Here is a 57671-nt window from a genome sequence, read left to right as displayed (position 1 = left end):
CCGACTTATTATTTTACACCAGAAACTAATAAGTTTTTACAAAAAGCTTATGGTGGAATTGCTCAAACTCGCTTTGATACGAGTGTTCGCAATCATTTTATTACTAAGGATTTGCAAGCTCATTTGGCTAAGAAAGATTATCAAAGTGTGGATAGTTTTTTGATTGATGAAAACTTAGAAGACGATAAAGACCGCACATTTAAGCTTTCCTATCCTGAAGACCAACCTTTAACATTTTACTTCATGGCGCTACCACCAGGACGAGATAGCACTGATACAGAATCTTGGGTAATGCCTAGCTGGTTAGCGTTTGCTTTCCCGATGATTTTGGATGTGAAAACAGTGGTTTCTGAGTCGCCAATTCCACCATTTAATGATGGTGCTGAGTTTGAAGAAAGCGTTTTTCTTGACAGTGCGCCTCATGCGTTTCGTGCTTTGGTAAGAAGAGACAGGTTTCGGTTGGATTACATTCTTGAAGGTTGGAATGAAAATGGTATTGAATATCCAGCACCTTTAAATGTACTTACCGCTGCTTACGCGATTCATTTAGATGTGAATGCGCGACAAGGAAAGTCTGGTTATGATGCCAATTGGGGAAGATTTACGGAACTAGCAAAAGATTTTGAAACTAGTCCGTTGTATGTCTTTTCTTATCTTAACCGTTGGGTACGTAACCAGGGAGTGGAAACAGCCAGAATTGAAAAAATTCGGCTTTATACCTATCATTTTTATCCATGCTTTGACCCCTATGCAAAATTTGACCGTATCAATGAGGAATTAATTGTGGGAGAAGAATCAAGTCTGAATCATCCAAAGAAATTAACTGAACTTTATCGCCGTTTTTATCGAGCGAATAAGCGTTATAATCCCAAGTCTAATGCTGTGTTGAAACCGATTGATATTGCTGCTGAAACTATACTCAAAGCTGAGTTAAGTGTGTTTCATGGTGAAACACTAGTTGCAGCAGTAGCAGCAGAGGTTTTTAAACTGATGGATCGGGTGCATTCTTCGACAGCAGAGGGACGCTGGATAATGAGTAAACGCGAAGAAGAACGGCTGGCTGTTTTAGAATTTGCACGGTATTTTGTAGAGGAGGTATTTGATAAATCTTTTGCAGGCGATCGCGCTCGTTTAGCCGGTCGTCAACTCAACTTAATTCGAGATACTTGTGAATTTCTTTACCGTCTAGAAGACGACAAGGAAAACTTAGCAAGAAATGAAAAATCTCCGGAATCAGATAATGAAAATGAATAAATACATTTTTTTGTGATATACCTGATTAATTTCATTTTTTGGAAAAATAAACTCAATTTTTGGAGGCTTATTATGGCATTGCTTAAAGCAGTTGATAGCAAATTATTCCAAGCTGAAATTCCCTATAAACCTATGGGTAAATACGCTCATTTTTTAACGATTCGCATTACAGAATCTTATCCGCTATTTCAAACAGATGGCGAACTCAATAAAGCAAGGGTTAGGGCTGGAGTCAAAGATAAAACCACAATTAGCCGTCTATCAATGTTCAAACGAAAGCAGTCAACACCAGAACGTTTGGTTGGTCGTGAATTACTGCGTAATTATGGTTTTATGACAGATAAAGAATGCGAGTATAACGTAGCGTTTGCAATGGATAATCCTGATTGCATTATTTACGGTTTTGCTATTGGGGATTCTGGCTCTGAAAAATCGAAAGTTGTTGTCGATACAGCATTTTCAATTACACCTTTTGATGAATCACATGAAACTTTTACTCTAAATGCTCCTTATGAAAATGGGACAATGGCAGCAAAAGGAGAAAAAAAATCAGATGGTAAATTAGATGGTGAAATAGGTGCAGTCACAGCTAGAATTAACCAACAAGACCACGTTAAGCCGCAAGTTTTTTTCCCCAGTATTGTCACACTAAAAGACCCCACTGAAGCTAGTTTTCTTTACGTCTTTAATAACATCTTACGCACTCGTCACTATGGAGCGCAAACAACCCGTACAGGTCGCGTTAGAAACGAATTAATTGGTGTTGTATTTGCAGATGGCGAAATTACTAGTAATTTGCGTTGGACTCAAGGAATCTATGACAAAATGCAATCAAATAAAACTATTAATTCTCCTGAGCCTTTAGATGAAGATGATGTAATTAGTGCTGCGAAAAGTGCAATTGAAAGTTTAATGGCTGATGAATTTATCGTTCATACCGACTTTATTGGTGATGCTTTTAAACCTCTTTTGAATGAAGTTAAAGTTCTCACAGGTAGCGAAACAGGAATCAAGTCAATTTTACAAAAAGCTGATGCGGAAGCTAAAGAATACGCCAAAAAACACATCACTAAAAAGAAAACTGCTGCTAAGGCTGGATAATAGCTATGCCAATCATCTATTGCTGTCAATTAGAACTTCATGACAGCCTTTATTATGCAACTCGTGAAATCGGGCGACTTTACGAAACAGAACCAGTAATTCACAACTACGCACTCTGCTATGCGTTAGGCTTAGTAGACAGCGAAATTTACTCTACTACTGTCACTGAAGAACATTCCTATCGTTACTTTTGTTCCGAACAAGTTCCTAAATATGAGGCACATTTAACACCGCTAAATCAACAAGGAATTTATGTAACTCCTGGGCGTGCAATTAAACATACTGCTATTCTCAACACATGGAAGTATGCTAATAATAACTATCATGTGGAAATGGAGAAAACGCAAAAAAATATTCCTAGTTTTGGTAGGGCGAAAGAAATTGCACCGGAAAGTCAATTTGAGTTGTTTATCATTTCTCAAAAGCAACTGAAGCTACCAAAATGGATTCGTTTAGGTAAATGGATGAGTAAAGCTGAAGTCACAATTCAAGAAGTTACGAAAATTGAATTAAAAACAGGTGACTTTACTTTTTCTTACCCTTTAAATCCTTTGGATGTGATGTTTACTCATCAAGTTGTTAGCTACGATGTGGTAAATATGCCCCCGGTGAGTTTGATTCAAAATGTCAGTATTCGCCAAGGACAATATTACGAATTCGATAGTCCCAATAAAACTGAAAAGTTGCGCTTACCTGCAAAAATGCAGTATCGATTTAAAGCTTAATTTTAACGTTTCAAGGTGACTGGAAAAATTACTCTCTGCGCCCTCTGCGTCTCTGCGGTTTAATAGTAATTTATCTAACCACAGAGGCGCAGAGAACACAGAGATAAGAGGTGAAAAAGGGATTTTTGACCCTTGAAAATAGTAGCAATGCCTACCTTACATCTACCATTTTAAATTATTCATGCCCCACAGCCTCGTCCTTAACTTGATTCCCCAATCTCCCATTTACCCGGAATTTTTGACTGGGAGACATTACCACGCATTATTTCTCACTCTCATCAATTCTGTTGATTCTAGCTTGGCAGACTATCTGCACTCGTCTAACGCAGATAAAGCCTTTACTCTCTCGCCGTTGCAAATACAACGACAACACAAACAACATCACCAGATGTTGCAATTTAGTCATCAAAAACCGATTCCGGCTGGTACTCCCTGTTGGTGGCGTATTTCTCTACTTGATGACAGTTTGTTTAGTAAATTAACTGGACTTTGGCTCAATCTTAACCCGGAACATCCTTGGCATTTGGGTTCTGCAAATTTACATATTACCAGTATTCAAGGTACTCCGCAATCTACGCAACCTTGGGCTAATGCTTGCAGTTATACACAATTGTATGAGCAAGCTAGCGATCGCGATCGCACTCTCAATTTCACTTTTGCTACACCGGTATCTTTCCGCCAAGGTGGATATGATAATGTCCTTCCTATCAAGGAATCTGTGTTTAATAGTCTTTTGAGTCGTTGGAATAAATACAGTAGAATTGAAATTTCTAGTATTTCTATTGAATCAATTTATCCCAGTGCTTTTGACATTAATACTGAAGTTATCAGTAACTATGAAAGTAAGTTTATCGGTTGTGTTGGTGGCATTAGCTATCGAATTTTAGGTGATGTTGAGCCGTTATTAATTAAGCAAATCAATGCTTTAGCTAATTTTGCATTATACGCAGGATTGGGACGGAAAACAACAATGGGAATGGGAATGGTGCGACGAGTATAAAGGGCGTTGCTGAATATAGATATGAATTTAGCTCACGCAGAGACGCAGAGGCGCAGAGAGTAAGAGTTTGAGATTTGCAATTTTGAAATAGTTAATCAAAGATATGAATGAAAGTGACTACATTGCTATTGCGGCTTTAAATCAATATAGCTACTGTTCCCATCGCTGTTGGCGAATGTTTTGTGCTGGAGAATTTATTGATAATCAATACACAATTGAAGGCACAAGTTTACATGAGCGAGTGCATACTGTTGGTGAGGGACAACGGGAAGATATTTGGCAAATAAGAGCTATTTGGCTGAAGTCTGAAAAATACAAATTAATCGGTAAATCTGATTTAATTGAATCGGAAAATGGTGAGTGGTATCCAGTAGAATACAAACGAGGACGTAAGGGCGAATGGGATAATGATGAATTACAAGTTTGCGCCCAAGCTTTATGTTTAGAAGAAATGACTGGCCAAGTTATTAATACTGGCTATATCTACTATGCACAAACTCATCAACGCCAATTAGTGGAGATTTCTCAAGAATTACGCCAAAGTGCCATCGCCACTATTGAAGCCGTGCAAACACTGTTATTTACGGGTGCAATGCCCAAAGCTATCAAATCCAAACGCTGTGATGGATGTAGTTTATTTTCACACTGTTTACCTCAAGCTGTAGAAAAATTACAACGCTATCAAGAAGCGAGTTAATCAGAATTCAGAATTCAGAATTCAGAATTCAGAAGTCAGAATTCAGAAGTCAGAAGTCAGAATTCAGAAGTCAGAAGTCAGAAGTCAGAAGTCAGAAGTCAGAAGTTAGAAGTCAGAAGTTAGAAGTCAGAAGTTAGAAGTCAGAAGTTAGAAGTCAGAAGTTAGAAGTCAGAAGTCAGAATTTCAACAGAGTTTTTAGAGCAATCAAATTCATTTCAGTGCAAAGTTACTCTTGTAGAGACGCGATGAATCGCGTTTTAAAAACCAGTTTTTTTGTTAATTTAGGATGTAATTATGGGTACAGTATACGTTACTCAAGAAGATGCTTTTATTGGGAAAGTTGATGAAAGGCTACATGTCAAGTTTGAAAAAAAGACAATTTTAGATGTGCCATTAATTAAGATTGATGGTGTTGTAGTTTTAGGACGCGCTACTGTTTCGCCAGCAGTTATATCTGAACTGCTAGAACGACATATACCTCTGACTTTTCTCACAGAAAATGGTCGTTATTTAGGAAGGATAGAACCAGAAGTGACTAAAAATATCTTTGTGCGTAAAGCTCAATGGCAAGCAGCCGGTGAATCAGCCCAAGCAATTCATATAGTACAAGGTTTTGTGCGCGGAAAGTTGAAAAATTATCGAAATCTTCTCAACCGCCGTCAACGTGAAAATCCAGATTTAGATTTATCTGTAAATGTAACACGTTTAGAGCAAGCGATCGCTCCCATTGAAACTACTCAAAATATTAACTCACTGCGCGGTTTAGAAGGTGCTGGAAGTGCTGCTTATTTTGGTTGTTTTGACCAATTAATTAGGAGTACAGAATTTAGTTTTGATAAACGCGTCCGCCGTCCTCCAACCGATCCGGTAAATTCTTTACTCAGCTTTGGCTATTCGTTATTGCGCCATGATATTCAAGGTGCTGTCAATATTGCCGGATTCGATCCATATTTAGGATATTTGCATTGCGATCGCTACGGTAGACCATCATTAGCATTAGACTTAATGGAAGAATTTCGTCCCTTAGTTGTAGACGCAATTGTATTGTCTGTATTAAATAGACAATTATTAACAAAACCAGATTTTATCACAGAACCATTGAGTGGAGCAGTTTCTCTAACCCCAGAAGGACGAAAAAGATTTTTGCAGCAATATGCACAAAAAAAACAATCGGAATTTAAACATCCCGTATTCGGACGCAAATGTACTTATCAAGAAGCATTTGAATTACAGGCTCGATTATTAGCAAAATACTTGATGGGTGAAACCGAAAAATATCCACCATTAGTGTTGAAATAGAAACTTAGCTATTTTTCATAATAATTCGTAATTAATAAATCTTTAATTACGAATTACCTTACCAAAAAGCGGCCTAGCTCATTACGAATTACTAATTATTGAGTCATTGGTGTAGAAAATGCAGAAAAAACTAGCAATGAATGTTGTTGTGTCTTATGATATTTCTGAAGATAAACGCCGTACCAAAATTCACAAAATTCTCAAGTCCTATGGACAATGGGTACAGTACAGTGTATTTGAATGTCATCTGACAGATACTCAGTACGCAAAATTGCGATCGCGTTTGAACAAGTTAATTAAACCTGAAACCGATAGTATACTTTTTTACTTTTTGTGTGCCTGCTGTCTCGGTAAAGTTGAACGTATTGGTGGCGAAAAAATTCGTGATGACTCTATTTTCTTTGCTGAGTGCGCGGATGGGTAGATGTTGAAAACCAAATTGCAGCAAGCAACCTTCAAATTCCTCTGCTGCAAGAGTTTTGGGGAAAATAGCTCAGAAAGTACCCGCGCACCTTATACAGACTAGGTTCTAGCCATTTTCCTCAAACCCAATGTCCATTTCACATGCTATGATTTCCTCATCCGCGCTACCGAACCTTGAAAACCCAATACAAACAATGTTTCAGGCTACCGCCATTGAAATTTCATCTACTCCCTATTAGGGATTGAAACTACTTGTTTGCCAAATGCTTGAATGCTCCCGAAGATTGAAATTTCATCTACTCCCTATTAGGGATTGAAACCTGGCTGTAACTTAGCTTCAAAACTTTCAGCTTCAAATTGAAATTTCATCTACTCCCTATTAGGGATTGAAACACTTTATATAAACCTGAGTTTAAGTTTACCAAAAATTGAAATTTCATCTACTCCCTATTAGGGATTGAAACGGGATAAAGCAGACCCTTACAAGCTAGAACCCGATTGAAATTTCATCTACTCCCTATTAGGGATTGAAACTACTATATCTGGCAATCCACAGACGGGAAGCATTAATTGAAATTTCATCTACTCCCTATTAGGGATTGAAACTGCTTGGACTGAGATTTCAAATCCTGAATGCGCCAATTCTGCATTGAAATTTCATCTACTCCCTATTAGGGATTGAAACACAGATGAAACCTAATGTGCAGAGATAGTTAATACATCGCTAATAAAACTGAGCAAACCTCTGCGTACCTTTGCGCTGTCCTCCGCGCCCCTCTGCGTTTAAAAAATTATTTCCACACCTCACTTAACTAAAAATCCCTATAAAAAAGAGAGAAATTAAAACTGATTCCTCAATCAAATAGAAATCATCACATTCAATAGTGAAACACCAATATCCAGCATCCAAAATCCGAAGCTGACTATAGTGTTAGGAACTTTTTTTTTAAGAATTTACCTCCTGAAATATCCGAAATTTGTGGTAATTCAGTTCTATTTAATGATTCAACAAAACTCAAACCCAGAGACTTACTAGAAATGCTTTGAGTGTAGCTAGCATTAAGATAACGAATATATTGTGACTTTCCTGCAATATAACTTTGGAAAAAAGGCAAACTTAAAACAGTCATATAACGACGCGCTTGGGAAGCATCGCCAATCATATCAGCAGGTAATGATACTTGTTGGTTTGTAGGATTTGCATTACCAATAATGGAAAAGTGAGTACCACCTACAAGCATAACAAGATACTTTTGGGGATTTGCTAACCAAGAGAAAGGTAGAATTTGTTCGTATAAAGCTGGTGCAACAGTATCATCACTACTGCTAACAATCATCACTGGAGTTTTTATTTGATTTAAGCCAGCTTCACCGAAAATAGAACTAGTAACTGGATTAACTGCGATCGCTGCTTTAATTCTCTCATCCCGCAGGCTATAATTTTTTCCAAAATTATTAATATTCAATTCCAAAGCACGACACTGAAGCAGTAAAGACATGTTCCAAGTTTTTTTCAATCCTGTTAACTGACAGTCTTGTTTTAACTGCTCAAAATTAATTTTAGCGCCCGCCAAGGCTAAAGCTGTGTAGCCTCCCAAAGATTGACCAAATACACCAACGTGTTGCACATTTAACCGATTTTTAAACCGTGAATCAAATTGGTTAGCTTTTTCCAATTGATTCAATATATACGTAATATCTAAAGGTCGGTCTTGAAATTCACTTGGTTGTGCTAGTTCGTTGGTGTGTTTATTCAACAGTGAAGGCGATTTTGTTGTATCGCTACCAGGATGATTGGGGACAACTACAGCAAATCCGTATGATGCTAAATGAGAAGCTAAATATTGAAAATTGCTGCTGTCTAAACCCAAGCCGTGAGAAATCACAATTACAGATGCGGGAGTTGAAATTTTGGGAAGATAAACATCAGTTATTAATAGACGATGGCGTTGAGAATCCAAAAACTTTAATGTATATTTTTGTGATTTATATTTTCCCGGAATTTCTAACTTAGGTAATTGTGATAAATTTGATTCTTGGATGCTATTAGCTTCGATATTTGACTTTTGGGAAACTGCCGCGATCGCTCGATGGGTTTGATTAACAAGTTTATCCAATTCCGTAGCTATTTGAAAAGTCTGCGCTACATCCAGATGAATGCTTTTGCTTGGATATTTACGTAACACATTTAAAAGTGTTAAGCCTCCTGATTCTCCAGATGCTAAAATCAGCGCCGAACGCAAAGCAGCAACTTCTGATTCTGGCTGAGGAGATTTGCTTTTAATCACTTGCGCCAACCGATGCAGTAGAAATTCTCCTTGGGATGTGTACAAAAGTTGCGAAACTATTGGCGGACTAACTTTCACACGATTTAGTAAAATCCGTCGCAATTCTTCAAACTTTTCAACAGGTAAATATTGTTGATATGCAGCTAAATCACCTTCGATTACACCTGTTTTAGCGTAATTTTCTAAAGCCGTCACAGAAATTGACAGCTCTAAAGCTGAATAAGACGCATAAATGCGTTCTGCTGCCAAAACAGAATTACTCATTCCAAACATTGGCAGCATCATTGACAGAACCAGCAATAGAGAATTTTTTCTCAGGGTGCTGGCCCAATTACCAAACAAACTATTCATCGCTCAACTGTTTCGGTAGTCTGGTTTTGACGTGTTGGCTTTGGTAGTTTTTCGGCCACCCTGCTACGTTGATAAAAGAATTCAGAAGTCAGAATTCAGGAGTCAGAATTCAGAATTCAGGAGTCAGAATTCAGAAGTCAGAAGTCAGAAGTCAGAAGTCAGAAGTCAGGAGTCAGAATTCAGAATTCAGAAGTCAGAATTCAGGAGTCAGAATTCAGAATTCAGAATTCAGAAGTCAGAAGTCAGAAGTCAGAAGTCAGAATTCAGAAGTCAGAATTCAGAAGTCAGAATTCAGAATTCAGAATTTATTATGATTTCTGTATCAATTGCAGATAACACAGCATTACCAAGTGCGCGAGCATCTGAATAAATGGGTTTTAAACCCCCTACAAAATCATAAATTTGACAGTCAACAGTCAACAGTCAACACTCAACAATCAACAATCAACAATCAACTGTCAACATTAATCCCGCCTTCCAAATTCTTCTTCAAACATTTTTTTTGGCTATCAATTGAACAAATTAAATCGCTACAAAGTCAAACTTGTGGGAAAAGTATCGATTTTACAGAAGCATGACTTCAGTAGTTCGCCTTCACTAGAAAATCATAACAAACGAAAAAATATCTTGCCTCAGTATCTATGTTGTAACTTTGAACATGGCACAACTTTGATTGAGAAAAAAATAGCAAAATTGTTGAAAAAATTATTATTACAATGAAGAATAATTCCGAATTCAGAATTAATCACGGTTTGTAGTAAGCACTTTAGTTCTTGATTTTTTAAGCACTAAAGTACTTACTACGAACATTTTTTACTACAATATTAATGGGACAGACCACCAGAATGAATTCTGACTTCCGACTTCTGACTTCCGACTTCTGACTTCCGACTTCTGACTTCTGACTTCTGACTTCCGACTTCTGACTTCCGACTTCTGACTTCCGACTTCTGACTTCTGAATTCTGACTTCTGAATTCTGAATTCTGAATTCTGACTTCCCACTTCTTCAATCACTTTTACCCAAAGCAATAGCCACTGAACCCGCGACTACTAAACCTGCTCCTAATATTCCAACAAAAGTGAAGCGTTCTGGTGGAATTAAATCAGGTGCGATCGCTGATACAATGGCAACTGATATTAATGTGACAATGGGAGCTAACGCTAATACTGCACTTACTCTTGATGCTTCCCAATGTTCTAATGATTCAGCAAAAGCACCATAAGCAATTAGAGTATTCAAAGCACAAAAAATCAACATTCCTGAGTGCAAAGTATCAAGTGTAAAAATTGATTTCACTTTAGCTAGGGGAGTGAATAATAAAGCACACCCTCCGTAGATAATTAGCATGATGCTAGGGGAAGATAAAAATTGTAATAATTGCTTTTGCGCCAAAGCATAAATCGCCCATGCTGCTGCTCCTAGCACAATCAAAATGCTACCTATTATGTAGGTATTAGGTGCTGTAATTAAATTCGTTAGCTGTTCCCGAAAAAATAACAAGTAACCGCAACTCAGTACACTTACACCAAGCCATTGATACAACTGATAACGTTCGTGAAAAATTACTAAACCGCCCAAACCTAATAAAACAGTAGCTAATTGAATCAGAACTTCAGCATTCGCCGGTGATGTTAAGGCCAGCCCTTGCATAAATAAAAAGTAATTCATCGCTAAAAAGAATGTAGCGATCGCTAATAATTTCCTAGAACCAGAACGCAATTGTTCCAATCTTGGTAATTTTCCACTTGTTCCTAAATACACAAAAAGCAAAACAAATGATACTAGAAAACGAAACCAAATCACTGTATATACATCCAATGCTTGCAGAGTTACCGCCAGAGCAATTGGTAAAATTCCCCACAATAATACTGTCAGCAATGATAACGCCAGCCCTAAGCGCCAGCGACCAGAAATTTGATGTAGTGACATTTAAATATGCTCTGCAAACTATGGCTAATAATCAACTTAAACATATATATTCTACATATCTAAATTTTATCAACCTCTTACTAGTTAAGGATATCAACGATTTTTTCTCTAAAAAATGTAAATAAAGATTGCTGATTTTCATCAATTGAGTTATGCCTTCATGGGTTTTTTGTTCACATAAAATTAGTAATTCTTTTACCTAAACAATAAATTTCATGGTTTTTACTGAACGTATAATTTTTTTCAGTCTTAATTTATAACCAACAACTATGGGGACTATACCCGTAATAGTCTTGGTGCTAGTTTTGACTAGCCTACCAATTTATTTACTACTCAATTCAACAGGTAGATTTTCGCTCAAATTTTTGGTCGCCAGAATCAAGCAAGCAATTCCAGGCTTAGCTAATCAGCCAAAATTGCAGCGTTATGAATTACCTATTGACATCAAGCCCCAAAGGCAAAGATCTAAATCTGGCAAGTTTAATCCTTGGAGATGGAGATTTTCCAAAACCATAGTAATTGCTGTGATGATTATGGCAGCAGTAATAGCTGGAAATACCGTCTCAGCGCAGATTACCACATCGCCACCTTCCCTCAAAAGTGTGCCTGTTCCAGAACCAGACAATCTCAGAGACTTTATCAAAGACAAAGCAGCCGCCATCAAATTAGGAAAGGCTTTTTTTTGGGATATGCAGGTGGGTAGCGACGGCGTGACCTCCTGTGCCACTTGTCACTTTCATGCTGGAGCCGACAATAGATCCAAAAATCAAATAGCTCCCGGACTATTGCGGGTTAACGCAGATGGGACAGAGAATCCCGATACAGTTTTTGACATCGGAGGACTACCAAACTACCAACTCAAGCCACAAGATTTTCCCTTCCACAAACTAGCAGACCCCAACGATCCTAACAGCGTCATATCCGATCGCAACGATGTCAGTTCTTCCCAAGGAGTTACCAATACGAAGTTTGTTGATGTCGTACCTGGTAGTGCGGAAGACCAAGTACAAACTCAGCCAGATCCCGTGTTTAACGTGGGAGGCGTAAATGTGCGTCGCGTCCAGGCCCGTAACACCCCAAGCGTAATTAATGCAGTATTTAACTTCCGCAACTTCTGGGACGGAAGGGCACAGAACATCTTTAATGGGGTGAATCCTTTCGGCTTGAGAGATCCCAACGCTTCTGTTGTCAAAGCCAAAAATCTAAATCAGCTGGAATTTGTCAAAATTAGCCTGAATAATTCCTCTTTAGCATCCCAAGCAGTTGGGCCGCCACTCAGTTCCTTTGAGGTGTCTGCTGATGGTCGGACTTTTCAAGAAATTGGTGATAAATTTGGCCGAACCAACCCTAGTAAAGGTAAAAAACTACCCCGAAAACTTGCGAAAAAGTTATTTCCTCTGAGACCGCTAGGTAAACAGCTTGTGCATCCACAAGATAGCGTTTTAGGTGCAGATAGCAGATGGCCTAGACCGGGACTCAAAGATAGAACCTACGATCGCATGATTCAAGATGCCTTTAAACCAGAGTGGTGGAAGTCTAACAAACTCATCCAGGTTGATTCCCAAGGTAGACGTACTTTCGTCAAAAGACCCGATCGCTCCTTGGAGACTAATGAATATACATTGATGGAGTACAACTTCTCCCTATTCTTCGGTCTGGCAGTTCAGTTGTACGAGTCTACACTCATTTCCAATGACACACCCTACGATCGCTTCCTAGAAGGTAAAACCACCGCCCTCACCCAGCAGCAGCAACTAGGTAAACAACTATTTGAAGGTAAAGCTTTGTGCATTGGTTGTCACACTGCACCAGAATTTACCGCCGCTTCAGTGAGCAATGTCACCAAGAACGGACGAATCAAACGTGCGCCGTTCCCACCAAACAGCCCCGAAGATAATGGCTTCTTCAGAATTGGTGTTAGACCAAACACAGATGACCTTGGCTTGGGTGGTAACGATGGTTTATTTGGTAACGGCCAAGGTAATCCCTTGTCAGAGGCTCGATTGGCGCAGCTAGGGAAATTTCAGCTTCTCCTTGGTGAAAATCCCCCTACCCTAAATCCACCGTTGCAGCCCACTGAAACCGTAGTTGCCGATGGAGCTTTCAAAGCACCCGGACTTCGCAACGCGGAACTCACTGCTCCCTACTTCCACAATGGAGGTCAAGCAACTTTAGAACAAGTCATTGATTTTTACAATCGCGGTGGTGACTTTGGAGCGCTTCCCCGCCTGAATCTTTCACCAGAAGAAAAACAGCAATTAGTAGCCTTCTTAAAAGCGCTAACCGATGACCGAGTCCGTTATGAAAAAGCACCCTTTGACCACCCGCAACTGTTTGTCCCCAACGGACATCCCGGTGACACCACAAAAGTCACCAACGACGGTACTGGCAAAGCCACAGATAGCTTAATAGAAATTCCCGCCGTTGGTAAGAATGGTGGTAATGGTACGCCGAATTTCCTGAGCTAAGTAGAGAGATGAGGGGGATGAGGAGACAAGGAAGAGGGGGTAGACAAGGAGAGAAGTCTGAGCGGAGGTTTCCTCCGTTCGCCCTTGGCGTTGCCGCAGGCATCAGAACTTCGGAGAGAAAGATTGCTACCTTGTCCCCCTTGTCTCCCTTGCCCCCCTTGTCTCCCTTGCCCCCCTTATCCCCTTCCCATTCCCCACTCCCTACTCCCCACTCCCTTTTACTAACGAGTGCGTAGGCGTAGCCCGCCGGAGGCATCGCCAAAAGTCGGTTCTATGTTGCTGACTTTGGTTTGGTCTAGGTAATTGTAGACTCTGCGAGAAACTTCACGGACAAAATCTCCGGCTTTGGGGTCGTAGTTTGGTCTTTGTACTAAAACACCGGCTAAATAGCTTTTGCCGTTGGGCATTTGAATAATACCCGCGTCACCAATGATGAATCTCAACGTACCGGTTTTGTGGGCGATGGTAGCTCCTTGACCAATGCCAGCTGGTAGTAAACTATTGGTTTTGACACGACGCATAATACCTAAAACTTGATTGCGGCTATTGGGAGAGAGCAAACGATTATTAGCAACTAACGCTGCCAATCTCACCAAATCTTTAGAACTAGTTGTATTTGTGCCGCCAACGTCTGGAAGTAAATTCTGCATTGCTGTATTTTGCAATCCCCAGCTACGAAAACGTTGGCTAACTTTTGCTGCACCGCCCAAGCGATCGAGAACCATATTGGTTGCAGTATTATCGCTGATTGTCATCATCAAAGTAGCAGTTTCCAGGACACTAAATTTAGTGCCAACGGGCTTGTATTGCATAGTTCCAGCTTCACCAACCCTTAAATCACGCCGCATCACTAATTTATCTGTGAGTTTGATTTTGCCAGCGTCTATGTCTTGAAAAAGAGCTACTAATAAGGGAAATTTGATTGTGCTGGCAGCAGCAAATCTTTTTTCACCATTAATATCTATATAGTTCCCTGTTGCTAAATCTAAGAAAAAGATTCCCGGATTTAATGATTTATAATTCGCTAACAAAGTGCGAATTTGAGAACTAAGACCAACCATCTCTTGCCCAAGATGGACAACTCCCGCAAATGTTGAAGCATCTGTGGATTTAATCGCAATATCTTCTCGATTTTCTCCAACAACAGGAGTATTTTCCCGGTTAAAAGAATTGAATTGGACTATCCAATGAGAAGGAGAATCTCCTTTAATTGATATATTTTGCGAAGTAATATCATAACCAGGAGCTAATTCGATAACAAAACGAGTTGTTTGAGCATCTGGTTTACCAATGCGAATTTCTTTAATTGCCTTCCCAAAATTTTGCTTGACGCTCTCAGAATTAAAACTAGTTCCAGGTAAATCAATTACTAATCGGTTGGGATTATCTAATAAAAAAGCTTGTGGTTCTACTCCAGAAGTGGTAGTTAAATTTAATTGATTTTGGCTAGAATCAAAATACCAAGACTGTAATTGTGATGCTTTCGCTTGTCCTGCAACCAAAACTAAACTGCTTAAACCAACGGCCAGTAGATGTGATTTCATGTTGTGATTGTGTGTGCAAGTAAGTAGCAAGTAATCAACTTTACTTAGATTGTTTTCTGATGACTGTGTTGAACTTCCGGATAAAAATTTTAAATCCCATTGAGTTATTTTTTGAGATGTCTTTGGGATTAGATAAGCACAACAAATCATCATTACTCATTAAAAGTAAATCGCTGAGAATTTTGTTTGTGATGTGAGTTGACAACAACAGAAATTGTTAATCTAGCGCAAGGACGAGCCAAGGGTCAATTATGTTTCCAACTTAATGGGCATTGGGCATTGGGCATTGGGCAAAAGAAAGATCCCTCCTTTTCCCTTTAACCTTTCCCCTTTTCCCAAGGCGTTGCCATCTCCCCATACCCAATGCCCATTAAAAGAAATCAGCCACCCAAGGAGAACTGGCTGCAAATATTTGCGTAGCTGCTGAAATGGCTGTTTCTGTGCCATGCAGTTTTCCGGCTATTTGCAGATGGTAGGGAGAAAATAAACTTGTGTATAGTGGTGCTAGTTCTCGGACATCTAGCTGCAATTCTCCTTTGCCACCTTTTGTAACTTCACCGCGTCCGTTGGCAACAGAAAGGATGAATTTACCATTGTTTGCATCTAGCAAATTATCTCGAATCTCTAGGTGCAGTTCTGTTTCGATTTCTGATGGATAACCGCGCATGGATAATGCTTTGACTACATCTACTATTCTTAGCATCCACCGAAACTGAGTGGAAATCTTGGCAGTTTGCTCTGGTAGTGCCAATGTTAAGGTATCAATTGCAGAACTCTTCCAACGCACCTGCTGAATTTGGGAACGATGGCTGGCTAGAAGAGACCAAAAAGTTTGTGTGGCGGCAGCTGTTTTGAGTACCCAATCTTTAACAACAATGATTTCACCATTCTGTGTTCGTTCTTGAGTGAAGATAATATAACCTTGGGGTTGGTCTTTTGTACCAATTAAATAGGCATAGGTCATTTCGTTTTGATCTGGTTCAATTAATCGCCGCCAAATTGCGGGATGTCGGTCTAAGTATCCATGCGTGAGTTTTGCTTGCTGCTGATATAGTTCGCGAAAGACTTCCAGATTTATGGGAAACACTGGTTGCAAAGGTAAGGGTTGCTCTCGTAGTCCAATGGCGTTGGTTGCAACTTCCCAAATGTACCAGCTACCCCCTTGCTCATACCCGACTTTTCGATATAAGCTTTGCACGGCGGGATAAAGAGCAGAAAGCGGTATGCCTCTGTCATAAAGTTCTTTAAGGGTATGCTGCATGAGAGCGATCGCTCCTCCGGAACCACGGTATTCTGGAGCAATAGCCACTACGGCAATTCCCGTCATTGGTAAACGCTCACCACCCCACCACTGTCCCATATCCAGAGTTGCTAACCCACCAATTAATTGCTGTGACTCACGAATAATCCGAAAGTTGTCTATGCCAATTTGGTTCATGTAAGTTTCCTCACCACCAATTGCGTTGACAAAACACTGCTTAAAGATAAACGCAAGCTGCTGAATATCCTGGGGATGAGCTAGAGTGCTGTATTCAAATTGGAGTGTCATCTCTTATACGTTTAATAATACAAATCGAAAATTATACTACAACGAGAGACATACAGGATTAGCATTTATGGATGAAACAAAAAGAAAACGGCTAGAAAAAAAGGGCTGGAAAGTTGGAACAGTTGCAGAATTTTTAGAACTTACGCCAGAGTTAGCCACTCTCATTGAGATTAAGCTAGCTCTGAGACGCAATATGAGTTGAAATTTAAATTGTATACTTGGGCACTCTATATTTAACAAAAATACTAGAGATTTATTTTTATGTCTACGACCTCAATTAGTGCAATACTAGAACAAACACAGAGAGATGCTCTGTTGCAAGCGATCGCCACAATTAAAGAAAAGTTACCATTTTTAATCGATTTGACCACTGAAGAGCGTCAAGCTTTACCCAAAATGGGAGATAAGAGTCGGGCGTTTGTTAGCAAAGCATTAGAGGTAGCGACACAGAACCCGGAGTTTTTACCGCGTTCGTTTGATTTGGAAGAAATGCGAAAGGATGTTCAATTATTTGAAGCGTTGTATCCGTTGTTATTGTCGTTGACGCAGTTACAAGAGTTGGTGGATGATACAACTCTTGCAGTGGGTAGTGAAGCTTTTACAGCGGCGTTGCAGGTGTATAATTATGCCAAAGTTAGTGGACACGTGGCGGGTTTAGATGCAGTGGTGGCGGAAATGGGACAACGGTTTGCCCGTAAACCTAGAAAAGCCAAGGCTGAAAAGACAGCGTTGTAAAAAATAACTTGTTAGCTGTACTTCAAAGGTGCAATGTTAAAGTTCAGAACTTAGATGTTGGAGTTAAAAGCTCGACGTTCCGAGTTTTGAGCTTGATTTTTGGAGATAAAAGCACGAAATTCCAAGTTCAGAAGCTCAATGTTCGAGTAAAAAGGTCAAAGTTCCGAGTTTTGAACAGCAAGTTTGAAGTTTTGAAATCAAAATGCCGAGTAAAAAGCCTGAAACTTTATTTTCAGAACTCGAAAATTGGATTTCAAAACTTGAAACTTCAACTTCAGAACTGGAAAATTAGACTTCAAAATCTAAAACTTCGCCTTCAGAACTGGAAATTTGGACTTCAAAACCTGAGTGACATTAATTCTTATTTCTGCCTCAACAAAATTCTAATGAATATTCTCATCAATTTATTGCTGTTTTTGCTGCCAATTCTAAGTAGTCTGTGGATTGCTCAAAGTTTCGATCCTTTAGCTTCTTATCAGCCTCTCCAAGTTATAGACGGTGCAGCTTTATATAAAAAAGAATTAACAAACGGTAATGAAGCTTATTTACAAGTTATTGACCTCCGGAAAATGCACATCGACCAAATCATTGGAGAGGTGGATAATATGGGTCAAAAGCAAGGTAAATATTATCAAGGAGAGGGTGGACATTACAGCCCTTTTTTCAAAAACAAATTATTCTCGAAAGTTGCAGAAGAATATCAACAGCTTTATGCTAACAACGTTTTTTCTATCATTAATTGTTCTTTTTTTGAGCAATATCAACCCAGTACACAATTATCTTTTCCCATTAAACTTAATGGTGTAGTCATCAGTGGCGGGAATAGTCCCTACGGCCCAGTCAAAGAACCAAAAGATAAATATTATCGTAATATTCGCCTCAAGGCTTTAGTGTGGGATGATAATCAAGCATATATTACAAATTACGATCCAACGAGCGGTGCGCCACTCAATCAAAAAGCAGTAAAAAATGCAATTGTCACCTACCAATACAGCGACCATCCGGCAAAAGTCTTAGCCCAAAATCAAGTCAATAAATACCAAGTCATGGGTACTCTTAACAAAGATGGTGTGAAAGGTGACGAACTGTTGTTGATTGTGACAGCGAACCAAACAACTTTAGACGAGGCGGCGGATTTATTGCGTAAATTAGGAGTCAAAGGGGATATCATTACCGTTGATGGTGGCAGATCCACTTATTTGTTTAATCCCCAAAGTGGAAATATTATTGTTCCACAAATGTCTAATTTGCAAGCAAATCCTACTTTTCGAGATTTACCTCATTATCTGGGATTCCGTAAGAAAAGTAAAAATCAGATTGCGCCAAAAATTTTCTTGAGTCAGCCAGCTGGTAAAGTCGTTGCGAACAAAGATCAACCTTATTTAATATTGTGGCGAGACAATTTTGATGGCGATGTCTCGATTAGGTTGTACTATGAGAAGAAACTTATTCAAAACATTTCTCCCCATACTGCTAGTGATGGAATTCATCAATGGATACCACGTATTCCAGTAAAAGAAGGATATTTTATTCGGGTTTCTAGCTTGCAACACCGGAATATTTTCGCTGAGTTGGAATTTTAGCTCAATGGGAAAATGAAATGAATGACTGGCTAATCGCAAACCTCGTAATTAGATTGGCGGTGTGGCAGTGGTCGGAATTGTCATAGTTTCTCACAGTAAACAACTAGCTTTGGGTGTGCGGGAACTCGCCGCACAAATGGTTCGGGGTGAAGTTCCCATCGCCATTGCAGCAGGGATTGAAGATCCCCAAAATCCTTTGGGTACAGATGCTATCCAGGTGAGTGAAGCGATCGCTGCTGTTTTCTCTGATGATGGTGTCTTGGTGTTAATGGATTTGGGTAGTGCTTTACTCAGTGCAGAAATGGCGCTGGAGTTTCTGTCGGAGGAACAACGGCAAAAAGTGTATTTGTGTGAAGCGCCTCTGGTGGAAGGTACGATGGCTGCTGTGGTAGCTGCTGCGGCTGGTGGAAACATTCAGCAAGTGATGGCGGAGGCACGGGGCGCATTAGTAGCAAAAGCAACTCAATTGGCTGGAGTTAGTAGCCCTGCGTCGGTTGGGGATAGCGACATCCCAGCCAGCAATGCAGAATCTCCAAGGCAAGAAATTCGGCTAACTGTCAGCAATCGCTTGGGTTTACACGCCCGTCCGGCAGCCCAGTTTGTGGCAACGGCAGCCCGATTTCAATCTCAAATTCTGGTGCAAAATTTAACTAGAAATACTGCCTTAGTCCGGGGCGATAGTATTAACCAAGTCACAACTTTAGGGGTGCGTCAAGGACACGAATTGCTAATTACTGCCACAGGTGCTGATGCAGATGCAGCACTGGCAGCATTGCAAGTATTGTTTGCAACTAACTTTGGCGAAGATAATGCAACTTTGAATTATTCAGCAGTGTTGCAACGCGAAGTTACCCCAAGCACTGATGGCGAACTCGTGGGAATTCCGGCTTCTGCGGGAGTGGCGATCGCACCTATGGTTCATTATCAACCCGCCCCCATTACAGTTACGGAATATCACGTAGAAGATACTGAATCTGAGTGGCAACGTTTACAAGCTGCAATTAACATCGCCCGCCAAGAAATTCAAGCGGTGTTCTCCCAAGCATCTTTTCAAATTGGCGATGCAGAAGCCGCCATTTTTGATGCCCATTTACTATTTTTAGAAGATCCAGTTCTTTTAGAAGCGGCTCATGGGCGCATTTTAGAACACCATATCAATGCCGAAGCTGCTTGGCAAGCCGTAGTTGATGAAGTGGCTTCTTCCTACCGCACACTTGAAGACTCTTATTTGCAAGAACGAGTGGACGATGTTGTGGATGTGGGGCAAAGGGTGATGCGCTTACTCACTGGCAATGCCCCAGCCAACTTGCATCTAGAATCACCAGCGATTTTGGTAGCCAGCGATTTAACGCCTTCGGATACCGCCGGACTAGACCCCACAAAGGTGTTGGGGATTTGTACAACTTCAGGGAGTGCTACTTCCCACAGTGCAATTATCGCCCGGACTTTGGGTATTCCCGCAGTTTTGGGACTAGATGCCCAGGTGTTGCATTTGGCAGATGGTACCCTCATGGCATTGGATGGTGAAAGCGGCAAAGCTTGGGTAGAACCAGAGTTAGATATTCTAGAACAGCTTCAGACAAAGCGAGAAGCTTGGCAAGCTGCCCAACAGCAAGCACAAGCCACGGCACACCAGCCAGCAATTACTTCTGATGGTCGGCAAGTGAGCGTTTTTGCCAATATCGGTAGTATTAATGATGTGCAAGTGGCTGTAGCTAATGGTGCCGGAGGGGTGGGACTACTCCGCACCGAGTTTCTTTATTTGGACAGAACCAGCGCCCCCACAGAAGAAGAACAACTAGCAGTGTATCAGGCGATCGCTGAAGTTTTGGAGCATCGTCCGTTGTTGATTCGGACTTTGGATATCGGTGGCGATAAACCACTTCCTTATTTGAGGGTAGGATTTCTGGAAGCCAACCCATTCTTAGGTTGGCGGGGAATTCGTTTTTGCTTGGGGAATCCAGAAGTTTTCAAAACTCAATTGCGGGCAATTTTGCGAGCTAGTGTCGGACACCAAATTAAAATTATGTTGCCCATGATTGCTACTTTAACGGAGGTGCGGGCAGCTAAGGCAATTCTGGGTGAAGTGCAAGCTGAACTCAAGCAAGCTGGTATTCCCTTCGATGCAGGAATAAAACTAGGAATTATGGTGGAGGTGCCCTCAGCAGTGGCCATGGCCGAACGATTAGCCACTGAAGTAGACTTTTTTAGTATCGGCACCAATGACTTGAGCCAGTATATTATGGCAGGCGATCGCACCAACCCACGGGTGGCAAATTTAGTTGATGCCTTGCATCCAGCAGTCTTAAGGATGGTAAAACAAACCGTTGAGGCTGGCCATAGGGCAGGAATTTCCGTCGGTTTATGTGGCGAATTGGCAGCCGATCCTTTAGCAACACCGATTTTACTAGGTTTGGGACTAGATGAATTAAGTGTGAACCCTCAAAGCATACCTGCAATTAAGCAGAGAATTCATCAGTTAAGTTTAGTCGAAAGTCAGGCGATCGCAGCATCAGCATTAGAACAAGATTCCGCACAACAAGTAAGAGAACCATCGGCGCACCCACGCTTGTAAAAATGTAGAGACGTTGCATTGCAACGTCTCTACATGTTGGCGGTTTGAAAAATCTGTTCAGCAGTTAAATTCAATTCCGGGAAAGTTGGTGATTCAATGATATCGCCCTGAAGAAACTGTCGGACTTGGTATTCCCCCTCAACCAACAAGTAAACTGAGATAGTTGGTTGTTTGGGATTGCCGATAAATCGTCTACCACCTAAAGCTGCATAATCTACAATCCAGTATTCCGCGATACCTACTGCTTCATAGTCAGCAGCTTTTTTTAAATAATCATCTCTCCAGTTTGGGAAAAGGTTAAAGGGTAAAGGGTAAAGGTTAAAGGGTAAAAGTTAAAGGTTTTTTTCCCTTTCCCCTTCCCCTTTTCCCCAAAACCCGACAAGTATTGAGGCGGGTGGGGTGTTTCAGAATTTATTGCTACTTTAAATTCCCAGCCTTTTCAACAACTGCCTTTAACTCTTCAAAGGTGATACTACCGTCTTCATCTCCGTACATACTCAGCAACTCCTGGGGACTACTGACACCTGTTTCTGCTGAGATGATTGCACTTAAGCCTGGGCTTAAAAAAAGCTCATTTTTCGAGACTTTACCATCTCCATCGGTATCCAAGGTATTAAAAAGAGATTGAAGCTCTTGCTCGGTTGCCATAATTTTTCTATTTGTAATTAATTGTTCTTCGATCGTACAGGAATAAAGCGATCGCCAAAATCATCCCTAGTATAAAAAAAACTGCAACATCCTTCTGTCGTTCGATTGGCACTTTTTTTAACGTAGACGCGCAGCGGCTTGCCCCAGGCTACCGCTCCAGGCGCAGAGTACACACAGAGAGAAGAAACAGATGTAAAAAATTGCTTAACTGAACTGTATTGTGCTATATTTGCCAAATTTTGATGGTTTGGTCTGTACTACCGCTAGCGAGTAACTTACCATCAGGACTCAGGGCGAGAGAATTCACCATCTCTAAATGACCAGTCAGGGTTTGCAGTAGTTCGCCTGTGGAAACTCGCCAAATTTTGATGGTTTTATCTGCACTAGCGCTAATTAAAGTTTGTCCATCTGGAGTAACGGCTAGGGATTTTACTGCTTGTGAGTGTCCGGTTAATGTGTGCAGCAGTTTACCAGTGGCGAAATGCCAAACTTTGATGGTTGTGTCAGCATTACCACTGAAGAGGAGTTGTGCGTCGGGACTCATGGCAATTGCATTGACTCCGCCATCATGACCGTTTAGCGTGCTTAACGGGTCACCTGTGCGTGGATTCCACAACCTGATTTTGTTGTCAGAACTACCACTGGCAAGGATTGTACCATCAAGGCTGATTGCCACGGCATGAACAGCCGATGAATGCCAAAGGGTACAAATGCGGTCGCCTTTATCTAAATTCCAAATCTTGATTTTATTACTGCCACTGGCAAGAATTGTACCATCTGGGCTAATTGCCACAACATTTACTGGTTTTTGATGCCCTAAAAGTGTGTGCAATACTTTGCCTGTTTTTAAATGCAAGACTTTGACATTACTTTTGGGGTGTTCGCAGCTACCAATAGCAAGGAAATTACCATCGGGGCTAATTGCTAGAGATGAAACTTCACCTAAATTATCTGTCAAAGTGCGGATGAGTTTGCCGGTTTGCAAATTCCACAGATTGATGGTTTTGTCTGCACAGCCACTAACTAAAATTTCGCCATCAGAACTAATGGCCACAGAGGTAACTTTGCCAGCGTGTCCAATAAGGGTATACCGGAGATTGGCATTTTCTAAGGTGCGCTTGTGTTTGAGAATGGCGATCGCTTCTAGGAGTTTTTCTACAGCTAGAATATTTTGGCGATCGCTCACAGCTGTAAAATATTCTTTTAAGTTTTGGAAATATTCTTCATCTTCAATTTTCACAGCTGATTGCATGGCCTCCAAGGGGTTAGCAAATTCCTGTGATGAAGCTTGACGTAATTCCAACCATGTGCTAACTGAATAATCAATTTGTTCTTGTGCCCAAGAGCGATCGGGTAAATGAGATAAACTTTGAGCTAACTGCAAAGCCAACTCTGGAACCCAACAACGTCGTTCCTCTTCTAGAGCTTGGTAGACTTGTTTATAACCTGTGGCTATTGCTTCCACAGATTGGAAATCAAAAGCATCTTTGAGCAAACTTGGCAGCAACTTTGGCAGCAAAGGCGCTACATCATGATGAACTAAATGATAAATATCCGCTACCCAAGCCGCAACCAGAAAATGACAACTAATCAACACCTGGCAAAGCTGTTCAAAATCTTGATGATTAATTTGATATTGCAAGGATAACTTGCTCACATCAATACCTTGAGCCTGCCATTTTTCTGATTTTTCTAAAATTGCCAAATTAAGTACATTATCTCTGCCCAAAAGATTGATTTCTTCTAAGTTTTCTCCCAACGCCAATAATTCATCTCGAATTTTCTTCCACTCCCAAGCGCGTCTTTTGGCAGATTCCTGAAGAATTTCTTTATAAGATAACCGTGCAATTGTTTTGTAGTAATACTTACCTTGTTTTAATCCCCAATAACCAATCCGAAAATTGAGGTAATCTCCATCATTTTCTGACTCTAAAATTAAAATTGGTTCTGTTTTTAGAATGCCATACAAAGCCTTGATACTGGATTCACTATGAAAACGTTTACTATCCCAAGCTCCTGCTAAAAATTCTGTTGGTCTAATAGGATTGTGGAGAGAATAATGTTGATTGAATAATTTTCTTAAACCTTCAGCCAACATTAATTCTATTTCAGAAACGCCATCACTCCTAAGTTCAAATTGGTCAAATTTTATTTGCGGAGGAGCAAGAAAGATTTTGAGCGGAGTCCGCCCTTGATTTGTATGAGATTCTAAAATTTGTGAGGGGTATAATCTTAAAGGCCAACTCTCAAAAATTTTGTATACTTCTGGTAACTTAAGAGCAGTCTCTCTTTCTTGATCTGCTACTTTTAATTGTGTTTCACGCTGATAAACAGCTAATTGTTGTTGCAGAAGTTTTGTTTGTTCAAAACTTCCATCATAGCTATCATTTTCTGCCATCATATTCTTGCCAAATCTGACAGCTTCATTAATAACTGTAGGCAATAGATAATTAGTTGTAGTCAGACTTTCTTCCCTTCTCTTTTGTATCAGGTCTACAATTACAGGTGCAAACTCTAATACCAATTGAATTAGTAATCTTAGCCCTGGCTCCATAGGAAGAGTCCTGTTAAATAAATAACACTAACAGTGTGCTGAAAATCTGAATAATAGCCGAGTGTTGGACATTGTATAGACAATCGCTTTACTCTTTGTCTATGGCATGTCATCTATCCAAAAAGATAGCATGTATTGTCCAAATTTTCTGCAAACAGTTATCAGGCCTATGATGTGGGGTTGAGAGGCAGCATCTAGTAATTCCTTTAATCCACAGATTATGGATTTTAGATTTTGTATTTCCCTGAAGATATACCTGGAGGAGGAGTCATTGGTTAAAAAATCTATCCCTTATTTCCCATTACCTATTCCTCAAGAAATACCAATAAATTAAGTATTGAATTTTGTATAATCTTGTGGGATGGGCGTCTCGTCCAACCATAATTCTAGTTACACAAGATATGCACTCCACAAGAATATTTCGATGTTTTTTAATTTAGAAATACCTCAAGCCAACTGTTAAAATCTGATTCCCAGTTGTCCATTAAAGCCACGAACAGAATTGTAGCCAGCACCCACAAAAACATTATCACTAGCGCCTACCTGAACGCCACCTGAAACCGCAACACCTTTATCTTCTGAATACAGTCCAACTCCTACATAAGGTGAAACTACAGGCAAACTAATAAATTTCAAAACATCTACTCCTGTAGCGCCATCAGGGCCAGTTCCTACTTCAACTCCAAAATTCAAAGCCCTAGCTCCCACAGCATAAGTTATATCCCCATCTTTGCCACCTACTGAAACCCAAGGCTGTGGTATCACTTGAGCCGATGCTTGGCTGGGGGTAAATAAACCTAAGAACCCTATGGATGTAATTAATGTTTTAGCAATAAAGCTTATTTTCACGTTATTTTCCTACACTAACTGCGGCATTTTCATAGTTTTCTCAGAACTAGCAGATTTCAGTATTGCTGTTAACTAAGATTTGTCCATGATGGCTAATGCTGACGGAATGAAGCTCATTTAAGTGCCCGTATTCATGACACCTGATGTAGAGACGTTGCATTGCAACGTCTCTATCTATATTTTTCCAAAATCTAAAATCCTTTCTACTCCCAAGTGGATACATTTCGCAACACATCTGGAATTTCTCCTTGAGACAAAGGAAACTCCAGAATAGTCTCTCTATAACCTAAATACCCAGATTCAGCGAAGGATAATAGCATTCGCGAAAGCGCCAGCCAAACCTCTGGTTCGTATTCCCAATCACGATAACGGGAAGCTTGACCAGCAATTGAACGTAGTGCCCAGAAATATGAATTTCTGACCACCGAACCGCCTTTTTTGAACTCTGGTAAATCCTCATGGTGAATAAAAAGTAATTTATTGTCGATTCTTGCTCTCATTGAAATTTTGGATTTTAGATTGTGGAAATTGGGGTCGATCGCATTTTCTGAAAATCTAGATACATATGATTATTTAATAGGGGCACACAGCTAGCTGTGCGCCCCTATTAAAGTATTTGTATCAATCTAAAAGTGAAACAATATGAGGACAAAGGTTGAATAAAGCTTTTGCAAAAATAATTTTGCAAGAAAGGGAAAAGGATTTTTCTTACCCTTTACCCCAATTCTCAATTCAACTTAATGCCTGAGCCACAGCTGCTGAAAGTGATTCATTAGCTGCTTGCTTCAACAATTCTGCTTTATCTGTCTGTTCCCAAGGCAAGTCTAAATCAGCCCGACCAAAGTGACCGTAAGCCGCGACGTCCTGATAAAAACGTCCGCCTCGTTCACTTGGCAAGTTGCGTAAGTTGAAGGTATGGATAATTCCTGCTGGACGCAGTTCAAAGTGCTGCTTGATTAATTCCAGCAAGATTTCTTCATCGACTTTGCCAGTACCAAACGTATCCACTAAGATGCTGGTTGGCCGCGCTACGCCGATAGCATAGGAAAGTTGGATTTCAACTTTATCAGCTAAGCCAGCGGCGACAATATTCTTTGCCACATAACGAGCTGCATAAGCCGCAGAACGGTCTACTTTGGTGGGGTCTTTGCCAGAAAAAGCACCGCCGCCATGCCGTGAATAGCCACCATAGGTGTCAACGATTATTTTCCGTCCTGTTAGACCAGAGTCTCCCTGAGGCCCACCAACCACAAATTTACCTGTGGGATTGACTAAAAAGCGTGTTGCTTCGTTAGGCTTAACGTCGATGTCGCTAAAAACAGGTTCAACTACGGCAGACCATAGGTCTTGTTTGATTTTGGCTTGTACTGCTGCCTCATCTGTGATTTCACCGATACTGGCTGTATGCTGGGTGGAAATCAAGATAGTATCAATGCCTACGGGACGTCCATCTTCATAAACTACAGTTACTTGAGTTTTACCGTCAGGACGCAGGTATGGTAATTCACCTGTTTTGCGAACTGCTGCTAATCGGCGAGCAATGCGGTGAGCTAGACTGATGGGCAAGGGCATCAATTCTGGTGTTTCGTTGCTAGCAAAACCGAACATGATACCTTGGTCGCCAGCGCCAATTTTGTCGAACTGTTCGTCACTATCTTGCTGGCGGGTTTCTTGGGCCGTGTTGACGCCTTGGGCAATATCAGGTGATTGTTCGTCTAAAGCGAGCAAAACGCTGGTGCTGTTGGCAGAAAAGCCGTTATCAGCATTGATATAGCCGATTTCGGCAATTTTCTTGCGGGCGAGATTGACGAAATTTACATTGGCTTTGGTGGTGATTTCACCTGTAATTAGCACTAAGCCAGTATTAACAACTACTTCAGCGGCTACACGACTGCTTGGGTCTTGTGTCAGTAGAGCATCAAGGATGGTATCAGAAATCTGATCGCAGATTTTATCTGGATGACCTTCAGTGACTGACTCGGAGGTAAATAAATATCGACGAGACAAAGGTTGTTCCTCCTTGTTAGAGTATTTTCGCTAACTAAATGCGTTATTTAGTCCAGCTACCTAATTTATGAAATCATAACAACATTTATACTGGAGTCGTTAGTGTCTTTTGAAGATCGATTAAAACTACTAACTACAAGTAAGGAAGATACAATTTACGCTAATTATTTTCTCGGTAAAATGTTTTGAAGAAGACAAAAAAAAGCGGGGCATTCCGAAAAGTGCCCCTGCAAGCTTTGACACAAACCTGCTGCTTTAGACTTGAATTGCTAACTTTGCTTCTTTAGCTGTCAGCTGTTCGTAAGCAGCACGCATTTTTAAACCTGTAAGTACTTGGAACAAGCCAGTTCCATTATTGGAACCTGGATATTCACGGTGCTGGAGTAACAAGTGAGTCAACTCACCTTGATATTTGGTTGATGTATTGCTGAGATGGGTTTCGATGTAAATGACTTCTTCTAGGTTGTCAAATTGACCATCCACTTCTAATACTGAGACGTAGCGACCATAGTAGACATCTGAACCGTAGTACAGTTGCATACCAGGGTAAGAACAGGTGAGTTTGCGTCCGCAGGGAGTCCAATGAATTGTTGAGCCTTCATCAAATAGGTAGGTTGGCTCAAAGCCTTCTTTTCCTTCCCGCTGGAGCATACGTACCCGTAGGACTCGACGCTCAGTATCGTTTTTGATTAAGTTTGTGGGTAATACCTGAAGAACTACGTCGGCAAATTCTCTTTGTGGTTCAATAAACTTTTCAAAGTCAGGTTTGCGGGAATTGATTTGTGCTAAGACATCTTCGTAACGATGACCGCGTTCAGCCATATCTCGCTGGATTTTCCAGGCAATTTTGACTTCATCACTGATGTCGAAATAAACGCTAAAGTCGATTAGCGATCGCACTCTTTCATCATATAAAGGATGCAGCCCTTCAATTACCACAATGTGATTCGGCTCTACCCGCTCTGGCGGATCGATCAAGCCGGTTTCGTGGTTGTAAATCGGCTTATCAATCGCTTGACCATTTTTGAGCGCTTTGATTTGCTCGTACATCAGGTCAAAATTGTTGGCCCTGGGGTCTAGTGCAGTTATCCCGGTTTCTTTGCGCTGTTTGCGATCCAAGGAGTGATAGTCATCCAAACAGATGACTGTCATTAAATCTTCACCAAACAAATCTATCAAACGACGCAAAAACGTAGATTTACCGCAACCAGAGTCTCCGGCTACTCCAATCAGTACCACGCGTTCCGGCTTACTTGTCATAAATCTCCTCTTAATACTAAAGTTGTGTCAATAATTTTTCACACAGCAGATTCTGAAGCCAGGAGTTTACCCCTTTGGTTTATCCTGCGTTCTTGCTACCCAGCACTGCTATAAGACATCAACAAGTAAACAACAAATTTAAAACTCATAAGTTGCTACTCATTGGACTAGCCTGAATCTAAGTGCCGGTAAGTATTTAATCCTAGTGGTATATTTGATTTTAACAGAAGGGGGTATCCCATACAAGATTTGATGTTAACAAGAATTAGTTTGGTTTACTAATCATTTTGATGATTGAGCTGTTAATTTACCGTGAGGGATCGATACTACCTGTAAGTATTCCACTGCTCTGTTGTTTGCTAGTTGTGACTTTATCTAATGGTGTTGTAATGGTATAATTGATATCTTTGGCAAGTTTTTTGGCCTTGGCAAGTATTATTACGCCCAAAGACTGCAACATATTTGAGACCATAATCTATCTAACGAATGACTCCCTAAGTTGTATGAGTAAAATTATTGGGTGTAAATTTATGGATAAACTCAAATAGAAATCTCAGTGTTCTCAACATTCAAGATTCCATTGATAAAAATAGTAAGCAATTGGGCTTTGAATTCATTGACTGTTAACGGTTAACAGTTAATCGTCTACAGTCAATAGCCAACACCAAAAGATGTATTGCCTAAAATGGACGATAGCTGAAATTTTAGCCAGAGATGCAAAATCTATAGATTTTAACCACTAAGTGGAAATACTGCTACTACAAGCTTTTGATATTCAACATCTGCAACAAACTCCATCAGTTGACTAAGCCCTTTGGGCAGGGAACAGCGAATAGTGAACAGGCAACAGTTGTAAAATCCTGCTCGAATATTAGGTTTGTGAGCAACTAAATTTATTTATGAACAGGACTTACGCAAAATTATGAAAAAACGTAGACGCCGAGCGGCTTGCCGCAGGCTACCACAAAGGACGCATTCGCGCAGCGTCTCGTCAGAGAAGGACACGAAGGAATAAGAGTTTCAGAGAGTTCTTGCGTAAGTCCTAATGAGAAAAGGTAAAAAGATTTTTTCGAGACACTCATGCTGTGAAAAATACGTCTTTATACAAATCCCCTTATTTTAATTGTGGGGATTTCCCTGTTCCCTATTCCCTTTTAAAGTTAACCATCACATGCGGTTGTTTATTTTTTGCAGTTTTCTTGGCAGTGATTCGAGTCAGGTTGAGACCCACAAGTAAAATTACAAACTGTAGTAACAAGCTTTTGATGGAGGTTGACAGATTTTTCACATCAAGTAAAACTGATTATAGTTGCTTAAATCACAGTTCTCTCTGTTGTTATGTTCCTAGCTCCAATTGTACTAGTCATGTAGTTAAACATGACCAAGTAATAAATATAGCTATGAATATTTGATGAGAGTAGTAGATTTCGCCAAGTAAGGTCAAGGATAAGATGCTTAATAAGTGCATCGATTTATACGCCTTGTCCTCTCTGATGCAACATTGTTATTTCTAGACAAAAGCTAGCAACAAAGTATCGGTGGTAGTTAACGAAGAAAAGATTAAATTGATTCATTATTAACATTCTCCAAAAGACTTATCCTTTACCTTAGAAGGTGAACAGGTGTGTTTTTTACTATGCCTGGATGTCTTCGGTGAGTGTACTTAGCAAGGCATCACTTAGTGATGTCGTTTTTCCAGAAGGTCAGTTTTGTGAAACGAAAATCCGGTAAACTAAAGCTGGCAAGGTAGGGGAATAGTTTTTTTTTGAAAAACGGTTAAGTAAATATCGGAGTGGTAGAACGAATGAACAATCAAGGTGCTGTTGAGGGTGCTGCCAACACACAATTAGGTAGCCGCGTCTTCCTCTATGAAGTGGTAGGTCTGCGTCAGAGCGAAGAAACCGATCAAACAAACTACCCAATTCGTAAAAGTGGCAGTGTGTTCATCAGAGTGCCTTACAACCGCATGAATCAAGAAATGCGACGTATCACTCGTCTAGGCGGCACTATTGTTAGCATCCAGCCTGTAGCTGCTTTAGGGCAAGTTAATGGTAAAGCCACACCTGTGACTATTAATACTGAAGTTAAAGCTGAAGCACAGCTAGAGAAGAAGGACAAGAAAGGCAACACCATGACTCAAGCGAAAGCCAAAAAAGACCACGGTGACGTTCCTGTTAACACTTACCGTCCCAATGCTCCGTTTATTGGCAAGGTAATATCTAATGAGCCGCTAGTCAAAGAAGGCGGAATTGGTATTGTTCAGCACATCAAGTTTGACCTGTCTGGCAGTAACTTAAAGTACATAGAAGGTCAAAGTATCGGCATTATTCCACCAGGATTGGACAAGAACGGCAAGCCCGAAAAACTCAGATTGTATTCCATTGCCTCAACTCGTCATGGCGACGATGTGGATGATAAGACAGTATCACTGTGTGTCCGCCAGCTAGAGTATAAGCACCCAGAAACTGGCGAAACAGTCTACGGTGTTTGCTCGACACACTTGTGTTTCCTCAAACCAGGGGAAGAAGTGAAAATTACAGGGCCGGTGGGTAAGGAAATGTTATTACCCGATGACCCCGAAGCCAATGTAATTATGATGGCAACCGGAACAGGTATTGCGCCAATGCGGGCTTATCTGTGGCGTCAATTTAAAGACGCAGAAAGAGCAGCTAACCCAGAATACCAATTTAAAGGATTCTCTTGGCTAATATTTGGCGTGCCGACAACTCCAAACCTCTTATATAAGGAAGAACTGGAAGAAATTCAACAAAAATATCCTGATAACTTCCGCCTGACTGCTGCCATCAGTCGCGAACAGAAAAATCCCCAAGGCGGTAGAATGTATATCCAAGACCGCGTAGCGGAACACGCAGATGAACTGTGGCAGTTGATTAAAAATGAAAAAACTCACACCTACATTTGCGGTTTGCGGGGTATGGAAGATGGCATTGATGCAGCCTTAACTGCTGCTGCTGCTAAAGAAGGCGTCACCTGGAGTGATTACCAGAAGCAAATCAAAAAAGCTGGTCGTTGGCACGTAGAAACTTACTAATTTTGTCATTAGTCATTAGTCATTAGTCATTAGTTATTCAAAAAACAAAGGGCAAGTGACTAACGACTGACAACAAACGACAAAAGACTAAAGAAGAAGGATAATCAGTAGGTAGGGCAATCGCTCTACCTACAATTTTTATTGGTGAAATTGGGTGCAAAATTTGTGGGTGTCAAACTGGGAATACTGGGATTAGGAACCGTGGGAACGGGTACAGTGCAGTTGTTACAAGACAAAACTGGGCGTCACCCGTTGTTACAAGAGATAGAAATATGCCGTGTGGGGGTACGATCGCTTGATAAGCCCCGTGCAGTAGAATTATCTACCGATGTGGTGACTACAGATTTAGAAGCCATTGTCAACGACCCGGCAGTGGATATAATAGTAGAAGTCATGGGCGGATTAGAACCAGCGCGATCGCTCATTCTCAAAGCTTTAAGTAATGGCAAGCACGTAGTCACTGCCAACAAAGCAGTCATCGCCCGTTTTGGTGCAGAAATTTTCACCACAGCCAATCAAGCAGGCGTATACGTGATGTTAGAAGCCGCAGTCGGTGGTGGAATTCCGGTAATTCAACCCTTGAAGCAATCTTTAAGCGTTAACCGCATTCAAGCTGTCACAGGTATTGTTAACGGTACAACTAACTACATCCTCACCCGGATGCAAACAGAAGGTAGCAACTTCAGTGATGTTTTAGCTGATGCCCAACACTTGGGTTATGCCGAAGCCGACCCCACAGCCGACGTTGATGGCTTAGACGCAGCTGATAAAATTGCCATCCTGGCATCATTAGGTTTTGGCGGACGTATCAACCTCAAAGATGTGTATACCGAAGGCATTCGGCAAGTCAGCAAAACAGATATAGCCTACGCCGAAAAATTGGGATTTGTGATTAAATTGTTAGCGATCGCTAAAAGAATTACTTCCTCAGAAGAGGATAGGGAGACGCGGGGATACGGTGACGCGCAAAAATTTTACCTATCTCCTCTTTCCGTGAGAGTTCATCCGACTTTAGTGCCGAAAGCACATCCTTTGGCTAGCATCAACGGAGTTTATAATGCCATCCTTGTGGAAGGAGAACCCATTGGGCAGGTAATGTTTTTTGGCCCTGGTGCTGGTGCTGGTGCAACCGCCAGTGCTGTAACCTCAGATATCTTGAATTTAGCTGCAAGTTTAAAATCGCAAAAAGTTAGTACTGATAATCAATCCAAAATCGGTTCGCTAAATCCATTATTAGCTTGCGGACATCACGAATATAGCCAAATTGTGCCGATGGCAGAATTGATAACTCGGTTTTATGCCCGTTTCCTTACGAATGACCAACCTGGAGTTATCGGTAAATTGGGTACTTGCTTTGGTAACTATGGCGTTAGCTTAGAATCAATTGTGCAAACAGGCTTTCAAGGGGAACTAGCAGAGATTGTAGTTGTCACCCATGATGTGCGGGAAGGTAACTTCCGGCAAGCCTTGGCAGAAATTGAGAGTCTGGAAGCTGTAGAAAGCATTCCCAGCTTACTGCGGGTACTTTGAGATGAATAAATATTCCATCATTGTGTAGACGGACGCGGGGACAAGGGAGAGATTTTGATAACAAGTTGATATTAATCACTAATGACCAATGACCAATAGACCTCTTGCACAAGAGTGCTTTTTGCACTCTTGTGGGAAAAGGGATACATCTTTATTGGCGAAAGGTAAAATACCAAACCTTTCCCCCTTTTCCCGACTTCTGCAAGAAGTCTATTGACTAATGACTAACAGGATCGAGTTTTATCCGAGCTTTATTCGGACGACAGGGGCTTCCCCAACAAACTTGTCCAGAAGGCATACTGGTGAAAACACTGCTACGAGCGCCAATTACAGCGTTAGCACCAATTTTTACTCCCGGCCCAATGAAACAATCTGTCGCCACCCATGCACCATTCTCAATGGTGATGGTTGCTGTTTTCAAGCCAAAGGCAGGGTCTTGGATGTCATGGCTACCAGTACAGAGGTAGCTTTTCTGGGAAATTACGCACTGTTCGCCGATGTTAATTTCATCGAGACTATATAAAACCACGTTGTCTCCAATCCAACTGTAGTTGCCTATGGTAATTTTCCAGGGGTAAGTAAAACGCGCAGTGGGTCGAATCAATACGCCTTTGCCGATACGAGCGCCAAATAATCGTAGTAGAGTACAACGTAAAATATTTAACGGTTGAGGAGTCAGAGGAAAGGCGATCGCTTGTACAAACCACCATAATAAAATATACCAACCAGGACGCCCGCGATCGAACCAAGATTGGTTATATTTGCGTAAATCTACAAAAGGTTTGTCATTAGTCATTCAATTTTGGATTTTAGATTTTAGATTTTAAGATTTTAGATTTTAAATTTCTCCTCCAATCCAAAATTCAAAATTCAAAATCTAAAATTGCTAGAGTTAGGAGTCAATGGTCAATAGTTTTCCTTCTGCTCCTCGACTTCCCTGCTCAATAATTTCCTGCTTTGCTGTAGTTGCAGTATTTAAATGACCACCACAATTTCGTAATTCGTAAAGTTTAACTCCAATTTGATATTCATATTGACTCAGCAATCGTCCATATATATATCCTGCTTTGCCGTCTAAAAAGCCGCGTTGGATGATATAAAATAACACAAACCGCAAAAGAGGCTTAAATGGCAAGCGTACCCATACTTTTTTCAAAAAGCGTTTGCGTTGCACTGCGTCACCAAATAAATTTGCACCAATAGTGCCGCTATCATCTTGACCTGTGAGAATATTATAATAAACGCGAGCTTCCCAATTTGAATAGCGATTGTGCCGTTCTAACCAATGATAAAGGTCGCGAAAATCTTCATGGAGCATATCATTTTTCAGATACCCAACTTGACCCTGTAAAATTACATGTTCGTGAACTTCGTTATCGCCAGTGTTGGGAATATCTTCTGTATGTAAATTTTCGTAGCGTCCTTTTTTATGCTTAAACAAACGCAAATTCCAATCGGGGTATTTTCCACCATAACGAATCCACTTGCCTAAGAAAAATACCCGGCGATTGAGATAATAACCACTATATTCATCTTGATTAATTGCCTGCTCAATTTCTTCCCAAAGTTCGGGAGTGATGCGTTCGTCGCAATCTACAATTAGTACCCATTCGTTACGAAAAGGTAGGTTATCTAAAGACCAATTTTTCTTTTTAGGCCAATGTCCGTTGAATTTAAATTGAATGACGTTAGCGCCATAACTTTTAGCAATTTCGACACTATTATCGTTACTTTGAGAATCGACTACAAATATTTCATCTGCTCTACTGAGACTAGTGAGACAAGCTGGTAAGTTGGCTTGTTCGTTTTTGGCAGGAATTAATACAGAAACTGGTATTTTAGATGACATAAGAATTATAATTTATGATATTTATGACTTCTTATTTGATGTGGATAAAAGACCTTGAATAGCTGCATTTAAGTAGCCAATTTGACCGTAAGCATACACAAGTTTGTCAAATCGTTCTGCTGGGTCAAAGAAGTATTGCAATGCTTTGTACAAACCGCGCAAAAATCGTTCGCCCCCTCGTTGTAATTGAGCGATACCAGCCCTACCAGCGAGTTGTTCTCGATAGCACTCGCTAATACCTTGCCACCAGCCTCGGTTTAAAAACCAAGAACGTTGCAGGCGTTCTGGGGCAACATTATGAGCTACTAGTGCTTCTGGAAGATAAGCAACTTGCCATCCACGTTGTAGGGCAAATTCGGTCATTTGTAGTTCTTCGTTAGATAATAGATTTTTCCCTACTCGACCAAGATGAGGATCGAAACCTCCAATTTCTTCTAAAAAACTGCGACGGATGGAGTAATTTAAGCCTCTTGGTGTGGAGCCTGGTTGCTGAATGTAGATGATATCGTCACCCAAGTCGTATGCACCTAGATTTCCTGATAGTCCTGGAGATAGCCACCTTGGTTGTTGCATTCCTTCAGGCCAGATGAGAGTGACTTTGCCACCAGCGATCGCTAGTTTAGAGTTATTGTAATAGGCAGAATATAAAACTTGCAGCCAGCCCTTGCTCGCAACGGCATCGTCATCAAGATAAGCCAGAATATCAGCACTAGCCACTTTTGCACCCGTGTTACGGGCGACGGATAAGCCGATGGTGGGTTCAAAGATATACTTGAGCCGAGGATCGTCAGCTCTTTGTTCTACTACTTGGCGAGTGCCATCGCTAGACCCATTATCAACTACTACAACTTCAAAATTAGCGGCAAAATCCTGTCCTAAAAGACTATCAATTGCAGCACCTAAGTAGGTATCTCGATTGTGGGTACAGATAATGGCAGAGATTTGGATATCTGGCATAGATTTAATTGGGGATTTTAGATGTGGGATTTTAGATTAAAATCTTCAGCAAGAATCCAGAATTCAGAATCAATATATTTAGAGGATTTGAATCCCGCTACTATATTGAAGACCACCAAATGGGAAATTTTGGTGTAATGTTCACCCTTTATTCATTTGTCACGGATACAAAATTCTTAACTGAATTTTGACGACTGACTCCTGAATTCTGGTTGTTAAATCTAATGCACATTTAGTCTTAGTTAATCTAAACTAAATTTTATCTGCCCACCAACCGAGTTTTTTCGGAAAAAATCTTCAAAGCTTCACGTTTGCTGAATGTGGCTATGTAAAACTACAAGACTTTGGGCAAGTTGAGCCAAACGCGTTTCCAAAGTTTGCTTACGCCCCAACAACTGACGTAACTTTTGGTAACGAGCGATCGCTATACTAACGGTGGGAACTTGATCTGCTGGACATGGGCGCGACCAAACTTTACCAGAATCGTCCACACCGCAGAGGCGATAGCTAGTAGCAGACGATTGGTAGGACACTTTTCCACCATTAGCGCAAATTTCTTCAACATAGTTCATTAGCCTGTCAATTTCTGCATGGCGGAGTGTTGCAGTTCCACCTGGTTCTGGTTCCTGAAAATTGGATTCTAACCAACCATTGACAATCGGCCCTTCTAAGTAAATATCCTGAATTTGCTGCAAAATATTTTGTAATTCTGTTTGCCAACTAGCAAGACTTTCTTGAATTTCTTGCAATATACTCATAGCCAAGCCTGGATTGGCTCCGTGGCGATGGCTACTGATGCTGGGAGTTTTGAACTTGGGTAGGCTCGGTGTTCTGCTTGTACTATCTTCTGCTTGAAAGGTTTGCACAGAGTCGTGGTGAGGAAATAAATTTTGTTCCTTATCAACACTAACGCCAGCTGCTTGTTCTTGTATCTTGACTTCATCATCCTGAGAAAATGAAGTGTTTGTGGTTGTTGTGGGTTCGTTGGCTGTGACACTGATTCTAAAAGAGAAAGGCCGCTTTGTTGAATCTCCTGCTTCAGCAGCAGAGTCAGTGCCACGAGTTCCTAAATCGTGTAGAGTTGCTTCAATACGTTTTAAGCCTGGTTTCATAAACATACCCTATAGTTTGCTGTCCAGTTATTGGCGGGTTTTCAATCCCGACTTGAAAAATACAGCAGAATCGGTGAATTATCCTAGTCATTAGTAAAACAATTTAGATAGCTGTCTCACAGACTTAAATTTATTTACTTCACCAAATTGCAATCTACTGTAATTATTAATTCGCAATGATGCTGGTGCTAATTTTATCTCTTAAAAGTTATTTAGAATTAAAAATCTTACCAAGCCCTCCGGGCAGGGAATAGGGAATAGGGAATAGGGAATAGTGGAAAAACCTGCTCTAATACTGGGTTCAGAGCAACTAAATTTATTTATGAAAACAAAAAAAATATTTTTTAAGGGAACACTCATGCTGTGAAAAAATGCGTCCTTGTACAAATCCCCTACTTTTAAGTATGGGAATTTCCCTATTCCCTATTGCCTGTTAAGAGTTCCCTTTTAATTATTTGGGTATTGGGTATTGGGCATTGGGCATTGGGCATTGGCCAAACAGGGCATGAGGCACAAGAGCCTCCAGGGGCAGAGGAGAAAAAACTTGTACAATAACTCTCATCTCCCCACCTCCCTACCTGCCCATCTCCCCACTCCTGTGATGATAAACTGCAAACGTAGCCATATTGTGAAGATACTTAGGAAGTAACTTTTGAGTAAAGTCATTTTAGTCACAGGGCCCGCTCGTTCTGGTAAAAGTGAGTGGGCAGAAACTCTGGCTATAGAGTCGGGGAAAGCAGTTATTTACGTAGCTACAGCCACTGATAACCCAGATGATGAAGAATGGCACCAACGTATTTTAGAACACCAAAAACGTCGTCCCCAAGATTGGGTAACTCTGTCTGTACCTGTGGAACTGTCTGCTACCCTTGCTGAAGCGAAACCCCATACTTGTCTTTTGGTTGATTCTTTGGGAACTTGGGTAGCGAATCTCCTAGAACAAGATGACCAAAGTTGGGAAAATCTGGTGGTAGAGTTTTTAGAGACTGTGGATTTGGTGGCTGCTGATATGCTGTTTGTAGCGGAAGAAGTAGGTTGGGGGATTGTGCCAGCTTATCCTGTTGGTAGGATGTTCCGCGATCGCCTTGGCTCTTTGGTACGCCGCCTAAGTTCGCTGTGTGATGCTGTTTATCTAATCACTGGTGGCTATGCTCTCAATCTCACTGTTCTTGGTTCGCCATTACCAACATCTAAAGACTTAATTCAAAATTAAACATTGAACCTCCGAAAAATCCCGATCAAAATTTACAATTGAGAGTATGGCTACTAAACAAGAAGTTAAGGCATATCTCGCCTACTGGTTTCAACTAGGTAAAAAAGTAATCGTCGGCAACGGCAAGGCAAGCATTCTGCCAAAGTCTGTGCTAGATGGCGATCGCTATAGTACAGAATTTGAGGAATGCTGGGAGCAGATTCTCTCACAAGAATCTGGTGAGTGTCATCTGGAAGGTACAGAAGAAACTATTGCCCAACTGTTGACATCGACATGGGACATGCTACCTTGTTGTCGCTGCACAATGCCAGTAGCTACACGAAACCTTGGGATGCCGGCTTTGTTATGTCCTTGTAATGATTTATGGAACTGGCCTAATACTGAATTACCAACGCCACGAACTCCCATTAAGACCCAGGAGCAACTCAAAATTATCCACGCTAGGCTGTTGGATAATAGTGTGTGAACTAACAAACACTTGGTAGGCTTAACAGTTCTCGATCGTCTCAGCAATGGAGAAACATTAGCTTTCTTTTGCTTATTACTTGATAACGCTATTTCTCAAAGCAATCAATGAAATTTAATGCAATTTATCGGCTATTCACATAGATTAAATAGCGGATATTTTTTTTGTTACCCTATACCCGATTTTTAATCAAGATTACTTGGATAATTTGTATTGCCATTTCACTGGAAACACCCAAAGCTTGATACAAATCATTTAAAAAGTTTTTTTCTTCTTCAGCTACTACACCTTCAGCCAAGACTAAGTCGGTAGCTATTGCAAAGGCTGATTCGCGCAAGTCTTGAGATAGACAATCTTTAGCAGCATTAAATAAACTATTAAAATGCTCCCCTTGGAAAATAGATAAAATTTTATCGAGCAGACTCTTCATCATTTCATGGGGATAACTTTTAAAAAGTTGCATCCGAGATAGCACATAAGTGATAGAGTTCGCTTGTTCGACGGAAAGGTAACCGTCTGGAGCAGTTGCCATCAGAACTATAACAGCAAAAGCTTCCGCTGAATTCAGTACTGGTTGAGTTTTGCTTCCTGTAACCAACACAGCATCGAGTAAACCCATTGTAGTAGCTCCTTCGTTAAGGTCTCAATAGCGATACAGTTGCCTGTGCATTTGCTGGACTACCAGGTGAAACTGCAACGCTGTGAGACTTTTATAGTTTAGTGTTCCCAGGATGATTTCATGGCAAACACTTGTACCCAATGGTTTTTGGGAATAAGTACACTGTTATTGTGTGAACTTATCGTTCTCCTGTCTTCTCTATTGTTTCAATTACTGCCAAACCTATACCAGAAGCTGCTATTAACAGTATTGCTGATATCAAAAAAGCATTGGTCAGCATTCGTAGGGCTTCGTCAAAAAAAATGTAGGTGGTCATTGCTTCACCTGCTAAACTTTGTGCCGCTAGTACTTTTTATTTCTCCACATGGTGATAGGTGAATTTCGCTGAAAAAGTGCTAGCAATTGCATCTTAACAAAACTTTAGCTCTTGCAGAACAATGGTGAAACTTTTTCTTCCTGAAGATTTGATGAACTTTAAAGAGTATTTGTAAAAGAAAATACTGAGACAAAAGTCCAAACAAAAGTTACGGCACCTTCAACTTCCGTAAACATTGTTCTGGAATTCGTCAATTCAGTTACAAAGAGTCAAGAAACTAAATATCTACAAAAAGCTGATTTTTCTTGACTATTTTCTAAAATCTCTAGCAAATACTCTAGAGATTTTACTGACAAATTTTCTAGTCACGTGCATCTATCTCAGTGCATATACAAAAGCAGAACGATGGACGATGCCAAGATTCTACTGAGAAAAAACAAACCCTAAAAAATTTTTAAATAATCAAGACGTTATTTTTCTCAGACTGCTGAAAGCTACTGAGGACAATGGTATGGGCAAAATGTGAAGAAATATTGCGATTTTTTGAACCGCCAGAGGAAAGCGATCGCCCAGAAAAATATTAAGAAATATTAAGATTTTTGAGACACAGTTAAAGTAAACAACGTTCGATAGTTGCTAGAACCGATTGAGAAAGTGCATCAAAATCGTAACCACCTTCTAAGCCAAAGAGAATTTTACGAGTTAGCGCCAGACAATAATCGGTGAATAAACCATAATCTTCTGATTGCAAGTTGATACTTGCCAAAGGATCTGCCGCATTGGCATCATAACCAGCACTGACAATCAATAAATCTGGTTGAAAGTTAGTTAAAAACGGTACTACCTTTTTTTCAAATAATGGCTGATACACCGTAATATCGCTACCAGGGGGTACTGGTAAATTCAAGACATTATCATAAAAGCCCCGTTCTGTTGCTCTCCCAGTACCGGGATAACATGGATACTGATGGAGGGAACAGTAGGCAATTTGCTGATGAGTTTCGACGATGGACTGAGTACCATTACCGTGATGTACATCCCAATCGAGGATGGCGACACGGTTAATTCCGGGTTGTTTGAGAGCAAAAAAAGCGGCGATGGCGGCGTTGGAAAATAAACAAAATCCCATACCTGCATCGCTTTCAGCGTGGTGTCCTGGTGGACGCGCCAATACAAAAGCCGGATTATTGGATTCTAGTACAGCTACAACTCCATCTAACCAAGCACTAACCGCTAATAATGCCACATCATAACTGCGGGGCGAAATCGGTGTATCACCATCCAAAGGGCCGCCGCCACTAGAGGCAATGAAAGAGAGTTTTTTGATGTAGGCTGGGCTATGAGCCTCAACTAATAAAGACATTAACTCCGGCTGTTCTGGTGCTGGTGTGGGGGCGCGCCATGTAATTTTATCTGCAAACGTAGCTGCTTTTAGAGCATTAGCGATCGCTATCAACCGTTCTGGTGTTTCCGGATGGTATTTTCCAGTCTTGTGATCTAAAAATTCGTCGGAATAGATGACTGGTAGCATAAAGTCAAAAGGGGTACCAACACTGAATGCCATTGTATCTTTATTAGGAAGAATTCAGAACTCAGGAGTCAGAAGTCAGCATGAATTGGGGTCTGATTCTTTGATGAATATTAGTTTATAATCCAGCCGAATCATCAATCAAAGGCAGTTTTAACATTATTTAATTATTACAATTCTATGTTTTTATTAGTAGAATTTTCAAATTCTATGATTTTAAATTATATTTACATCTTTAGTTATCTTCAACATTTTATTCCCACCAGGTTGTAGTTCATATTCAACTTTTTCAATATTTATTTTATAACCTTTATCAGTATAATATTTGATTATTTTTTCTAAATGTGGCGAAGGCTTTAACATTAAATCTATCAGAGGAAATATTCTGATTTCTTGAGCAATACGCAGCATTTCACCTACTGAATTTAAGTGAAAATCATAATCTAGTTGGTCTGAATATAAAAACAATAAATGCGAACAAAGGGCTATGTCAAATTCTTGATTATTATATGCAAAGTTGGGCAATTCGCCAAATATGTATCTGTTGGTCTTTTTACCACTATCATAATCAGCTAGAAATTCTTGAATTACTTTCACTCGATTTTGTCGCAAGTCATCTGGAGATTTATGATAGCTCCATACCCAATCGTTCGGTGTAGCCTTGACTTGATTAATAATGTTATCTACTACTTCATTAAATCTTTGCAGGATTTGATCGCCAGAAAATTGGTACAGGGGATCGATAGAAACTACATTTTTACCCTGTTGTGCCATTTCAGCATTAAAGCTTGCTGGGCCATCCCCAACCCCAATAATTCTTTTATTCAAATCTAACTTTGTTAAATTGAATATTTTGATATATTCATCCATTGACCTTCCAAAGGGAACTACTTTATCTAAAACCATGACCATAGAGTTTGCCTCGTAACTAGATTGATTATACTAATTTCTAATTGTCAATTCGTCATTAAAATACATATTAATAAATTGAAGAAGAATTCAGAATTCAGAATTCAGGAGTCAGAATCAAGACGCTCTCTACGAGACGCTACGCGAACGCGGACACGGCTTAGCTGCGCTATCAGTCGGGGATTCAGACCCGCGACTGATTGTTCGCGTAGCGTCTCCCCTTGGGAGAAGACCACCAAATCTACAATTTGGTGGGGGTCTTAAACCCAGTTATTCATCCACCACTCGCACAGAATTCATTCTGAATTCTGGCTCCTGACTCCTGAATTCTGTTTGATAATTTTACCTTTGGTTATAATCATACGATTATCTACTATTCACCACGCAGTACTAGGCGGCAATTATTTAAAAGTATGTCGATATCTTTTGCAACTTTAAAAGGATTTTTACCTTTGAATATAGCAGCGATCGCTGCTTCATAAGGATTTCTACCTGTTTTTTTCACAGCCTTAATTGCAGCTTCATTTGATAATCCCCTGACGCTAACTAGCCATGCTGCTAATACATGTCCAGTACGTCCAATTCCACCAGAGCAGTGTACAACAACTTTCTCATTTTGTTTATCTGCTGCAATTAAAAAAGGAATTATTTTTTGTGTGAGGGTTTCTAAATCAACTAAATGAAAATCAGCGATCGGTGTCCAACAAACTAGCTGACTACCAAATTCCTGTTTATATGCACCCAGAAGATCGGAGTAGTAAGCTAATTGTTCATCATGGAGAAGACAACAAACTCTTTTGATACCTTGTCCTTTCATAAATTCTATCCAATCTTCAACCATTTGATTAGTATATTGGGGACGTGCAGCACCAAATACTACTTGCTCATTCTCGCAAGCCGGAGAGAATTTGTATTTTTTAACCTGTTGTATTTCAGCTTTTTTCATTTCTGCCATTATCTAATTAGCTTTTATTGATAAATCAAGATTTATGCTCCAGCTTTCAAACCATAAAATACGTCATGTAAATTTGCCTAAATAATTCAGTAACTGATGCTAATTAAACGTAAAATTTCATTAAAATCTTAACGCAATATAGCGTAAACGTGTTGTAGCCATCTATCCGCAGAAAGGTAGTAATCGTCAAGACTCGATTTTAGGTTTTTCAATGTTAACCTACTTATTTAATACATACCTGTGCTTTTTCAAGAGTTGAAAGCTTAATTTTCATTTGGGACTCTTGACAACTTGAATGCAAAATATAAAATTTAAATGCATAGTAGCTGATGCCTTCTCTAACCAAGATATTTCCTGAAGCTCAATCAAAGTGATAATTATTCTTAAATGAGATTACCATTATGCAATTCAAACGAAACCAGAACTTAACAATACTTTTGTTATTAATTTTATCCTGTATCTCTTATCTACCTTTCACTTACAGAGATACACTAGGCGAGAGGGATGGTTTCAGAATGGTCATGGGAATAATTGACTCAGTTACATCTGGTAAACCATTAGGTAGTCCATTGCTTTATGGACGCAACATCTCTTTTGGCTACTATGCTTTAATAAATATTTTTAGATCATTTTTTGAAAATAATTTTACTACAATTATCCCAATTAGTAATTATCTAAATTCTTTAAGTTCAATTTTCATAGTTATTCCCATTTTTTATCTGGTCAAAAGATATTGGGGACTAACCACGGCAGTCTTAGCAAATTTATTACTGATATTGATTCCAGTTTGGTGGAGTACAAGTCTGTATGGACATCCCATGATTCCAGCAGTACTATTCATGTTTATCGGTTTAGCCTTAATTGCATATCGTTCAGAAGTAAAATCTTCAAATGCTGGCTTAGTGAAATTAATAATATTAGATATATTGATAATTTCTGCCTTTTCATTATGCTTAATGTTTAGGTTGGATGCAGTACTGATGTTTTTACTAATCCCAGGCTGCTTTCTTCTTGAACGCTATTCTGTCACAAAAGTTATTTCTTATTCTAGTTTATATATTTTTTTCGCCATAATTATATTTTTGGCTTTCAAATCACGACTTCCAGAAATTAATATACAGAGTGATGGAATATTAGAAGATTTAATTTTTTATCATGGCCCCGATATAGCAATTCAAAATTTCAAATCAGGAACGAAAGCTTTTATTCAAGCTTGTAATCCATTGTATATATTTATTTTCTTTATTAGTTTGTTTGACCTTTGGATTAAACGCGACTCTTTAACTGTATTATTTATCTTTCCGACGCTACTTGTTAATTATATTTTTTGGCTACCGAACTATTATCCAGCCCGTCATTTTATCTATGTTTCTCCGGTTTTAGCAATTGGTATTGCAATATTGTTGCAATCTGTATTGAAAAAAATATTCTCTGTTTGGCGAAATCAAAAAATTATAAGTATTGCCTTGGCTTTAGTTTTTATTTGTATAGTTTTTGTGAGTTATAGAGTTTCTTATTCAGTTCCTTATCCCTACTGGTCAACTCAAACAGAAGACAATAAAAGACTCGCTAAAAATCTCCAGGATTTACCGTCTAGAGTTCAGCGAATTTTTGTCGTTGCTGATTCTGTCCCTGTAGTAGTAGAAATGCAACTTTTATCTAGCAAAGTTAGAGTTAAACCTCTAAAAACATCGTTATTGACAGATACTCAAATTAAACGTCATCAATTAAGTAAAATTTTCAAAGCTCAACCAACAAAAACTATAGACTTACTGGAAGTTCAAAATGAAAAAAATACTTTTATATTTTATATCCAAGGTTGGAAGAAAAAAGAAGTCATCAGGTTCTTCAAAGAAAATAATGAATATGATGATGTTAATCTAGTAATTCAAAAAAGTATTCCATCATTTACTCTTGTACCCTCTGATATATCTAAAAAAATAAATTTTTTAGATATGTAGGACTGCTGTTTGAATTAAAAAATCTGTCAAAAGTTATTTGCTTAAGCAGTATATTCAGCAAAAGTGTGGGCGTACTTTGGTATAGAAGGTATCAAAAGTTAGTAAATACTGTAGTAGTTTATACTAATTAAAAAAATGCAGCAGATACAGACTGCAAAACCCTTATTATGTCAGCTTTCTTAATTTTGAATTGGTATTAGGCTCTTTCTCAACTAATGAACGGTAGAATATACCTAATTTTTGTAGCTTCAAAGCCGAATCATGACGATGCATTCTACACTCCAACGTGCATTTGCTAACCGCCGCGTTCTCAAAGTAATCAGCGGCTTAAATAACTTTGACGCCGCCAGCGTTGCCGCTATTGTCAAAGCTGCTGAATTTGGTGGTGCCACTTTCGTCGATATTGCCGCCGATTCCAGCTTAGTCCAGCTAGCTAAAAGTTTGACAAATTTACCGATTTGTGTTTCAGCAGTAGAACCAGAGAAATTTGTGCAAGCTGTGGCTGCTGGTGCTGATTTAATTGAAATCGGGAATTTCGATTCATTCTATGCTCAAGGACGCCGTTTCGAGGCTGAGGAAGTACTAGCCTTGACTCAGCAAACCCGTGCCCTGCTGCCAGAAATTACCTTATCTGTTACCGTTCCCCATATCCTCGAACTAGATAGACAAGTACAACTAGCAGAAGAATTAGTAAAAGCTGGAGCAGACATTATCCAAACCGAAGGCGGTACTAGCAGTAACCCAGTTCACCCTGGAACTTTAGGATTAATTGAAAAAGCTGCTCCCACCTTGGCAGCAGCTTATGAAATTTCTCATAGCGTGAGAGTACCAGTACTGTGTGCTTCAGGCATTTCTAGCGTTACTGCACCATTAGCGATCGCCGCTGGTGCTGCTGGTGTTGGTGTTGGTTCAGCCATTAACCAACTCAACAGTGAAGTAGCGATGATTGCTGCTGTCCGTGGCTTAGTAGAAGCTTTGGCAACTGCAACAGTGTTGAGTCAGAAGTAAAGAATGGGGCATTGGGCAAACAGGGCATGGGGAAAGGGAAAGAGGTAAGGGGGAAAGATTACATTTATTCCTTTTCCCTTTTCCCTTTAATCTTTTCCCCTAGCTCCCCTGCTCCCAATGCCCCATGCCTTTAGCTGACTACAAAATTTACCAACTTCCCAGGAACCACAATTACCTTTTTAATTTCTTTACCTTCGATGTAACGCTGGGCAACTTCAGATTCACGGGCGTATTTCTCTAAGGCGGCTTTATCTGCTTGTGACGGTACTTGAATTGCACCACGAGTTTTGCCCATAATTTGAATCACTAAAGTGATTTCATCAGCTACCAAAGCAGCCAGGTCAAATGATGGCCAAATTTGCGTGTGAACTGAATCACTTTCACCCAACAAATGCCATAATTCATCGGCAATGTGTGGTGCAAAAGGCGCTAGCATAATCACCAAAGTCCGAATACCTTCTGCATAAATTGGTGAATTTTTGCAGCTGGCATCAGTTAGAGCATTACTCAACTTCATCAATTCTGAAACAGCTGTATTGAATTGATATTCGTCTTCCACGTCTTCCGTTACAGCTTGAATAGCGGTATGAATTGCCCGCCGCAATTCCTTTTCAGGCTTACTTAAATCAGAAACTTCAGCTTTTTTATTAGATATTCCAGCAGCAACATAATCTGTCACCAAACGCCAAACCCGATTTAAAAAGCGGAATTGTCCTTCCACATCGGCTTCATCCCATTCCAAATCTTTTTCTGGCGGCGCTTTGAACAAAATGAACATCCGCGCTGTGTCTACACCGTACTTGGAAATTACATCTTCTGGGGCTACACCATTACCCTTGGATTTAGACATGGTGGCGTAGAGACGTTGCAGTGGTTCCCCCGTCTGGGGGTCGCGGGGGTCAGCAGGATTCACTAAATTAGAAGGAATCCACTTATCTTTACCACCCTTTTTAGGATTCATGTAAGTTAAACCCTGCACCATGCCTTGTGTTAACAGACGTTGAAAGGGTTCGTCAAAATTCAACAAACCTCTATCCCGCAGTACCTTAGTAAAGAACCGCGAATACAACAAATGTAAAATTGCGTGTTCGATTCCACCTACGTACTGATCCACTGGCATCCAGTCATTGATTTTACTGGAATCAAAAACATGTTGTTCGTTCTTAGCATCTGGAAAACGCAAGAAATACCACGAGGAATCAATAAAAGTATCCATCGTGTCAGTTTCCCGCTTCGCTGGAGTGCCACAAGTAGGACATGGCACATTTACCCAGCTTTCCAATTGCGCCAAAGGTGAACCACCACGTCCAGTAAATTCCACTTCTTCTGGTAACTGTACTGGCAAATCTTTGTCGGGCACTGGTACTATCCCACAATTGGGACAGTGAATTACAGGTATTGGTGCCCCCCAGTATCGCTGGCGGGAAATCAACCAATCACGCAGTCGATATTGCACCCGCGCTTTTCCGAAACCTTGTTGTTCGGCATATTCCACCATCGCCTGTTTAGCCTCTGTGGAAGCCATACCAGTAAAAGCACCGGAATTAATTAAAATTCCTGGTTCAGTGTATGCCTGGTTATATTCAATTTGCACGAGTTGTGTAACTTCATCCGTCTCTGATGTGGGAGTTAAGTCAAAACCTGCAACATCATCTGGCGAAGCAATGACAAAATCAATGGGCAAATCATAGCTTTGGGCAAACTTAAAATCCCGGACATCGTGTGCCGGTACACCCATGACTGCCCCAGTACCATACTCATACAGTACGTAGTCAGCAATCCAAATGGGTACTTCTTCCCCTGTAAATGGGTTAATTGCCTTACCGCCAGTCGGGACACCCCGCTTAGGTTTATCTTCAGCAGTACGTTCCAACTCGCTTTGATTAGAAATCTCTTTAATAAACCCTTCTACCGTTGCTTGTTGTTCTTTGGTGGTGACGCGCTTTGTTAAAGGATGTTCTGGTGCTAACACCACGTAGCTCACGCCAAAAACGGTATCTGGGCGTGTGGTATAGACAGCAATTTTTTCATCTAAGCCAACAATGGGAAATTCCAAGTAAGCACCTGTGGATTTGCCAATCCAGTTAGCCTGCATTAATTTCACGCGTTCCGGCCAACCAGTCAACTTATCCAAATCCTTGAGTAATTCTTCGGCATAGTCAGTAATTTTAAAAAACCACTGTCGCAACAATTTACGTTCAACTATTGCCCCACTGCGCCAAGAACGTCCTTCATTATCGACTTGTTCGTTTGCCAGTACAGTCTGGTCAATGGGATCCCAGTTTACCGCCGCTTCTTTTTGGTAAGCTAAACCCGCTTGTAAAAACTGCAAGAAAATCCATTGCGTCCACTTGTAATAATCTGGCGAACAGGTGGCTAGTTCGCACTCCCAGTCAATGGACAAACCAAGACGCTGTAATTGTTGCCGCATCTGCGTAATATTTTGATAAGTCCATTTTGCTGGCGGTACACCACGGTCAATGGCGGCGTTTTCTGCTGGCAAACCAAAGGCATCCCAACCCATTGGGTGTATTACCCGATACCCTTGCATTCGCTTGAGGCGGGCAATTACGTCAGTAATCGTATAATTACGGACGTGACCCATGTGTAAGCTGCCCGATGGATAGGGAAACATGGACAAAGCGTAGAATTTTGGCTTGTTGCTAGCTGTCGGTGTTCGGTCTAAGCCCAGTTCTGTCCATGTTTTTTGCCATTTTTCCTCAATCGCTGCGGGGTTGTATCGGGAATCCACCAAAAAATCTCCTACTATATCTGTTATCGTATATGCCTCCATATTGTAGATGGTAGGCAAAGAAATCAGATGCTGAAAATAGGCGATGTTGGAATCAAATATAAAATTTTCTGATTTGGTGCAGGTTTTTGTTTACGGCACTCTCAAACCAGGTGAAGCTAACTATAAAAGATTTTGTGCTGGCAAAGTTGTAGATGCCAAAAAAGCTTTTGTCAAAGGCGAATTGTTTGCTTTGCCAATGGGCTATCCAGCCATGACGCCAGGAGATAACCAAGTCCACGGATATTTACTTTCTTTTACCAACTCAGGGATTTTAAAGCAGTTAGATGTGTTAGAGGATTACCACCCTGCTAGACAAGATTCAGAAAACCTTTACAGCCGAAAAACTATCGAGGTTTATCAGGGAGAGTGGCTTTCTCTCGGTTGGGCTTGGGTTTACTTAATGAGTTTAGAGCGAGTTGACCAGTTCGCAGGCATCCACCAACCCGACGGTTGGTGGACTGGCTCTGGTATAACTCGAAAATAAAGTTATTATCTATTAAGTTTGTGATTAATTAATTTATGTCATCTGTGGAATCCCGGCGTTGTGGCGGTACCTGATAAATTGAATTTTCTGGAGAAGCTACTGCTGCTTTGGGAATTTCAATTACCGGGTTGTTTAATCCCACCATTAGCGAAGAAGGAGGTACTACAGATGCAGAGGATGTTTGTACTGGCTGTATTTGTGGTCGTTGTGCCAGTTGCGGTGTTCTCGAACCACTGCCGGGTACTAAGCCAGACACTGCACCAATTAGACAAGCGGCGGCGGCTGCACTTCCAACCATCCAGTTAAAACGAGAACGTCGGCGCAAACGTGTCAATACTTGTTCGGCTGTTACTTCTGGCGACTGTTGGGCTGTGGGCACTGGCATAGTTCGTAAGCCTTGCCTCAGCTTTAACAGTCGGGCATACAAGCATTGAACTGAAGGATCTTTGGCCAGCCATTCTTCTACTTGCCTGCGTTCGGCAGCTGTGACTTCACCATCGAGATAAGCACTTAATAACTCGAAGCGATCGCGCTTCACCATATCCATAAAACCCGTTGATTCATTGGTATACTCAACCATTCCATCTGACAAATCTTCAGGAAGTTGTAAGTGGGAACGATCATCAAACTGAGAATCAGTAGTCATCTTAACATTATTACCAATTCATACACGGGTAAAGGGAACCGATAATTCGGAAAAATTACTCAATTTTCCTCCTAACGGCGGAAGTAATCTACATCTTTGGAGCAATTATTAATCATTGCTTAAATTCTGCCATTTGACAGAAGCAAAATACTGTAAATTAGGAATCTAGATAGTTTTGTAACTGAGCTTGCAATCTGGATCTGGCTCTGGCGATTCTTGATTTGACAGTTCCCAAGGAAACTCCAGTAATTTCAGCAATTTCTTCGTATGCCATGCCTTCAATTTCTCTCAGGACGATAGTAGTACGAAATACCTCTGGTAAATCCGCGATCGCTTCCCGTAATTGTTCGTAAAACTCTCTAGTTGTCAGTTCCTCTTCAGGCCCTGGGGTATCACCAGCAATTTCCCAATCCATCTCGCCATCCTCTACTGAACGGGGAGCATCGAGTGACAAAGGACTCACAATCCGCTTGCGTTTCCGCAACTCATCGTAAAATAAATTAGTCGCGATGCGGCTTAACCAGCCGCGGAATTTAGCAGGCTCTTGTAAGCGGTTAATATTCCGATACACTCGAATCCAAACTTCTTGAGCCAAATCAGCTCTGTCAGGCCAATCTGGAGCTAAATGGTACAAAACCCTATCTACTTGGGTTTGATAGCGGCGCAATAGTTCCGCAAACGCAGCACGATCCGGGCGCAGTCCAGCTTGACAACGCAAAATTAAATCGTGGTTAGGAAGTTTGTCAACTTGCACTGATGCTTCTGGATACTTTGCATCAACAGTTGACCAGGATACAGTAATCGACTGACTCATAGATCGTACTGGCTCTAAATCATCCCTTTCTATTAGACCTGCTAATACGACACAAGTTCCTTGCTAAGGTGACGGATTTATGACTGGAACACTGAGGCACACAAGTTTGGCTAAATTAATAGCAGTCAAAAGAACCTGTTTCTCCTTATACTACTTGGATGTTTCTGTTTTACCCATCAGCTAACAAAGGCATCTGATATACGCACATTTTGTTACTTTTAGCAACTGGGTATATACGCTTGATCGAGATAATTAAATTTGGTTATAAGGATGAAGATGGAAATTTTGTAATTCTAACTTCTTGATACCTTAAAAATTTAGGCAATAATTTCTAGAAGTTGGGTTGCTTTGGTGGTAATAATGGTAGTTTATTTTTTTGATTTTCTTACCAGAATAGTTGCTGATTGTTCTGGTTGTACCCCGTAACTAGCACCAGTGCTATTTTGTTCTGGTAAGTGAACTTGAAAAAAGAAATTGAGGGAAAATGTAATCGTGACTGCCAGCAATAATTTTTCAAACATAATTTTTCTCCCACCCACACCATTAATAATTGATTGCTGCATTTCCAAAGTTGCACAACAAAGTCCGACTAGAGGCTTACGGCCTCCTGAAGTTTGGAGGAATGAGATTCCTCTGTTGGATTTTTGCTGTTGGGACGCGTATGGCCTTAGTTTGCCCAGAGATGTTGGCAGATTTATATCAGAAGTGATAAGTATTGATAAATTTTTAGCGATCGGATAATGAACCCATCTAATTCTTCAGTTGGATACGTCAGGGATAAACAATAGGCAATAGCAATGGTAAAAAATGAATCTGTAGGGCGTATGGTAATGTTGCTTTGTTTTGGCACAGCATTTTTGTCTTTAGCTGTGCATTGGCGCATTACTACAGCACAACGGCAGTTTGAAAAGTCTGCATCTACTTCGATGCGGCAAGGTTCTAGCCTAAATAACTCTCAAGAAAGCCGCCCAGAGGAAGCCTATAAGAATTTCTCACAGGTGAGTTTAGGACAAGTTGCGCTAGGTGCATCCGTACCTCCTGTGGAAAACACCCAAGGCTCAACTGTTGAGAAAAAGTCAACATCAAAGTCTTCAGCTGTTGGGTCTAGTTCTCAGTCGAAAAAAATTAAAAAGAATGTAGCTAAAGCGACAATTAATCAGTCTGCTAAGCTCAAAGCTCAAACTAAGTCGAAAAAAATTAAGAAAAATTTAGCTAAAGCAATTAAGCCAAAAGTTTCTCAGTTAAAATCTCCTACGACGCCGCCTCAAACTCAACCGCCCAAAATTAAGGAAAATATAGCTAATCCTGTACAAACCCCTACTCAGACAAGGGTAGTGGTACAAGCAGAAAAACAAAATCCAATTGTGGACAGTTGGCCTAAAGCTTTATGGCCTCAAGCTTCAGCCCAACAAGTACCAACTAATAAAATAATATCTGGTAAAACCAAAGTGGTGGTTGATTTAAGCGATCACCGTACCTACGTATACGTAGGAGATGATGTAATAGCTAGCTATCCAATAGCTATAGGTAAAAAAGGTTGGGAAACACCGACGGGTTCTTTTAAAGTCATGCATATGCGACACTTTCCAGTGTGGCGTCACCCGATTACAGGTAAAGTATTTGAGGCAGGTACAAATAGCCCTTTGGGAGACAGATGGATTGGCTTTTGGTCAGATGGACGGAATGAAATTGGCTTTCATGGTACACCAGATGTTGACCTGCTAGGAACGGCTGTATCTCACGGTTGCTTGAGAATGCGTAATTCTGATGTCAGATTGTTATACGAGCAAGTGGGTTTAGGAACAACTGTGGTAGTGCGTGAATGAATCGGGCATTGGGGATGGGAAGAAGACAAGGGGAAAAGGGAGACAAGGGAGACAAGGAAGGCTAGCAATCTTTCTCCGTTGTCTCCCTCATCTCATGCCTCATGCCCAATGCCCAATATCCTTAAATTTATAATTTTTGCTCAAAATTAGGCGCATATTGTCTAAGTAAAGCGCCAACTTGGTCGAGAACTTCATTACCAGTACTTTTACCCAAGGCTTGCCGTTCTGGGAAGAAATTAGGCCGATCTAGGTAACGACCGATCGCTTCATTCACTTGCTGAGAAATGAGTTCTTGCAGTTCTGCTTGAGCGCGTTGGCGCTGATAGTTAGCGCCTTCTTCTGTAGTTGCATACAACGGTGGTAGCCGATTGAGAGCGTAGGCTGCAATATCACCAACATCTAGGGAACTTTCACTAGTGGCCTCAATTTCAGCGACTCTGGCGATCGCTTCTGTAAGTACCAATTCTTCCATGACGTTAATGAATTGTTTTCGAGGTACCGCCACTACCTCACCAGTTAATAGCGCACCCATTAGGCGATCGAGCGCCATATACTCTTCTATAGAGAGTTCCGAAGCGTTGTCACAAATTCTACCGACTTCTGCTTCCATTGCTGGTGTCAAATAACCATCCTGGAGAGCTTGTTCTACAATTTTTTCAATACTCATAACGCTTATCATCATTTATGTTAGCCAAGGAAGGTAGGGACGGTATCAATTCAATTGATTTTGCCTACTTTGGGCAAAAATATCCAAATTATACACAGACGCAATTAATTCCGCCTCTACTATTTCACAACCTTAGTGCGCCAAGGTGTTGGATCGACAGATAACCCGTTGACATATAAACCCCAGTGCAAATGTGGCCCAGTAGAAGCACCCGTCGAGCCTACTGCGCCGATGAGTTGACCAGCTTTGACAAAATCACCTTCTTTAACGTTAATACGACTGAGGTGCATGAAAATACTACTTACTCCCTGGCCGTGGTCAATGCCAACTACGTTACCGTGAACCCGAAATCCTTGGGATACCCTACCTACCAAAGCAACTCGCCCAGCGGCTGGAGCAATTACGGCTGAACCGGCAGCACCAGCGTAGTCAAGGCCACGATGATAGTAGTCCTCTGCAAATTTACCATTATAGTAGCGACGTACACCATAGGTTGTACTCATCCGCCCTGCATTTGGCCTCAGAAATACTCCATTCCAATATTTTTCTGGTGTTTGTAATGCTTTAAAAGCTGCTACGCGTTTAAGTTCATACTCTGTAGCTTCCACTCCAGCTTTGCCTGGTGGCAAATTAATCCGTTGTATGGGGAACTTGCGATTTTGCACATTCACAGCCAAGTTTTGCACCTGACCATCTCCTGTCACCTGAAGCGATCTAGTTCCAGCTTTTTCCAAGGGAGTTGTAGGAACAAAAGCTCGATACTGATTCGGTGCAATTTCAAAGGCTGGGTACGTATTTTTGCCAATAGTTACTGCTGGATTTATACCATTCTCCGGATTATCTAAATTAATTTCCACTGAAAGTGTATCCCCTAATTTAGGATTAGTTGGAGTCACTTTTACTTGCAAAGCATCTACAGGCAACGCCCAGGTAATGGAGAGAACAGCAAAAATTCCCTTGAGCAAATTTATTCCAGGGTCATTATTCGTCAATTTTTTGACATTCAAGCTGAGCAAATTTTTATTTGAATTGCTAGTACGATTCTTAGTAATCATAGAGCTACCATAAATCCTTTGCTTGTGTGGGAAAATAAACTAGTTTATTACTACTAGGATTTTCTTTTGACAGCGGATGTTGTTGAAAGCCATAAATTTTGTTTGGCAAATACTCTAGGCATTTATGGAAATTAAGTCAACAGCCAAAACTTGGTAACGGAAAATAATTTGTCAGCTTAATTTGTAAATTTATATTAATTGTAATAACTAAGGTGTATGACATTGTAATTGTTGGTAAAATTCCACTTGCTTGATGCTAAAACTGCTTTAGTGGCTTGCCATAGGAATCATTTGTTAAGCAACAAAAGAAACTTTTTATGGTTAAAGTCACTACATAATGGTACTTGAATAAAATCTGCTAATCAACTGGACACTTCTTCAACTGGACACTAAATACTAACTTTCAGGTCAAAGTTGCTCTAAGGAAATGAGCAAAATCAGCTAAATCACAGTAAAAGTACCAGAAACCATCCAAAAAATTAACGCGATTAGGATTTTACACAAAGCTAGTTCAATTTATTGTGTAAATTCTAATCTCCATTTACATAGTGATAACAGATTTTTTGTGTATTGGGAAAATATTAATAACTTAAGTAAAATTACTGATATATCTTTACTTATGAGTACTCAGGTTCAACAATAGACCATACTTAAAAATAGGGCATTGGGCATTGGCCAAACAGGGCATTGGGCATGAGAAGATTGATTTTTATTGTTCCTTGTGAGCGCAGCTCATGGAGTAAGAGTGCAATCAATTGCTTTTTGCACTCTTGTTGGCCGATGCCCAGCCAAAACCCTTAATTTTTGTACCATGCGTAAGTGCTAAGGTGATTAGCTCCAGGCTGATAGTTGTAATTTCGAGTCGAGTTTACCATCTTCCATACGAACTATGCGATCGGCAATATCTAGAATGCGGTTGTCATGAGTAACCATCAAAATGCTACAGCCTTGTTCTTTTGCCAATTTTTGCATAAGGTTAACCACGTCTCTTCCCGATTGACTGTCAAGGGCGGCGGTGGGTTCATCGGCTAGGATAATTTGGGGATGACTGACTAAGGCGCGGGCGATGGCTACTCTTTGTTTTTGTCCCCCAGAGAGTTGATCGGGATAGTAATGCAAGTGCTTGCCCAATCCTACTTGCTCTAGCATCTGGGCTGAGCGAGTTCGCATATTTTTTAATCCAATATGTTTATGCAATTCCAAAGCCATTTTCACGTTTTGCAATGCTGTCAAACTGCGATGCAAATTATGTGCTTGGAAAATGTAGCCGTTATGGCGTCGTACCTGCACTAATTCTTGGGCGCTAGCACCACAAAGTTCTTGCCCCAACACCTGCAAACTACCAGATTGGGTAGAACGCAAGCCACCCACTAAGGTTAGCAGAGTAGTTTTTCCAGAACCAGATGGCCCGGTCATGATTACAATTTCACCGGCGTTAATCTCTAAGTTGATATGAGATAAAACTTGCTTGCGAAGTGAGCTATGACCAAAGTAGTGGTCGAGATTTTGGATGGAGATGACGGGGAGCATATCAATTTTGGATTTTGGATTGGGCATAGGGCATGGGGCATGGGGGCATTGGGAAGAAGCAGGGGGGCCGCTCCCCAATACTTGTCGGGTTTTGGGGGAAAGGGAAAGGGGAAAAGGGAAAGAAAAAACCTTTAACCCTTACCCTTTAACCCCTTCGGGGTTCGCCAGTCGCTCATGGGGGAAACCCCCAAGACCGCGCTGGCTCACCTTTTCCCCAAACCAAATTCCAGTTTAAAATCCTTAACCGACCAGTATTGGGCTGCTCCCTACCTCCTTATCTCCCTCATCCTCTTCATACCCCATGCCCATTTTTTAAAACATATCAGCGGGGTCGGTGGCTTGGAGTTTGCGCGTGGCGATCGCACCCGAAATTACGCACATAATTATAGTTAGCAGTAATACTTGTAATGCCCGAAATACTGTTATGTACATAGGCAAATTTGTAACTTTGCGAGTTAGTTGGTAAAGTCCTAAGGATACTGCCAATCCGGGAAAAAAACCTAGTACTGCTAATATTAAAGATTCTTCAAACACCACACCTAGCAAGTAATAATTGCGATATCCCATTGCTTTGAAGGTGGCGTATTCTCGGACGTGGGCATTAACATCAGTGGAGAGGACTTGATAAACAATAATTATGCCCACCACGAAACCCATCGATACACCAAGGTTGAAAATAAATCCAATTGGGGAATTTGTTCTCCAAAAATTATTTTCAAATTCAATAAATTCTTTGTGGGTTAAGACTCTGACATCATTTCTGAGGTAGGCTTTGAGCATTGCTGCGACTTTTTTCGGGTCATAGCCAGGTTTGACCTTAATCAACCCTAAACTGACGCTGCTAGACTGTCGCCCAGAAAATAGCCGCAAAAAACCTCGATCGCTCGTAATTAAGTTACCTTCAGCACCAAAGGAAGCCCCGACTTGGAATAAACCGCTAATGATAACTGTGCGGCGTTCTATTTCCGCAGTTACGATTTTACCTTCCTCAATTTGAGCGATCGCTTGTTGATAATCTCCTCTAGCACCACGGTCAAACAACGCCGCACCAGGCAGCTTGATTGCCTCCAATTGCCGATTAACATCTGGTAAGTCAAAAGCTGGCTTGTCTGGATTAAAGCCAATAACCAACACCCCAGTCTCACGGCGTGTTAAAGGATTTTTCCAGATTGTGTTATTTAAATACACTGGTTCTGCCGAATTTACCCCTGGTATATCCATTGCTTGGTAAAGTCGCCGCCGAGAAAAGGTAGATAAACTAGGCAAGTTACGGGCTTGGGGACTAATTAAAACAATGTCTGCTTGCAAACTGCGATGTAGTCTGGTGTTACTGTCATACAACGCAGTCTGAAAACCCAGCTGCATAAACATCAGAAGATCCGCAAAAGCAATGCCTAACAATGCCACCAACAGACGACTTTTTTCATGACTCAGTTGTAGCCATCCAAGAGGAGTTCGCCGTCGCAATTGTTCAATCAATCCCATAGTTTGGAGTGAGTGGGGAGTGGGGATTAGGGACTGGGAGATGGGGGAGATGG

48 protein-coding genes, 1 pseudogene and 1 CRISPR repeat array (1 of these 50 cut by a window edge) are annotated in these 57671 nt (G+C 40.7%); of the genes and pseudogenes, 20 read left to right on the top strand and 29 right to left on the bottom strand.

All coding sequences use genetic code 11. From position 1 onward, the window contains the following. From cas10d to cas2, 7 genes are all read left to right on the top strand, one after another. Positions 1-1254: the final stretch of a type I-D CRISPR-associated protein Cas10d/Csc3 gene (cas10d, locus tag VF06_RS05175; protein ID WP_099066180.1), read on the top strand. The gene continues 2109 nt to the left of window position 1, outside the view; only the last 1254 of its 3363 coding nucleotides appear in the window; its start codon lies off the left edge, out of view; the stop codon is at positions 1252-1254. A gap of 72 nt (positions 1255-1326) precedes the next feature. After that, positions 1327-2355: a type I-D CRISPR-associated protein Cas7/Csc2 gene (gene cas7d / locus VF06_RS05170; RefSeq protein ID WP_099066181.1), complete on the top strand. Its 1029-nt coding sequence runs from the start codon at positions 1327-1329 to the stop codon at positions 2353-2355. A gap of 5 nt (positions 2356-2360) precedes the next feature. Continuing rightward, positions 2361-3080 carry a type I-D CRISPR-associated protein Cas5/Csc1 gene (gene cas5d / locus VF06_RS05165; RefSeq protein WP_099066182.1) on the top strand — a complete coding sequence of 240 codons (720 nt, stop codon included), beginning with the start codon at positions 2361-2363 and terminating at the stop codon, positions 3078-3080. Positions 3081-3261: 181 nt separating this feature from the next. Next, positions 3262-4080: a CRISPR-associated endoribonuclease Cas6 gene (gene cas6, locus VF06_RS05160; RefSeq protein ID WP_099066183.1), complete on the top strand. Its 819-nt coding sequence runs from the start codon at positions 3262-3264 to the stop codon at positions 4078-4080. Between the two features lie 103 nt (positions 4081-4183). Continuing rightward, positions 4184-4777 (top strand): CRISPR-associated protein Cas4, encoded by a 594-nt coding sequence (cas4, locus tag VF06_RS05155; protein WP_099066184.1) that lies wholly within the window; start codon positions 4184-4186, stop codon positions 4775-4777. A gap of 294 nt (positions 4778-5071) precedes the next feature. Next, positions 5072-6076, top strand: a complete 1005-nt coding sequence (gene cas1d / locus VF06_RS05150; protein ID WP_099066185.1) for a type I-D CRISPR-associated endonuclease Cas1d — start codon at positions 5072-5074, stop codon at positions 6074-6076. Between the two features lie 136 nt (positions 6077-6212). Next, entirely contained in the window at positions 6213-6500 is a 288-nt protein-coding gene (gene cas2 / locus VF06_RS05145) for a CRISPR-associated endonuclease Cas2 (protein ID WP_099066222.1), read from the top strand. A 211-nt stretch (positions 6501-6711) separates the two neighbouring features. After that, a CRISPR array of direct repeats spans positions 6712-7184; the repeat unit is 37 nt; unit sequence ATTGAAATTTCATCTACTCCCTATTAGGGATTGAAAC. Between the two features lie 238 nt (positions 7185-7422). Here cas2 and VF06_RS05140 read toward each other — a convergent pair. Further along, on the bottom strand, positions 7423-9138 hold the full coding sequence (locus tag VF06_RS05140) for an alpha/beta hydrolase (protein ID WP_100793663.1): 1716 nt from the start codon (positions 9136-9138) through the stop codon (positions 7423-7425). Positions 9139-10146: 1008 nt separating this feature from the next. Then, positions 10147-11070, bottom strand: coding sequence for a DMT family transporter (locus VF06_RS05125; RefSeq protein WP_099066187.1), 924 nt, complete (start codon positions 11068-11070; stop codon positions 10147-10149). A gap of 269 nt (positions 11071-11339) precedes the next feature. Between VF06_RS05125 and VF06_RS05120 the strand changes: the two genes are divergently transcribed. Next, on the top strand, positions 11340-13538 hold the full coding sequence (locus VF06_RS05120; RefSeq protein ID WP_099066188.1) for a cytochrome-c peroxidase: 2199 nt from the start codon (positions 11340-11342) through the stop codon (positions 13536-13538). Positions 13539-13759: 221 nt separating this feature from the next. On the opposite strand, the gene VF06_RS05115 is transcribed toward VF06_RS05120, so the two are convergent. Further along, the gene (locus tag VF06_RS05115; RefSeq protein ID WP_099066223.1) at positions 13760-15082 is read right to left on the bottom strand and encodes a serine hydrolase; all 1323 of its coding nucleotides are present in this window, start codon (positions 15080-15082) and stop codon (positions 13760-13762) included. A 370-nt stretch (positions 15083-15452) separates the two neighbouring features. After that, positions 15453-16631, bottom strand: coding sequence for a GNAT family N-acetyltransferase (locus VF06_RS05110; RefSeq protein WP_099066189.1), 1179 nt, complete (start codon positions 16629-16631; stop codon positions 15453-15455). 67 nt (positions 16632-16698) lie between these two features. On the opposite strand from VF06_RS05110, the gene VF06_RS05105 reads away from it, so the two are divergent. The 4 genes from VF06_RS05105 to ptsP all read left to right on the top strand — a co-directional run bounded on the left by VF06_RS05105 (position 16699) and on the right by ptsP (position 21524). Next, the gene (locus tag VF06_RS05105; protein WP_257207558.1) at positions 16699-16833 is read left to right on the top strand and encodes a hypothetical protein; all 135 of its coding nucleotides are present in this window, start codon (positions 16699-16701) and stop codon (positions 16831-16833) included. A 59-nt stretch (positions 16834-16892) separates the two neighbouring features. Next, positions 16893-17366, top strand: a complete 474-nt coding sequence (locus VF06_RS05100; protein ID WP_099066190.1) for a hypothetical protein — start codon at positions 16893-16895, stop codon at positions 17364-17366. 386 nt (positions 17367-17752) lie between these two features. Beyond that, the gene (locus tag VF06_RS05095; RefSeq protein WP_099066191.1) at positions 17753-18949 is read left to right on the top strand and encodes a hypothetical protein; all 1197 of its coding nucleotides are present in this window, start codon (positions 17753-17755) and stop codon (positions 18947-18949) included. A 67-nt stretch (positions 18950-19016) separates the two neighbouring features. Then, positions 19017-21524: a phosphoenolpyruvate--protein phosphotransferase gene (gene ptsP, locus VF06_RS05090; RefSeq protein ID WP_099066224.1), complete on the top strand. Its 2508-nt coding sequence runs from the start codon at positions 19017-19019 to the stop codon at positions 21522-21524. A 29-nt stretch (positions 21525-21553) separates the two neighbouring features. On the opposite strand, the pseudogene VF06_RS05085 reads toward ptsP, so the two are convergent. The 8 genes and pseudogenes from VF06_RS05085 to VF06_RS40335 all read right to left on the bottom strand — a co-directional run. Further along, positions 21554-21811 (bottom strand): annotated as a pseudogene (locus tag VF06_RS05085) (Uma2 family endonuclease); the annotation flags it as partial. A gap of 130 nt (positions 21812-21941) precedes the next feature. Continuing rightward, positions 21942-22172, bottom strand: coding sequence for an EF-hand domain-containing protein (locus tag VF06_RS05080; RefSeq protein WP_099066192.1), 231 nt, complete (start codon positions 22170-22172; stop codon positions 21942-21944). A 223-nt stretch (positions 22173-22395) separates the two neighbouring features. Beyond that, complete coding sequence (locus VF06_RS05075; protein ID WP_099066193.1) at positions 22396-24726, bottom strand: WD40 repeat domain-containing protein; 2331 nt, start codon at positions 24724-24726, stop codon at positions 22396-22398. A gap of 459 nt (positions 24727-25185) precedes the next feature. Continuing rightward, positions 25186-25575, bottom strand: coding sequence for a hypothetical protein (locus tag VF06_RS05070; RefSeq protein WP_099066194.1), 390 nt, complete (start codon positions 25573-25575; stop codon positions 25186-25188). Positions 25576-25778: 203 nt separating this feature from the next. After that, entirely contained in the window at positions 25779-26075 is a 297-nt protein-coding gene (locus VF06_RS05065; RefSeq protein ID WP_099066195.1) for a hypothetical protein, read from the bottom strand. A 232-nt stretch (positions 26076-26307) separates the two neighbouring features. Next, a complete protein-coding gene (metK, locus tag VF06_RS05060; protein WP_099066196.1) occupies positions 26308-27582 on the bottom strand; it encodes a methionine adenosyltransferase in 1275 nt (424 codons plus the stop codon). A gap of 255 nt (positions 27583-27837) precedes the next feature. Further along, positions 27838-28842, bottom strand: coding sequence for a phosphoribulokinase (locus VF06_RS05055; protein ID WP_099066197.1), 1005 nt, complete (start codon positions 28840-28842; stop codon positions 27838-27840). A 307-nt stretch (positions 28843-29149) separates the two neighbouring features. Continuing rightward, complete coding sequence (locus tag VF06_RS40335) at positions 29150-29314, bottom strand: hypothetical protein (protein ID WP_180267719.1); 165 nt, start codon at positions 29312-29314, stop codon at positions 29150-29152. A 1332-nt stretch (positions 29315-30646) separates the two neighbouring features. On the opposite strand from VF06_RS40335, the gene cpcD/petH reads away from it, so the two are divergent. Beyond that, positions 30647-31894, top strand: coding sequence for a bifunctional rod-capping linker CpcD/ferredoxin--NADP reductase PetH (gene cpcD/petH / locus VF06_RS05050; RefSeq protein ID WP_099066198.1), 1248 nt, complete (start codon positions 30647-30649; stop codon positions 31892-31894). 165 nt (positions 31895-32059) lie between these two features. Next, positions 32060-33424, top strand: a complete 1365-nt coding sequence (locus VF06_RS05045) for a homoserine dehydrogenase (protein WP_099066225.1) — start codon at positions 32060-32062, stop codon at positions 33422-33424. Between the two features lie 217 nt (positions 33425-33641). Here VF06_RS05045 and hpsU read toward each other — a convergent pair whose 3' ends face one another. The 4 genes from hpsU to VF06_RS05025 all read right to left on the bottom strand — a co-directional run bounded on the left by hpsU (position 33642) and on the right by VF06_RS05025 (position 37342). Then, complete coding sequence (hpsU, locus tag VF06_RS05040) at positions 33642-34220, bottom strand: hormogonium polysaccharide biosynthesis acetyltransferase HpsU (RefSeq protein WP_099066199.1); 579 nt, start codon at positions 34218-34220, stop codon at positions 33642-33644. Positions 34221-34316: 96 nt separating this feature from the next. Then, positions 34317-35273 carry a glycosyltransferase family 2 protein gene (locus VF06_RS05035; RefSeq protein WP_099066200.1) on the bottom strand — a complete coding sequence of 319 codons (957 nt, stop codon included), beginning with the start codon at positions 35271-35273 and terminating at the stop codon, positions 34317-34319. A gap of 21 nt (positions 35274-35294) precedes the next feature. Next, positions 35295-36230, bottom strand: a complete 936-nt coding sequence (locus tag VF06_RS05030; protein ID WP_099066201.1) for a glycosyltransferase family 2 protein — start codon at positions 36228-36230, stop codon at positions 35295-35297. Between the two features lie 305 nt (positions 36231-36535). Next, positions 36536-37342, bottom strand: coding sequence for a hypothetical protein (locus VF06_RS05025; RefSeq protein WP_099066226.1), 807 nt, complete (start codon positions 37340-37342; stop codon positions 36536-36538). A gap of 652 nt (positions 37343-37994) precedes the next feature. Between VF06_RS05025 and cobU the strand changes: the two genes are divergently transcribed. Continuing rightward, a complete protein-coding gene (gene cobU / locus VF06_RS05020; RefSeq protein ID WP_099066202.1) occupies positions 37995-38555 on the top strand; it encodes a bifunctional adenosylcobinamide kinase/adenosylcobinamide-phosphate guanylyltransferase in 561 nt (186 codons plus the stop codon). A 46-nt stretch (positions 38556-38601) separates the two neighbouring features. After that, positions 38602-39021, top strand: a complete 420-nt coding sequence (locus VF06_RS05015) for a hypothetical protein (protein ID WP_099066203.1) — start codon at positions 38602-38604, stop codon at positions 39019-39021. Positions 39022-39193: 172 nt separating this feature from the next. On the opposite strand, the gene VF06_RS05010 is transcribed toward VF06_RS05015, so the two are convergent. The 5 genes from VF06_RS05010 to VF06_RS04995 all read right to left on the bottom strand — a co-directional run bounded on the left by VF06_RS05010 (position 39194) and on the right by VF06_RS04995 (position 43348). Further along, a complete protein-coding gene (locus VF06_RS05010) occupies positions 39194-39640 on the bottom strand; it encodes a tellurite resistance TerB family protein (protein WP_099066204.1) in 447 nt (148 codons plus the stop codon). 178 nt (positions 39641-39818) lie between these two features. Further along, on the bottom strand, positions 39819-39956 hold the full coding sequence (locus VF06_RS40330; protein ID WP_180267350.1) for a hypothetical protein: 138 nt from the start codon (positions 39954-39956) through the stop codon (positions 39819-39821). A gap of 610 nt (positions 39957-40566) precedes the next feature. Beyond that, on the bottom strand, positions 40567-41487 hold the full coding sequence (locus tag VF06_RS05005) for a histone deacetylase family protein (RefSeq protein WP_099066227.1): 921 nt from the start codon (positions 41485-41487) through the stop codon (positions 40567-40569). A 213-nt stretch (positions 41488-41700) separates the two neighbouring features. Continuing rightward, the gene (locus VF06_RS05000) at positions 41701-42396 is read right to left on the bottom strand and encodes an SAM-dependent methyltransferase (protein WP_099066205.1); all 696 of its coding nucleotides are present in this window, start codon (positions 42394-42396) and stop codon (positions 41701-41703) included. A 370-nt stretch (positions 42397-42766) separates the two neighbouring features. After that, entirely contained in the window at positions 42767-43348 is a 582-nt protein-coding gene (locus tag VF06_RS04995; protein WP_244918042.1) for a protein-tyrosine phosphatase family protein, read from the bottom strand. 401 nt (positions 43349-43749) lie between these two features. Here VF06_RS04995 and VF06_RS04990 point away from each other — a divergent pair, with 401 nt between their 5' ends. Both VF06_RS04990 and VF06_RS04985 read left to right on the top strand, forming a co-directional pair. After that, on the top strand, positions 43750-45309 hold the full coding sequence (locus tag VF06_RS04990; RefSeq protein WP_099076763.1) for a glycosyltransferase family protein: 1560 nt from the start codon (positions 43750-43752) through the stop codon (positions 45307-45309). Positions 45310-45570: 261 nt separating this feature from the next. Beyond that, complete coding sequence (locus VF06_RS04985) at positions 45571-46317, top strand: DUF561 domain-containing protein (protein WP_099066207.1); 747 nt, start codon at positions 45571-45573, stop codon at positions 46315-46317. Positions 46318-46447: 130 nt separating this feature from the next. Here VF06_RS04985 and leuS read toward each other — a convergent pair whose 3' ends face one another. Further along, on the bottom strand, positions 46448-49069 hold the full coding sequence (leuS, locus tag VF06_RS04980) for a leucine--tRNA ligase (protein ID WP_099066229.1): 2622 nt from the start codon (positions 49067-49069) through the stop codon (positions 46448-46450). Between the two features lie 85 nt (positions 49070-49154). Between leuS and VF06_RS04975 the strand changes: the two genes are divergently transcribed. After that, the gene (locus VF06_RS04975) at positions 49155-49595 is read left to right on the top strand and encodes a gamma-glutamylcyclotransferase family protein (RefSeq protein WP_099066208.1); all 441 of its coding nucleotides are present in this window, start codon (positions 49155-49157) and stop codon (positions 49593-49595) included. Between the two features lie 28 nt (positions 49596-49623). Here VF06_RS04975 and VF06_RS04970 read toward each other — a convergent pair whose 3' ends face one another. From VF06_RS04970 to VF06_RS04960, 3 genes are all read right to left on the bottom strand, one after another. After that, positions 49624-50241: an anti-sigma factor SapG gene (locus tag VF06_RS04970; RefSeq protein ID WP_099066209.1), complete on the bottom strand. Its 618-nt coding sequence runs from the start codon at positions 50239-50241 to the stop codon at positions 49624-49626. 157 nt (positions 50242-50398) lie between these two features. After that, positions 50399-51055 carry an RNA polymerase sigma factor SigG gene (sigG, locus tag VF06_RS04965; RefSeq protein WP_096539842.1) on the bottom strand — a complete coding sequence of 219 codons (657 nt, stop codon included), beginning with the start codon at positions 51053-51055 and terminating at the stop codon, positions 50399-50401. Between the two features lie 368 nt (positions 51056-51423). Next, entirely contained in the window at positions 51424-51618 is a 195-nt protein-coding gene (locus tag VF06_RS04960; RefSeq protein WP_099066210.1) for a QAALIT motif small membrane protein, read from the bottom strand. Positions 51619-52251: 633 nt separating this feature from the next. On the opposite strand from VF06_RS04960, the gene VF06_RS43480 reads away from it, so the two are divergent. Next, on the top strand, positions 52252-52881 hold the full coding sequence (locus tag VF06_RS43480) for a L,D-transpeptidase (protein WP_438502234.1): 630 nt from the start codon (positions 52252-52254) through the stop codon (positions 52879-52881). Between the two features lie 127 nt (positions 52882-53008). Here the strand turns inward: VF06_RS43480 and VF06_RS04950 are convergent, their stop codons facing one another. The 4 genes from VF06_RS04950 to devC form a co-directional block, all read right to left on the bottom strand. Further along, complete coding sequence (locus VF06_RS04950; RefSeq protein ID WP_099066211.1) at positions 53009-53548, bottom strand: late competence development ComFB family protein; 540 nt, start codon at positions 53546-53548, stop codon at positions 53009-53011. Positions 53549-53667: 119 nt separating this feature from the next. After that, complete coding sequence (locus VF06_RS04945) at positions 53668-54603, bottom strand: M23 family metallopeptidase (protein WP_099066212.1); 936 nt, start codon at positions 54601-54603, stop codon at positions 53668-53670. A gap of 831 nt (positions 54604-55434) precedes the next feature. Continuing rightward, complete coding sequence (locus tag VF06_RS04940) at positions 55435-56133, bottom strand: DevA family ABC transporter ATP-binding protein (protein WP_099066230.1); 699 nt, start codon at positions 56131-56133, stop codon at positions 55435-55437. 312 nt (positions 56134-56445) lie between these two features. Further along, the gene (gene devC / locus VF06_RS04935; RefSeq protein ID WP_099066213.1) at positions 56446-57618 is read right to left on the bottom strand and encodes an ABC transporter permease DevC; all 1173 of its coding nucleotides are present in this window, start codon (positions 57616-57618) and stop codon (positions 56446-56448) included. Positions 57619-57671: the final 53 nt, after the last annotated feature.

Origin of the sequence: Nostoc linckia z4 (genome assembly GCF_002608075.1) — a bacterium.
Taxonomy (GTDB): domain Bacteria; phylum Cyanobacteriota; class Cyanobacteriia; order Cyanobacteriales; family Nostocaceae; genus Nostoc; species Nostoc linckia.
The sequence above is the reverse complement of the archived record's forward strand: the minus strand, read 5'-3'. Positions and strand labels throughout refer to the sequence as shown.

Excerpts from the sequence above, each read along its gene's own strand:
- VF06_RS05030 (WP_099066201.1), bottom strand. The coding sequence starts at position 36,230 with ATGCCAGATATCCAAATCTCTGCCATTATCTGTACCCACAATCGAGAT.
- cas2 (WP_099066222.1), top strand. The coding sequence starts at position 6,213 with ATGAATGTTGTTGTGTCTTATGATATTTCTGAAGATAAACGCCGTACC.
- VF06_RS05100 (WP_099066190.1), top strand. The coding sequence starts at position 16,893 with ATGTCTACGACCTCAATTAGTGCAATACTAGAACAAACACAGAGAGAT.
- VF06_RS04995 (WP_244918042.1), bottom strand. The coding sequence starts at position 43,348 with ATGGCAGAAATGAAAAAAGCTGAAATACAACAGGTTAAAAAATACAAA.
- cas1d (WP_099066185.1), top strand. The coding sequence starts at position 5,072 with ATGGGTACAGTATACGTTACTCAAGAAGATGCTTTTATTGGGAAAGTT.
- VF06_RS05065 (WP_099066195.1), bottom strand. The coding sequence starts at position 26,075 with ATGAGAGCAAGAATCGACAATAAATTACTTTTTATTCACCATGAGGAT.
- VF06_RS04985 (WP_099066207.1), top strand. The coding sequence starts at position 45,571 with ATGACGATGCATTCTACACTCCAACGTGCATTTGCTAACCGCCGCGTT.
- VF06_RS40335 (WP_180267719.1), bottom strand. The coding sequence starts at position 29,314 with ATGGTCTCAAATATGTTGCAGTCTTTGGGCGTAATAATACTTGCCAAG.
- cas7d (WP_099066181.1), top strand. The coding sequence starts at position 1,327 with ATGGCATTGCTTAAAGCAGTTGATAGCAAATTATTCCAAGCTGAAATT.
- cas4 (WP_099066184.1), top strand. The coding sequence starts at position 4,184 with ATGAATGAAAGTGACTACATTGCTATTGCGGCTTTAAATCAATATAGC.
- VF06_RS05035 (WP_099066200.1), bottom strand. The coding sequence starts at position 35,273 with ATGTCATCTAAAATACCAGTTTCTGTATTAATTCCTGCCAAAAACGAA.
- VF06_RS40330 (WP_180267350.1), bottom strand. The coding sequence starts at position 39,956 with ATGACCACCTACATTTTTTTTGACGAAGCCCTACGAATGCTGACCAAT.
- VF06_RS05025 (WP_099066226.1), bottom strand. The coding sequence starts at position 37,342 with ATGAAACCAGGCTTAAAACGTATTGAAGCAACTCTACACGATTTAGGA.
- VF06_RS05125 (WP_099066187.1), bottom strand. The coding sequence starts at position 11,070 with ATGTCACTACATCAAATTTCTGGTCGCTGGCGCTTAGGGCTGGCGTTA.
- VF06_RS04975 (WP_099066208.1), top strand. The coding sequence starts at position 49,155 with ATGTTGGAATCAAATATAAAATTTTCTGATTTGGTGCAGGTTTTTGTT.
- cpcD/petH (WP_099066198.1), top strand. The coding sequence starts at position 30,647 with ATGAACAATCAAGGTGCTGTTGAGGGTGCTGCCAACACACAATTAGGT.
- VF06_RS05015 (WP_099066203.1), top strand. The coding sequence starts at position 38,602 with ATGGCTACTAAACAAGAAGTTAAGGCATATCTCGCCTACTGGTTTCAA.
- hpsU (WP_099066199.1), bottom strand. The coding sequence starts at position 34,220 with ATGACTAATGACAAACCTTTTGTAGATTTACGCAAATATAACCAATCT.
- VF06_RS05110 (WP_099066189.1), bottom strand. The coding sequence starts at position 16,631 with ATGACACTCCAATTTGAATACAGCACTCTAGCTCATCCCCAGGATATT.
- VF06_RS05010 (WP_099066204.1), bottom strand. The coding sequence starts at position 39,640 with ATGGGTTTACTCGATGCTGTGTTGGTTACAGGAAGCAAAACTCAACCA.
- cas6 (WP_099066183.1), top strand. The coding sequence starts at position 3,262 with ATGCCCCACAGCCTCGTCCTTAACTTGATTCCCCAATCTCCCATTTAC.
- cas5d (WP_099066182.1), top strand. The coding sequence starts at position 2,361 with ATGCCAATCATCTATTGCTGTCAATTAGAACTTCATGACAGCCTTTAT.
- VF06_RS05105 (WP_257207558.1), top strand. The coding sequence starts at position 16,699 with ATGGATGAAACAAAAAGAAAACGGCTAGAAAAAAAGGGCTGGAAAGTT.
- VF06_RS05005 (WP_099066227.1), bottom strand. The coding sequence starts at position 41,487 with ATGCTACCAGTCATCTATTCCGACGAATTTTTAGATCACAAGACTGGA.
- devC (WP_099066213.1), bottom strand. The coding sequence starts at position 57,618 with ATGGGATTGATTGAACAATTGCGACGGCGAACTCCTCTTGGATGGCTA.
- VF06_RS05115 (WP_099066223.1), bottom strand. The coding sequence starts at position 15,082 with ATGAAATCACATCTACTGGCCGTTGGTTTAAGCAGTTTAGTTTTGGTT.
- VF06_RS04960 (WP_099066210.1), bottom strand. The coding sequence starts at position 51,618 with ATGCAGCAATCAATTATTAATGGTGTGGGTGGGAGAAAAATTATGTTT.
- VF06_RS05140 (WP_100793663.1), bottom strand. The coding sequence starts at position 9,138 with ATGAATAGTTTGTTTGGTAATTGGGCCAGCACCCTGAGAAAAAATTCT.
- VF06_RS04990 (WP_099076763.1), top strand. The coding sequence starts at position 43,750 with ATGCAATTCAAACGAAACCAGAACTTAACAATACTTTTGTTATTAATT.
- VF06_RS05000 (WP_099066205.1), bottom strand. The coding sequence starts at position 42,396 with ATGGTCATGGTTTTAGATAAAGTAGTTCCCTTTGGAAGGTCAATGGAT.
- VF06_RS05095 (WP_099066191.1), top strand. The coding sequence starts at position 17,753 with ATGAATATTCTCATCAATTTATTGCTGTTTTTGCTGCCAATTCTAAGT.
- VF06_RS05075 (WP_099066193.1), bottom strand. The coding sequence starts at position 24,726 with ATGGAGCCAGGGCTAAGATTACTAATTCAATTGGTATTAGAGTTTGCA.
- VF06_RS05120 (WP_099066188.1), top strand. The coding sequence starts at position 11,340 with ATGGGGACTATACCCGTAATAGTCTTGGTGCTAGTTTTGACTAGCCTA.
- VF06_RS04970 (WP_099066209.1), bottom strand. The coding sequence starts at position 50,241 with ATGACTACTGATTCTCAGTTTGATGATCGTTCCCACTTACAACTTCCT.
- VF06_RS04940 (WP_099066230.1), bottom strand. The coding sequence starts at position 56,133 with ATGCTCCCCGTCATCTCCATCCAAAATCTCGACCACTACTTTGGTCAT.
- sigG (WP_096539842.1), bottom strand. The coding sequence starts at position 51,055 with ATGAGTCAGTCGATTACTGTATCCTGGTCAACTGTTGATGCAAAGTAT.
- VF06_RS05080 (WP_099066192.1), bottom strand. The coding sequence starts at position 22,172 with ATGGCAACCGAGCAAGAGCTTCAATCTCTTTTTAATACCTTGGATACC.
- VF06_RS04950 (WP_099066211.1), bottom strand. The coding sequence starts at position 53,548 with ATGAGTATTGAAAAAATTGTAGAACAAGCTCTCCAGGATGGTTATTTG.
- VF06_RS04945 (WP_099066212.1), bottom strand. The coding sequence starts at position 54,603 with ATGATTACTAAGAATCGTACTAGCAATTCAAATAAAAATTTGCTCAGC.
- VF06_RS05055 (WP_099066197.1), bottom strand. The coding sequence starts at position 28,842 with ATGACAAGTAAGCCGGAACGCGTGGTACTGATTGGAGTAGCCGGAGAC.